The 57,671-nt window shown below is 40.9% G+C and carries 54 protein-coding genes, 10 tRNA genes and 1 pseudogene; 40 read left to right on the forward strand and 25 right to left on the reverse strand.

Going from position 1 to position 57,671, the window contains the following annotated elements; genetic code table 11:
- The first annotated feature begins 121 nt into the window (after positions 1-121).
- Positions 122-709 (forward strand): dCTP deaminase, encoded by a 588-nt coding sequence (gene dcd, locus HYD28_09235; GenBank protein QLE09119.1) that lies wholly within the window; start codon positions 122-124, stop codon positions 707-709.
- 133 nt (positions 710-842) lie between these two features.
- Positions 843-3,338, forward strand: a complete 2,496-nt coding sequence (locus HYD28_09240; protein ID QLE09120.1) for an EAL domain-containing protein — start codon at positions 843-845, stop codon at positions 3,336-3,338.
- Here the strand turns inward: HYD28_09240 and HYD28_09245 are convergent.
- Together HYD28_09245 and HYD28_09250 are read right to left on the reverse strand one after the other, a co-directional pair.
- Entirely contained in the window at positions 3,304-4,080 is a 777-nt protein-coding gene (locus tag HYD28_09245) for a hypothetical protein (protein QLE09121.1), read from the reverse strand. The two genes, HYD28_09240 and HYD28_09245, sit on opposite strands and share 35 nt — an antisense overlap.
- Positions 4,080-4,679, reverse strand: coding sequence for a DTW domain-containing protein (locus HYD28_09250; GenBank protein ID QLE09122.1), 600 nt, complete (start codon positions 4,677-4,679; stop codon positions 4,080-4,082). Before HYD28_09250 ends, HYD28_09245 begins: the two co-directional genes overlap by 1 nt.
- Positions 4,680-4,808: 129 nt before the next feature.
- Between HYD28_09250 and HYD28_09255 the strand changes: the two genes are divergently transcribed.
- Positions 4,809-5,153, forward strand: coding sequence for an Hpt domain-containing protein (locus HYD28_09255; GenBank protein QLE09123.1), 345 nt, complete (start codon positions 4,809-4,811; stop codon positions 5,151-5,153).
- Positions 5,154-5,246: 93 nt separating this feature from the next.
- Positions 5,247-6,464 carry a pyridoxal phosphate-dependent aminotransferase gene (locus tag HYD28_09260; GenBank protein ID QLE09124.1) on the forward strand — a complete coding sequence of 406 codons (1,218 nt, stop codon included), beginning with the start codon at positions 5,247-5,249 and terminating at the stop codon, positions 6,462-6,464.
- A 25-nt stretch (positions 6,465-6,489) separates the two neighbouring features.
- On the opposite strand, the gene HYD28_09265 is transcribed toward HYD28_09260, so the two are convergent.
- From HYD28_09265 to HYD28_09280, 4 genes are read right to left on the reverse strand one after another with little or no spacing between them, the layout of a single operon-like run.
- Entirely contained in the window at positions 6,490-6,957 is a 468-nt protein-coding gene (locus tag HYD28_09265; GenBank protein ID QLE09125.1) for a glycine zipper 2TM domain-containing protein, read from the reverse strand.
- 12 nt (positions 6,958-6,969) lie between these two features.
- Positions 6,970-7,581, reverse strand: coding sequence for a penicillin-binding protein activator LpoB (gene lpoB / locus HYD28_09270; protein QLE09126.1), 612 nt, complete (start codon positions 7,579-7,581; stop codon positions 6,970-6,972).
- Positions 7,582-7,591: 10 nt separating this feature from the next.
- Positions 7,592-8,017 (reverse strand): DUF1425 domain-containing protein, encoded by a 426-nt coding sequence (locus HYD28_09275; GenBank protein ID QLE10526.1) that lies wholly within the window; start codon positions 8,015-8,017, stop codon positions 7,592-7,594.
- An 8-nt stretch (positions 8,018-8,025) separates the two neighbouring features.
- Complete coding sequence (locus HYD28_09280; protein ID QLE09127.1) at positions 8,026-9,390, reverse strand: adenine DNA methylase; 1,365 nt, start codon at positions 9,388-9,390, stop codon at positions 8,026-8,028.
- A gap of 136 nt (positions 9,391-9,526) precedes the next feature.
- Here HYD28_09280 and HYD28_09285 point away from each other — a divergent pair, with 136 nt between their 5' ends.
- Positions 9,527-10,396, forward strand: a complete 870-nt coding sequence (locus HYD28_09285; protein QLE09128.1) for a DMT family transporter — start codon at positions 9,527-9,529, stop codon at positions 10,394-10,396.
- Here HYD28_09285 and HYD28_09290 read toward each other — a convergent pair.
- The 7 genes from HYD28_09290 to HYD28_09320 all read right to left on the reverse strand — a co-directional run bounded on the left by HYD28_09290 (position 10,377) and on the right by HYD28_09320 (position 17,034).
- Complete coding sequence (locus HYD28_09290) at positions 10,377-11,078, reverse strand: M15 family metallopeptidase (protein QLE09129.1); 702 nt, start codon at positions 11,076-11,078, stop codon at positions 10,377-10,379. The genes HYD28_09285 and HYD28_09290 overlap by 20 nt on opposite strands.
- Entirely contained in the window at positions 11,075-12,205 is a 1,131-nt protein-coding gene (gene dapE, locus HYD28_09295; protein ID QLE09130.1) for a succinyl-diaminopimelate desuccinylase, read from the reverse strand. The genes HYD28_09290 and dapE overlap by 4 nt, the downstream gene beginning before the upstream one ends.
- Positions 12,205-12,549, reverse strand: coding sequence for an ArsC family reductase (locus HYD28_09300; protein ID QLE09131.1), 345 nt, complete (start codon positions 12,547-12,549; stop codon positions 12,205-12,207). The genes dapE and HYD28_09300 overlap by 1 nt, the downstream gene beginning before the upstream one ends.
- A gap of 5 nt (positions 12,550-12,554) precedes the next feature.
- Positions 12,555-13,052 (reverse strand): PTS glucose transporter subunit IIA, encoded by a 498-nt coding sequence (locus tag HYD28_09305; GenBank protein QLE09132.1) that lies wholly within the window; start codon positions 13,050-13,052, stop codon positions 12,555-12,557.
- Between the two features lie 3 nt (positions 13,053-13,055).
- On the reverse strand, positions 13,056-13,448 hold the full coding sequence (locus tag HYD28_09310; protein QLE09133.1) for an ACT domain-containing protein: 393 nt from the start codon (positions 13,446-13,448) through the stop codon (positions 13,056-13,058).
- A 210-nt stretch (positions 13,449-13,658) separates the two neighbouring features.
- Positions 13,659-15,815, reverse strand: coding sequence for a phosphate acetyltransferase (gene pta, locus HYD28_09315; protein ID QLE09134.1), 2,157 nt, complete (start codon positions 15,813-15,815; stop codon positions 13,659-13,661).
- A 4-nt stretch (positions 15,816-15,819) separates the two neighbouring features.
- Positions 15,820-17,034 (reverse strand): acetate kinase, encoded by a 1,215-nt coding sequence (locus HYD28_09320; GenBank protein QLE09135.1) that lies wholly within the window; start codon positions 17,032-17,034, stop codon positions 15,820-15,822.
- 290 nt (positions 17,035-17,324) lie between these two features.
- Between HYD28_09320 and HYD28_09325 the strand changes: the two genes are divergently transcribed.
- On the forward strand, positions 17,325-17,771 hold the full coding sequence (locus tag HYD28_09325) for a DUF412 domain-containing protein (protein QLE10527.1): 447 nt from the start codon (positions 17,325-17,327) through the stop codon (positions 17,769-17,771).
- Here HYD28_09325 and HYD28_09330 read toward each other — a convergent pair.
- The 3 genes from HYD28_09330 to xthA are packed head-to-tail and all read right to left on the reverse strand — an operon-like array spanning position 17,768 to position 20,018.
- Positions 17,768-18,565, reverse strand: a complete 798-nt coding sequence (locus HYD28_09330) for a methyltransferase domain-containing protein (protein QLE09136.1) — start codon at positions 18,563-18,565, stop codon at positions 17,768-17,770. The two genes, HYD28_09325 and HYD28_09330, sit on opposite strands and share 4 nt — an antisense overlap.
- Positions 18,562-19,212, reverse strand: coding sequence for an energy-coupling factor ABC transporter permease (locus HYD28_09335; protein ID QLE09137.1), 651 nt, complete (start codon positions 19,210-19,212; stop codon positions 18,562-18,564). Before HYD28_09335 ends, HYD28_09330 begins: the two co-directional genes overlap by 4 nt.
- Positions 19,209-20,018, reverse strand: a complete 810-nt coding sequence (gene xthA, locus HYD28_09340) for an exodeoxyribonuclease III (GenBank protein ID QLE09138.1) — start codon at positions 20,016-20,018, stop codon at positions 19,209-19,211. The genes HYD28_09335 and xthA overlap by 4 nt, the downstream gene beginning before the upstream one ends.
- A gap of 243 nt (positions 20,019-20,261) precedes the next feature.
- Between xthA and HYD28_09345 the strand changes: the two genes are divergently transcribed.
- The 4 genes from HYD28_09345 (at position 20,262) to rluB (ending at position 23,011) form a co-directional block, all read left to right on the forward strand.
- Positions 20,262-20,693: an exonuclease III gene (locus tag HYD28_09345; GenBank protein QLE09139.1), complete on the forward strand. Its 432-nt coding sequence runs from the start codon at positions 20,262-20,264 to the stop codon at positions 20,691-20,693.
- 205 nt (positions 20,694-20,898) lie between these two features.
- Complete coding sequence (locus HYD28_09350; protein QLE09140.1) at positions 20,899-21,420, forward strand: EF-hand domain-containing protein; 522 nt, start codon at positions 20,899-20,901, stop codon at positions 21,418-21,420.
- Between the two features lie 131 nt (positions 21,421-21,551).
- Complete coding sequence (gene scpB, locus HYD28_09355; GenBank protein QLE09141.1) at positions 21,552-22,142, forward strand: SMC-Scp complex subunit ScpB; 591 nt, start codon at positions 21,552-21,554, stop codon at positions 22,140-22,142.
- Positions 22,139-23,011 carry a 23S rRNA pseudouridine(2605) synthase RluB gene (gene rluB / locus HYD28_09360; GenBank protein QLE09142.1) on the forward strand — a complete coding sequence of 291 codons (873 nt, stop codon included), beginning with the start codon at positions 22,139-22,141 and terminating at the stop codon, positions 23,009-23,011. The genes scpB and rluB overlap by 4 nt, the downstream gene beginning before the upstream one ends.
- Before the next feature lie 96 nt (positions 23,012-23,107).
- Here rluB and ald read toward each other — a convergent pair whose 3' ends face one another.
- Positions 23,108-24,229, reverse strand: a complete 1,122-nt coding sequence (gene ald / locus HYD28_09365; protein ID QLE09143.1) for an alanine dehydrogenase — start codon at positions 24,227-24,229, stop codon at positions 23,108-23,110.
- Between the two features lie 142 nt (positions 24,230-24,371).
- Between ald and lrp the strand changes: the two genes are divergently transcribed.
- The 7 genes and pseudogenes from lrp (at position 24,372) to HYD28_09400 (ending at position 32,628) form a co-directional block, all read left to right on the forward strand.
- The gene (lrp, locus tag HYD28_09370) at positions 24,372-24,851 is read left to right on the forward strand and encodes a leucine-responsive transcriptional regulator Lrp (GenBank protein ID QLE09144.1); all 480 of its coding nucleotides are present in this window, start codon (positions 24,372-24,374) and stop codon (positions 24,849-24,851) included.
- A 141-nt stretch (positions 24,852-24,992) separates the two neighbouring features.
- Complete coding sequence (locus HYD28_09375) at positions 24,993-27,485, forward strand: DNA translocase FtsK 4TM domain-containing protein (protein QLE09145.1); 2,493 nt, start codon at positions 24,993-24,995, stop codon at positions 27,483-27,485.
- A complete protein-coding gene (gene lolA / locus HYD28_09380; protein QLE09146.1) occupies positions 27,485-28,111 on the forward strand; it encodes an outer membrane lipoprotein chaperone LolA in 627 nt (208 codons plus the stop codon). Before HYD28_09375 ends, lolA begins: the two co-directional genes overlap by 1 nt.
- 3 nt (positions 28,112-28,114) lie before the next feature.
- Complete coding sequence (locus tag HYD28_09385; protein QLE09147.1) at positions 28,115-29,452, forward strand: replication-associated recombination protein A; 1,338 nt, start codon at positions 28,115-28,117, stop codon at positions 29,450-29,452.
- The gene (gene crcB, locus HYD28_09390) at positions 29,445-29,831 is read left to right on the forward strand and encodes a fluoride efflux transporter CrcB (protein ID QLE09148.1); all 387 of its coding nucleotides are present in this window, start codon (positions 29,445-29,447) and stop codon (positions 29,829-29,831) included. The genes HYD28_09385 and crcB overlap by 8 nt, the downstream gene beginning before the upstream one ends.
- 9 nt (positions 29,832-29,840) lie before the next feature.
- A complete protein-coding gene (gene serS / locus HYD28_09395) occupies positions 29,841-31,145 on the forward strand; it encodes a serine--tRNA ligase (protein ID QLE09149.1) in 1,305 nt (434 codons plus the stop codon).
- A 160-nt stretch (positions 31,146-31,305) separates the two neighbouring features.
- Positions 31,306-32,628, forward strand: a pseudogene (locus HYD28_09400) (AarF/ABC1/UbiB kinase family protein).
- A gap of 80 nt (positions 32,629-32,708) precedes the next feature.
- Here the strand turns inward: HYD28_09400 and HYD28_09405 are convergent.
- The 4 genes from HYD28_09405 to HYD28_09420 all read right to left on the reverse strand — a co-directional run bounded on the left by HYD28_09405 (position 32,709) and on the right by HYD28_09420 (position 37,787).
- Positions 32,709-35,078, reverse strand: coding sequence for an arylsulfatase (locus HYD28_09405; GenBank protein ID QLE09150.1), 2,370 nt, complete (start codon positions 35,076-35,078; stop codon positions 32,709-32,711).
- Positions 35,079-35,093: 15 nt separating this feature from the next.
- Positions 35,094-36,326 (reverse strand): anaerobic sulfatase maturase, encoded by a 1,233-nt coding sequence (locus tag HYD28_09410; GenBank protein QLE09151.1) that lies wholly within the window; start codon positions 36,324-36,326, stop codon positions 35,094-35,096.
- Positions 36,327-36,987: 661 nt separating this feature from the next.
- A tRNA-Pro gene (locus HYD28_09415) sits at positions 36,988-37,064 on the reverse strand.
- A gap of 105 nt (positions 37,065-37,169) precedes the next feature.
- A complete protein-coding gene (locus HYD28_09420; protein ID QLE09152.1) occupies positions 37,170-37,787 on the reverse strand; it encodes an arylesterase in 618 nt (205 codons plus the stop codon).
- On the opposite strand from HYD28_09420, the gene HYD28_09425 reads away from it, so the two are divergent.
- From HYD28_09425 to HYD28_09530, 22 genes are all read left to right on the forward strand, one after another.
- Positions 37,788-38,507 (forward strand): ABC transporter ATP-binding protein, encoded by a 720-nt coding sequence (locus tag HYD28_09425; protein ID QLE09153.1) that lies wholly within the window; start codon positions 37,788-37,790, stop codon positions 38,505-38,507.
- Complete coding sequence (locus HYD28_09430) at positions 38,497-40,998, forward strand: cell division protein FtsX (GenBank protein ID QLE09154.1); 2,502 nt, start codon at positions 38,497-38,499, stop codon at positions 40,996-40,998. The genes HYD28_09425 and HYD28_09430 overlap by 11 nt, the downstream gene beginning before the upstream one ends.
- 137 nt (positions 40,999-41,135) lie before the next feature.
- The gene (gene ruvC / locus HYD28_09435; protein QLE09155.1) at positions 41,136-41,660 is read left to right on the forward strand and encodes a crossover junction endodeoxyribonuclease RuvC; all 525 of its coding nucleotides are present in this window, start codon (positions 41,136-41,138) and stop codon (positions 41,658-41,660) included.
- Position 41,661: 1 nt separating this feature from the next.
- The gene (gene ruvA, locus HYD28_09440; GenBank protein QLE09156.1) at positions 41,662-42,282 is read left to right on the forward strand and encodes a Holliday junction branch migration protein RuvA; all 621 of its coding nucleotides are present in this window, start codon (positions 41,662-41,664) and stop codon (positions 42,280-42,282) included.
- Between the two features lie 7 nt (positions 42,283-42,289).
- Positions 42,290-43,294 (forward strand): Holliday junction branch migration DNA helicase RuvB, encoded by a 1,005-nt coding sequence (gene ruvB / locus HYD28_09445; protein ID QLE09157.1) that lies wholly within the window; start codon positions 42,290-42,292, stop codon positions 43,292-43,294.
- 960 nt (positions 43,295-44,254) lie between these two features.
- The gene (gene tolQ, locus HYD28_09450) at positions 44,255-44,959 is read left to right on the forward strand and encodes a protein TolQ (protein QLE09158.1); all 705 of its coding nucleotides are present in this window, start codon (positions 44,255-44,257) and stop codon (positions 44,957-44,959) included.
- Positions 44,946-45,371: a protein TolR gene (gene tolR / locus HYD28_09455; GenBank protein QLE09159.1), complete on the forward strand. Its 426-nt coding sequence runs from the start codon at positions 44,946-44,948 to the stop codon at positions 45,369-45,371. Before tolQ ends, tolR begins: the two co-directional genes overlap by 14 nt.
- Position 45,372: 1 nt before the next feature.
- On the forward strand, positions 45,373-46,311 hold the full coding sequence (tolA, locus tag HYD28_09460) for a cell envelope integrity protein TolA (protein ID QLE09160.1): 939 nt from the start codon (positions 45,373-45,375) through the stop codon (positions 46,309-46,311).
- A gap of 9 nt (positions 46,312-46,320) precedes the next feature.
- The gene (gene tolB, locus HYD28_09465) at positions 46,321-47,679 is read left to right on the forward strand and encodes a Tol-Pal system protein TolB (GenBank protein QLE09161.1); all 1,359 of its coding nucleotides are present in this window, start codon (positions 46,321-46,323) and stop codon (positions 47,677-47,679) included.
- Positions 47,680-47,713: 34 nt separating this feature from the next.
- Positions 47,714-48,253: a peptidoglycan-associated lipoprotein Pal gene (gene pal / locus HYD28_09470; GenBank protein ID QLE09162.1), complete on the forward strand. Its 540-nt coding sequence runs from the start codon at positions 47,714-47,716 to the stop codon at positions 48,251-48,253.
- A gap of 12 nt (positions 48,254-48,265) precedes the next feature.
- Positions 48,266-49,027 carry a tol-pal system protein YbgF gene (ybgF, locus tag HYD28_09475; GenBank protein QLE09163.1) on the forward strand — a complete coding sequence of 254 codons (762 nt, stop codon included), beginning with the start codon at positions 48,266-48,268 and terminating at the stop codon, positions 49,025-49,027.
- Between the two features lie 168 nt (positions 49,028-49,195).
- Positions 49,196-49,271 (forward strand) — tRNA-Lys (locus HYD28_09480).
- Between the two features lie 62 nt (positions 49,272-49,333).
- Positions 49,334-49,409: transfer RNA gene (locus HYD28_09485), tRNA-Lys, on the forward strand.
- A 55-nt stretch (positions 49,410-49,464) separates the two neighbouring features.
- Positions 49,465-49,540: transfer RNA gene (locus HYD28_09490), tRNA-Lys, on the forward strand.
- Positions 49,541-49,596: 56 nt separating this feature from the next.
- Positions 49,597-49,672: transfer RNA gene (locus HYD28_09495), tRNA-Lys, on the forward strand.
- Positions 49,673-49,729: 57 nt separating this feature from the next.
- Positions 49,730-49,805: transfer RNA gene (locus tag HYD28_09500), tRNA-Lys, on the forward strand.
- A gap of 58 nt (positions 49,806-49,863) precedes the next feature.
- Positions 49,864-49,939 (forward strand) — tRNA-Lys (locus HYD28_09505).
- Between the two features lie 51 nt (positions 49,940-49,990).
- A tRNA-Lys gene (locus HYD28_09510) sits at positions 49,991-50,066 on the forward strand.
- Between the two features lie 53 nt (positions 50,067-50,119).
- A tRNA-Lys gene (locus tag HYD28_09515) sits at positions 50,120-50,195 on the forward strand.
- Between the two features lie 129 nt (positions 50,196-50,324).
- Positions 50,325-51,365, forward strand: a complete 1,041-nt coding sequence (nadA, locus tag HYD28_09520; protein QLE09164.1) for a quinolinate synthase NadA — start codon at positions 50,325-50,327, stop codon at positions 51,363-51,365.
- A 150-nt stretch (positions 51,366-51,515) separates the two neighbouring features.
- Positions 51,516-51,603: transfer RNA gene (locus tag HYD28_09525), tRNA-Ser, on the forward strand.
- 94 nt (positions 51,604-51,697) lie between these two features.
- Positions 51,698-52,906 (forward strand): integrase, encoded by a 1,209-nt coding sequence (locus tag HYD28_09530; protein QLE09165.1) that lies wholly within the window; start codon positions 51,698-51,700, stop codon positions 52,904-52,906.
- A gap of 315 nt (positions 52,907-53,221) precedes the next feature.
- Here the strand turns inward: HYD28_09530 and HYD28_09535 are convergent, their stop codons facing one another.
- Together HYD28_09535 and HYD28_09540 are read right to left on the reverse strand one after the other, a co-directional pair.
- Positions 53,222-54,712 carry an NTPase KAP gene (locus HYD28_09535; protein QLE09166.1) on the reverse strand — a complete coding sequence of 497 codons (1,491 nt, stop codon included), beginning with the start codon at positions 54,710-54,712 and terminating at the stop codon, positions 53,222-53,224.
- Between the two features lie 212 nt (positions 54,713-54,924).
- Positions 54,925-55,449 (reverse strand): hypothetical protein, encoded by a 525-nt coding sequence (locus HYD28_09540; protein ID QLE09167.1) that lies wholly within the window; start codon positions 55,447-55,449, stop codon positions 54,925-54,927.
- Positions 55,450-55,678: 229 nt separating this feature from the next.
- Between HYD28_09540 and HYD28_09545 the strand changes: the two genes are divergently transcribed.
- Positions 55,679-56,563: an AraC family transcriptional regulator gene (locus HYD28_09545; protein QLE09168.1), complete on the forward strand. Its 885-nt coding sequence runs from the start codon at positions 55,679-55,681 to the stop codon at positions 56,561-56,563.
- A 27-nt stretch (positions 56,564-56,590) separates the two neighbouring features.
- Here the strand turns inward: HYD28_09545 and HYD28_09550 are convergent, their stop codons facing one another.
- Together HYD28_09550 and HYD28_09555 are read right to left on the reverse strand one after the other, a co-directional pair.
- Positions 56,591-56,989, reverse strand: coding sequence for a DUF2750 domain-containing protein (locus HYD28_09550; protein QLE09169.1), 399 nt, complete (start codon positions 56,987-56,989; stop codon positions 56,591-56,593).
- 85 nt (positions 56,990-57,074) lie between these two features.
- A complete protein-coding gene (locus HYD28_09555) occupies positions 57,075-57,656 on the reverse strand; it encodes a TetR/AcrR family transcriptional regulator (protein QLE09170.1) in 582 nt (193 codons plus the stop codon).
- Positions 57,657-57,671 lie beyond the last annotated feature (15 nt).

Below are 57,671 nucleotides of genomic sequence, written 5' to 3' on the forward strand. Positions count from 1 at the left end.
CTATATCCACCCCATTTGGCTTTACTAATACACACGCGACTTTTGCTGTGTTTAGTTTAAAGCTTAGCGTGTTTTTTCAGCTTAAAATCAGATGTTTAAGTTGTTTTAGGTAGAATAATTAATGAGATTATCAGACACCCATATTCAGCAGTATATTGACGAAGGCCGCATTGTTATTGAGCCAACACCGAGTAAAGAAATGATTTCAGGTGTGACTGTGGACTTACGTTTGGGCAATAAATTTCGAGTCTTTCAAGATCATACCGCAGCTTATGTTGACTTAAGTGGTCCAAAAGATCAGCTAAACAAGGCGATGGAATCAATCATGAGTGATGAAATTGTGCTTGCAGAAGAAGAAGCTTTCTTCCTTCATCCTGGCGAGTTAGCTTTGGCTATCACTTATGAAAAAGTGACTTTGCCCGCTGATATTGTTGGTTGGTTAGATGGACGTTCATCATTAGCTCGCTTAGGCTTAATGGTACACGTAACCGCTCATCGTATTGATCCAGGTTGGTCTGGAAATATTGTCTTAGAGTTTTATAACTCAGGCAAATTGCCGTTAGCACTTCGTCCGATGATGAAAATTGGTGCTATGAGCTTTGAAACCATGACAAGCCCTGCAGAAAATCCATATAACACCCGTAAAGACGCGAAATATAAAGATCAAAATTCGGCCGTTGCAAGTCGTATCAGTGATGATAATAAATAATCGTATATTATGTGGCTTGAGTGCCACATAATATTTTGTTGCCAAACTTTTTACCTAATTTAGTTAACTATAATTGGCAATTTAAGCTTATCACCCCCATACTTTTAGCTGGTGTTTAAAGCACGGAGCTAAAATGCACTTTATTGGCAAGCAAGTCAGTCGGATAATTACAAAGCTGCTCATATTATGGTGTTGTGTATTGCTACACAGCGGCATTGTTTCTGCTGCTAATGAAGATTTGCCTGTATGGTTGCTTAATTCAGAGCAGCCACTTGCCAAACTGAGCCAATCCCTCGAAGCATCGTTACAAAACGCAAAAAAATTAAATGCGTTAGAAACAAGCTCGATTCGCCTTGCAGCAAAAACATCTCATTGGCTGATCATCGATTTATATCAATTACCCAAGAACAAAAACTATGTTGTTTTTCTCGGCGAGCCAAACTTAACATGGGCTAAATTTTATCTTTTAGATGAAAATTTTCAGGCTACTAATAATCAGCGGCTTGCTTCACTAGAAAGCTTATCGAATGTTCGCCCTCATTGGTTGATTGAGCATGGCCAAGGGCATCGCTGGGCATTGGTTAATTTTGTGCATGATAGGGCGTTGACCATTGAGGTGGGAGTTGTTGCTGCAAAAGTATTTGAAGCCAACTTACACCAAACAATTTTAGGTTACGGTGCTATTTTAGGTGTACTTATTTTATGTATCTTAGTAAGCGCAATGTACTTCTTTGTATCGAAGCAACCAAAATATATGGTGTTAAGTGCTTACTTTGTACTGGTTTGTATCGGTTTCTTGATTGATAACGGCCTGATTAGCTACCTGGTTGACGGCTTAGATTGGGAAGCTAAATGGCCTGTTAATGAGCTTGCATTGTGCTTTGTTAGCTATTTTTTATATCACTTTTTAGCGATTCATACTTACACAGCTAAGTTTAAAAAAGCTTGGCAAGCAATGATGGCTTGTTTGTTGATTGCGGCCTTGCTCTCATCAATATTGCCTCAATTTAATCGTCAGTGGCTATTTATAGTCAGCTGTTTGGGCTTTTTGGGCTTTGTTGCAGCAATCTTTTACAGTTTGATTAAGCGTATTAACAACCGTACTCATCTGCGTGTTTTTATGCTTTTAACCATCGTTATTCAAGTATTTAGTTTATTCATTTGGAATGGCTTTGGCATTGGTTATCATGACGTTCATAATACCATTTTGCTTATTACTTCATTGGCGATTTGTTCTGTGCTGTTGTTAAAAGATCGCCAACAAATTTCAGCATTTAGTTATTCGATGCTGCATGATGTAGATACTAAACTGCCAAATAAACAATTTTTGATCGCGCAAATTGTAAAAAAAGTATCGCAGAAACAACACTTTTCAGTTTTATTATTTAAGGCTCATGTACTTTCAAATGCACGTTCTACTTTTGGCTTTGAACAAGCCAATATTTGTATCAATGAAAGATTAAGTATTTTAAATAGTCAGCTGCAGAGTATGAATGCATTGAAACTCGAAATTCAAGCCAGCAGAAGTGCATGGCTCGCTCATGTTGATGACAGTACGTTTGGCTGTTTAGTAATGGGAGAACTTGAGCTAAGTCACATAGAGCAGTTTGCATGTTTGATCCATGGCGTGTTTGAAGAAGGACTAACTCATGAAGAGATTAATTTAGTCGACAGTGTTGATATTGGTGTTGCGTATTACCCTATGCATGGCAATACTGCGAAGCAAATTTTTCAATGTGCTATACAAGCGATGTCGGAAAAGCGTTTACAAGGTGAGCGTTGGCGTATGTTCGACTCTGAAAGTGCGCGTCTTTCTGAGCAAAGGTTATCTATTGCTGCGGCTCTTAAAATTGCAATTGATGAAAACCAACTTAGCTTGCATTTTCAGCCGCAGATATGTCTGAAAACAGGCAAAGTAGTGGGTTGTGAAGCATTACTGCGTTGGCAGCATCCAGTATTTGGCGCAGTAAGCCCTGATGTGTTTATTCCAATAGCAGAGTCAGCAGGGGTGATCAATCAGTTGACTGAATGGGTTGTTGAAAGAGGTATTGAGTGGCAAGCGAAGTTTTGCAAACTGATACCCGATCACGTTATTTCCATTAACATATCAGCAAAAGATCTATTAAATAAAGACTTACCGGTGCTTTTAATCACCATTTTAAATGAGCAAAAAGTATCGGCTGACTCAGTGATGTTAGAGCTTACAGAATCAGCAACTTTGGAAGAAAGTAAAAAGATTAAAGCAACACTGGATGACTACCGTTTAATCGGATTAAAGCTCGCGATTGATGATTTTGGTACAGGTTATTCTTCACTTGCTTATTTAAGTCAACTTGGCTTTGATGAAGTAAAAATAGATAAGCAGTTTGTATTGAATTTGCCGTTTTCGGTTAATGATCAAAGTATCTGTAGGGCAACCTGTGATATAGCCACTACTTTAGGGGCGCATGTTGTAGCTGAGGGTATCGAAGATGAGCAAAGTCTGGCTATGTTGCAAAGTTATGGCTGCCAGTTTGGGCAGGGGTACTATTTTTCAAAGCCGCTCTGTGCAGATGATTATTTAGATTGGATAAAGGAGGTGCAGAAAGTTGAAATTAGTCTTGATGCAACAGCGAACCTAATTGATTAAAGTAATTAAGTAGCGCTGCAAAACAGCGCATGGTATGTTGCTCATCTGGGTAAATTAAGCCACTTGTTGATAAACCACTTACCAAAAAGCTATTTTTTATATCAGGGTGCCTGTCAATACACTGTTCAAAACAGCGGGCCGCGAGTTCTTCAGGCATACTCATATAAAGTTGCTTAACCTGCTGATCAAAAGCGATAGATTGCTTAACAAACTCATTTGGGTTCGCACCTGAGTTGTCTAAAAATACCTGATGATAAAACTCATTTAAGCGCTGATTAAGTGGATGACTTAAATCTGGTGACTGTTCGAGCCATAGCGCCGAGCAAAATTGCATACTCTTTCTGTCGCTAAACAAATGCTGACAAATATGGTGGTCAAAAGCATGAAACCATTCATGGGCAAGTGCGCCACCACCGGCATTTTTAGCCAGAGCAAGGGTTTGACTATTGGCATTATAATGAGCCTGCACACCTTTTTGGCCGCCATGACCAAAGGCAAAATTAAGCTTCCCCCTAAGACCAATTGCCGTTGGTGGTAAAGTCAGTATTTGCGCAAGATCAGCTAAGGCATCGTAAATTAAATTTGCCGCTAATAAACGTTCTTGTTTGTTGACCCAATTGCCAACCACCATTGTACGAAAGCCAAATGTATCGCGAATATCGTCAAAATCGACCTGATCATCAAAGCGATAATCGGGTCCCTGACGATGAAAACCCGCACTAAGTCGTTTTGATACTCGCATTATAGATAGCGCGCCTTAACATTAGCTGGCATATGCTGAGTTTGCTTATCGACCAGCGCAGCTAATAATCTATATAGTGGCGTTACATCAAGGCCTTCAATTAATTTAAGGCTATGAGCCACAGCTTCTAAAGTTGATAAACTATCTGCTCGTGGCGCTTTGCGAATGACGTATTTGTTTTGTGGTACCTGTTTAAAACTCACAGCCTCAAATGCGTGGAGGCTTGGGGTTAATTGCAGCATTTTGTAGGCTTTTTTCCATGTGCCATCAATCACAATTAAATGGGTCAAAGACTGTTTGAAAGCATCTGTAGTGGCAGTGTGCTCGTCTAAATTTAATGCGTCATCCGCAGGGTAGAGTACCGCTGTTGTTGCCTTTGGTAATGTTGCAAGCTGCAAAAAGTCCCGTTCTGACTCGCCTGCGATGATTTGGCAATTCTCTAAGCCTAAATTCAGTAAATTAGCGGTGTTTTTAGTAATTTTTTCCTCATTAGGGTGGCGTAATATAATGATTTTTAGTTTATTATTGATTATGCTTATTGAATCACATAAACAGGTTTTAACTGAAAAGCCACAATGTGAGCACAATTCTCTAGCCATACGAACTCAGGTGTAAATCAAAACTATGCCTAGTATACATGAGCTTAACTCGCAAAGCAGGTTTGCTTTTTAGCTATGAACGGCTAAAGTTGCGATTTATATAATTACGTTTTTGATTAAGGGATAAAGATGACGACAATCACAATCGATGAGAGTGCACTTGAAGGGATGGAATCACTTTTAGGTGACCAATTTGCCGACACCTTGACCTTTTGTTGTAGTGAATTTCAGCGTTTAGGCTCTGAGGTACTTGCAAATCTTGGTTCAGATAACGAAGCTGCAGCACGACATGCACACAGTTTAAAATCAAATGCAGCTCAATTTGGTGCTGCGAGCCTGTCTAAACTTGCGCAGTCAATCGAACAAGCACTTAATCAAAATGATCTAGCAACTGCAGAGCAAAACTCACAGAGTTTAGATGTTCAAGTATCAGGTTCTGTAGAAAAACTACAAGCTTGGTTTGCTAATCGCTAAAAACTTGAATTTATTTCAGTTATAACCGCAAAAATCCTCTGGCGTGGTGGCCCCGTACTAGGTTAGTCTTAAGGCTAATTAGTAGAGGTAACCATGTCACAAATCAAAAAGAGTCACAAACTAGACGGTGTCTGTTATGACATACGTGGGCCTGTGCTTGCACAAGCTCGAAAAATGGAAGATGAAGGGCAAAAAGTATTAAAGCTAAACATTGGCAACCCGGCTGCCTTTGGCTTTGATATGCCTGAAGATATGCACAAAGATATCATTCGTAACTTATATTCAGCCCAAGGCTACTGTGACTCTAAAGGCCTCTACTCAGCCCGTGTGGCTGTCTATCAACACTATCAGCAACGCGGTTTATTTAATCTTGATGTCGATAATATTTATATCGGCAATGGGGTCAGCGAATTAATTCAAATGACCACCCAAGCATTACTTGATAATGACGACGAAGTGCTTATTCCTGCACCGGATTATCCGCTGTGGACAGCATCGGTTAAATTAGCAGGGGGTAACCCTGTGCATTATCTATGTGATGAAGAACAAGATTGGTTCCCTGATATTGCTGATATAAAATCGAAGATCACTTCAAAGACCAAAGCACTGGTGCTTATTAACCCTAATAACCCCACCGGTGCGGTGTATAGTGATGATCTTTTGATGGAACTTATCAATATTGCTCGTGAACACAAGCTTTTGCTATTGAGCGATGAAATTTACGAGAAAATCTTGTACGACGGTGTCACACACAGCTCTATTGGTGCATTGTGTGATGATGTGCCAATCATCACCTTTAATGGCTTAGCCAAAACGTACCGCGCTGCGGGTTTGCGAATGGGTTGGATGGTGTTAAGCGGTCGTACTAGCATGATGGACGACTTAAGTCGTGGCCTAGATATGCTGGCGTCTATGCGATTATGTGCCAACGTACCTGCACAATACGCTATTCAGCAAGCGTTAGGTGGTGTGCAATCGATTGATAATCTTATTAACCCAGGTGGTCGGCTGTACGTTCAGCGAGATATTGCATGGCGTGGTTTAAATGCCATTGATGGTATTAGCTGTAAAAAGCCTAAAGGGGCGCTATATGCATTTGCGAAAGTGGATACAGCACACTTTAATATCAAAAATGATGAACGCATGATTTTAGATTTACTCAAAGCTGAGAAAATCTTATTAGTGCATGGTCGCGCATTTAATTGGCCTGATCCTGATCATTTCAGATTGGTGTTTTTACCAAACAAAGATGATTTAACAGAAGCCATGAGTAAGATGCAGCGATTCTTCGCTGATTATCGACAAAGCTAAAAAAAGCGAGCCGATGCTCGCTTTTTTAATACGCTTTATCAACACGTACCGTGTTATCGGTGAGGTACACCAGGCGAACTTTATCACCTTGGTTAAACAGCATTTGGTTATCTTTGTCTTGCACAACCATGAACTGCTCGCCGCTTTCTACTTTGATCATCAATTCAACGAGCTGATATTGTATAACGCGACTGTTTTGTTGACGGTTGTGAGCAACAGAGCCACCAATCATCGAACCTAAAATGGTTGCTACAGTGCGGCCACTGCCGCCACCGAACTGGTTACCGATAACGCCGCCAATAAGCGCACCACCAAACGTTTCCCAGCCGTTTGTTTTATCTCTGACTAGCTCTTGTTCGGTAATGGTTCGTACGGATTGTACAGAGCCAAACAACACCTGTTGTACTGGTACTGCTTTGTTACGCTGATAATCAGCATAACTAGGCGAGCTCAGTAATAAACAGCTTGCTAGGATAGTAATTAGGTATTTCATATACCCTCCTGGCTACCAGCCAAAAGTTGATTTCTCACGAGTTTTACGGATTTCAGTTTCATCAGCCCATTCAACTAGACCGCTTTTTAAATCCATTAAACGCATTGTGAATTTGTAATAAACATCAGCCTTGTCAGCATTTGATTTAACAATGCTCGATAAGTTGCCGTATAACATATATTGCGCACCAACTTGCTGGCCAAAAGCAATCGCTGTATTTGGGTCAACAAGTGGATCGACGTTTTGGAAATTAAGTTGCTCACGCACAGCTTCAACACGGGTCATATCAACAAAGCGGAACTTACCACTGCGTAATAACTGTGTTGAGATTGAATCAGTAATTGATTCAGTATCAATATGCTCGCTCGTTTTGTTTTTAATACGCTCAACAAACACGATAGGGCGAGTATTTGCTGTCATGGTGCCAACCACAGGTGAAGCAAGTAATGAGTTTGTCATCTGGCTTGCTACTTTTTGTAGATCCGTTGAGCCAAAATTTATATCAGTAGTTTCAACAGCTTGTGCATCACCATAGCTAACAACGGCTTTATTTGCACAACCAGACAGCAATAAAGCGCTTGTCATTGCAACGGCCGCAGCCGACTTAACAGAAAGTAATTTCATTGTAGTATCCTTAATCTTCAAATTCTTGTGCTTCTGTTGACACTTCACGCACTGCAAGCGAGAAGGTGACAGCATTTGCTGTCGGGGCTAGGCCCGGTAACTGGGTTTTAGCAAATCCAAATAAAGTGATAGGTTGCCAAGGCGAATGGTTGCCGCGAATAACAAAGCCATCAGCGTCATACCAAGTAAATTGATATTGTAAGTATTGAGACTTTTTATACTGGCTTGCCAGTGTCACAACAACATCAGTTAAGCCATTTGTTTGACGTGTTTTTACATCTGTAATGGCTAATTTCTTGCCAAGTTCAGGGTTATTAACAATCAGTTGTTGGTTATACTGTTGTGATGCCTGCTCAACACCAATGCCAGAAGTGGTAGGGCGTGAGGAGCAAGCCGCAACAAGTAAAATGGTTAATAGTGGCACTAAATATTTCATCATTGCTCCTAGAGTTGTACAACATGTGTGTCGTAGTAGTTATTTATAGAGGTTAGAAAAATCAAGGTTAACCTTTGCTTACTAACCGTAAAGTCTATTTCGCCATGCCCTGGCACGCTTAAAGCGTGCTGACCTGCTGGCATCGCGTGCTGAGCAATACTCAGTTGACTTGGTAAAGTCGACCAGCTTCGCGTATCAGCTTGCTCTGATGCAATGTTATAAATATTCGCTAAAATATTACCGACATCGCCGCCGCTTCTTGTCAATTCTGCACGCATCTTTTCTTTCGCAACCAAACGCATAACCTGGCGGGTTATTCTGCCAGCACTTTGATCTTTTAAAGTTTTTGCTGCCAGCGCTTCAAGCCTAACAATGGGTGTCAGCGGTAAGTTTTCGCCATCGAGACTCACTGTTTTATCACTGCCCGCATAAGGCGCATCGCGATAAACAGGCATGGCAATACTGTAAAAGCGTGCATCACCCCGGGAGGTATAAATGGGTAATCGTAAATGAAACTCTTGCCTTGCTGGTATTAACCCTTGCTCTGCAATTACAATTACTTGGCCTGTGTTTGCTTGAGTTTGCTTTAGCTTGCCAAAGCGTTTGCTAAATTCTTCAAAATCCTGATCAAACCCTTGCTTTTTGGCAAGGCGTAACACTGTTTGCTGTAAGTAGCTATTTTCGCTATTTATTTCGAGTGCTTTCTTATAGTCGATATAGGCATCATCAAACTGTTTATCTGCCTCATAAAGTAGACCAGACAAATAAAACGTAAAGGCATTTTGAAAGCCATTTTTGACATTACCAATTAGCTCAGCCATATCAGGGTAGCCTTCGGCTGCCTTTTCTGCTTGTTCATCAAGTACAGCTTGGTTGTCTTTTAATGCATCTTCTTGCACTTTATTAGCACGTCTAACTTCAACTAATGCAGATTCAAGTTGTTTATCAAATACATAGCTCAGTGCTTTGTAGCTATGCAGCATAGTCATTTCATAGGCTGCTGGCTCATAACCAATCACTGAATCATTGGTCAATAATGAGTTTGTTTGTTCAAGGCCTGCACTTAGCTGTACTTTGGCTGCTTGACGCTTTTTTTCCATATTTTGATAAACAGCTTCAAAGGTCTCATTGGCCTCGGAATTTTGTTTAGCCAAAAACTCAAGACGGGCCGTTTCAAGCTGATTCAATAAATAGTTACTATGGCCTCGGCTGTTACTCGGCAAAAGTTGCTGAGCACTTGCTATGTTATTTTGAGAAATAGCTTGGCGCACAGGTTTTAGCTGCGTCGCATAATCTTGGAATAGATCAGTAATACCTATGGTACTGCAACCAGATAACAGTAAAGCAGCTCCAATAAATAAACGTCGATGCACTGAACACTCCTTTTAAACAATGTACTCAGATTAGCATACGCGGCTTAACCTTCTATGATAAATTATGTAAAAAATCGTAAGTTATTAGACAACTTTCTGGTCTTCTGTTTTGTAACGTTAAAGGACACTGCATTTGTTGAGCACCGTACTGTATACCTTGATTGCACTTAGTGCTTTTGCAGCTAATTCTTTGCTGTGCCGAATGGCATTACAAAGTGGTGATATTGATCCTTTGAGCTTTACTGCTATTCGCTTAGCAAGTGGGGCGTTTATGTTGCTTGGCTTACTGTTATGGCAAGCAAAGTTAAGGCAATTAAAATCGCAAAGGGCTAAACCTTTATCCGATAAAGGTAACAATATCAGCGCCCTTAGTTTATTTGTTTACGCGCTGTGCTTTTCAGTTGCTTATGTTGATTTAAATACAGGTACAGGCGCACTTATCTTATTTTCTGCAGTGCAGTTAACCATGATAGGCCATAGTGTTTTAAAGAAAGAGCCGCTCAGTAAAGTGCAGTGGGGGGCTTTATTTGTCGCATTTGCGGGTTTTATTTACCTAATGCTGCCCTCAGCGACGGTGCCTTCTTTCATGCCAGCAATGCTCATGGCGTTAAGTGGTGTAGCGTGGGGTGTTTACAGTATTCGTGGAAAATCATGCAGCTCACCTTTGCAAGCAACCAGCTTTAATTTTCTAAGAAGTTTAATACTTGTGCCAATTTTAGTCTTTCTAGCCGTTGTCGATTGGCAGGGTATCACAGCAACAGGCGTTTATTTGGCGATAGCTTCAGGAGCTTTAGCATCAGGCCTTGGTTATAGCATTTGGTATATTGCACTACCAAGGCTTAAAAGTAGCCAAGCAGGTGTGGTACAGCTAACGGTTCCAGTGCTTGCTACGTTAGCTGGGGTGGTATTTTTAGATGAGCAATTAACAGCGCGTTTAATCACAGCCAGCGCCTTGATTCTTGGCGCTGTACTGGTGTTTTTAATGACTAAAAAGCGCAGCCTTTAGATTTTGGCGTATTAATATTTAACACGTAGCGTTCATACAGGGTGTTTAGTTCGGCTAGTATCGCTTGCTTGCCAATAAGTTCACTTTGTTCAATACATTGCTGTAATGTTTCAACTGACAAATATTGCATCATCTTATGCGATGCATTGATATGACTGATATGCCAAGGCTCAGGGGCAACCCCCCCTTTATATTCTTGGTAAGGGCGATAAAAACCATACTTTTCGAGGTTATCATCAAGCCATGCAGCAAGCTTTGCAAACGGCCCAGTGGCCGAATACTCATCTGGCGTTAATTGCAGCTGATAATCATCGTCAATAGGGCGGTTATCGTAGATGTCGAGGTCGGTGCCAAAGTGATGTCTGCTTGCCCCAGGTAGTGCGGAGTAAAGCATTATAGCGTGGCACTTTTCAATATCACTCAAGCTTTCTAAGTCTACCGTTTTTTGTGCAAGGGTATAAACCGGCCGAAGGCCCTGAAATTTTGCATTCCAAATAGCACTTTGACGTTGAAAGTCACGAAAGCTTGAGGCAATTGTCAGATCAATACCCGCTTCTTTCGCACCTTGCTGAAGAGCTAAAAAATCATCGACAATATCACGATGCAAGCGATGGTGTTGTAGCTCAACTAAATGTGAGCTACATGACCCGGTGGCGCATTGTTTAAGCTCAGCTTGGTTCATGTAAGCAGTTGCTCTAAAATGATTTCGTAGATATCAGCAAGTTGAATTAAATCCTCTGTGCTAACACATTCGTTTACTTTATGAATGGTTTCATTACGCGGGCCAAGTTCAATGACTTTAGCGCCTGTTTGTGCGATAAAACGACCATCAGATGTCCCACCAGTGGTTTCAAGCGCTGTTTCGCGTCCAGTCACCTGCTTAATAGCATGCACAGTTGCATCAACTAACGGGCCGTGGTCGGTTAAAAACGGCAGTCCATTTACAATCCAATTTAACTCATAATTCAGATTGTGTTTTTCAACAATATCAACGACTCGTTGTTGTAGCTGCTGGTGTGTAACTTCTGTGCTAAAGCGGAAGTTAAATTGAATCTCAAGTTCACCTGGGATCACATTTCCGGCACCGGTGCCACCGTTAATATTCGAAACCTGAAAGCTCGTTGCAGGGAAAAATTCGTTACCTTGATCCCACTCGGTTTGACTTAGCTCAGTTAACGCAGGGGCGGCTAAGTGAATCGGATTTTGAGCAAGATGCGGATAAGCAACATGGCCTTGCACACCTTTAATGGTTAAAAAGCCAGTTAATGAGCCACGTCGACCATTTTTTACCACATCGCCAAGTTCATCCCGTGATGATGGCTCGCCGACTAAGCATAAATCAATCTTCTCACCACGCGCTTCAAGGGTATCGATAACACGGGTTGTGCCGTTGATGAACGGGCCTTCTTCATCTGAAGTAATTAAAAACGAAATAGATCCATTATGATCTGGGTGCTTAGCCACAAAACGCTCGGTGGCAACCACCATTGCAGCTAAAGAACCTTTCATATCGGCTGCACCGCGACCATGTAACATGCCGTCTTTTACTAGTGCCGAAAAGGGCGGGTGCTGCCAATTTTTCTCGGGACCAGTTGGTACAACATCGGTGTGACCCGCAAAACAAAAATGCGGTGACGCATCTCCCTTACGAGCCCATGTATTTAAGGTATCAGTGAAAAACAGTGATTCTATATTAAACCCTAGCTTTTCCAAACGTTCGTTTATTAACGCTTGGCAACCGGCATCTTCAGGCGTTACTGATTCACGCTGGATAAGTGCTTGAGCAAGTTCAATAACAGGGTGAGTCATTAGGCAAAAATCTCATCGTATTGAGCTGCTTTAAAACCTAAGTAGTACTGGCCGTTATGCACGAGTACCGGACGCTTGATCATTGCAGGTTGCTCAACCAGTAATTCTAATGCTGATTCTTTATCTAGGTTTTGTTTCTCCTCATCAGATAATTGGCGGTAAGTTGTGCCGCGTTTATTAACTAAATCTTGCCAATCAATATGTGCTGCAAACTCATTAACTAGCTCAGCACTAATGCCGTCTTTACGGTAATCATGGAAAGTAAATTCTTGGTTGTTATCAGTTAAATATTTCTTGGCTTTTTTAATTGTATCGCAGTTGCTGATACCGTACATGATAGTCATAAATTCTACTTTTTAGTTACAGTGAGTAATGTGTCTACCCCAGCAATGACCTGAGATAGTGAATAATACAGAGGGCCAAGGTGTTGGCTATTGAGTACGCAAAGAGTACCGAGCATTGGGCTGCTCAGCTCGCGTAAATCAAAATAGGCTAACCGTTCACCCTGGCTAATTTTACTGCCATTTAATTTTGCAATATTGGTGTGATTAATATGTTCTTCAACCGATGAAAACGATAAGTTTAATAAAACTTTTAAACCGTTTTTTGCCTGTAAAATGTATTCTTTACCGGCATTTTTAACTTGTAATAGGGTGCCATCGAATGGTGCGATGATGTTGTGACTAGTTAATTCAACACTAATACTTGGTCCAAGTGTCGCAAAGCGGAAAAATGGCTCTGGGTGCTCGCTAATGCTTTTTACACGCCCAGTAAATGGGCTTTTAATAGCCATGCAGCGCGCTTTTCTGAGGCTGCGTTCGGGTAAATATTGAACTTCGTTAGTCATGGCTTATTTAACATCACCTAGCACATGGTAACCGTCTTTTTTCAGGGCTGTAATTGCCTTGGCCATACTTTGCTTCTTCACCAGTACATAATCGGTATCGTAAGTTGATAAAGCAAAAATCGAAATCGACGCTTTTGCCAGTACTCCAGAAATATTTGCCATGATACCTGTTAGTGAAAAACCAAGAGGGCCAATCACCTCAAGTGCCAACCAATCCGTTTCTTGATCAAGACTGTCTAGCTCAAAACTACTTGGACACACTATAGACAACTCATCAGCGGTTTTAGCAATAAAGAAAATAGCTTGTTGAAGTAGGGTAGGATCAATCGTCGCATCGACATCTAAACTATGAATGGTAAGTTCTTCACTATGAAGTTGTAACGTTTGTTTTGACATCTGCGATCCTATCTTTGAAGCCTTTGAATTTATAGTATAGGTAAACAAAGTTAAGATAAAGCGCAATAATTTTGATTGCTGAGGAAATACTCAGCTCAGTCTTTAAATGTTGTCCACAGAATCTGTGGATAAATATGGGAATAGGTCAGTATAAAGAAGCTAATAGGCTAATTTATAAAGGTTTTATAAATTAGCCTAAATTTTGAAGGGTTAATTTTCTATGCTTTCGACTTGCTTAGCTTGAATCGCTGTAAGGGCAATGGTGTAAACAATATCGTCTACTAATGCACCACGACTTAAGTCATTTACCGGCTTGCGCATACCTTGAAGCATCGGGCCAATACTAATTAAATCAGCACTACGTTGTACTGCTTTGTAAGTTGTATTACCAGTATTCAAGTCTGGGAATACAAACACAGTTGCTTTACCTGCCACAGGGCTATCGGGTGCTTTCTTAATTGCTACATTTTCAATAATAGCTGCATCGTATTGAAGCGGGCCATCAATCACTAAGTCTGGGCGCTTTTGCTGGGCAAGCTTAGTGGCTTCACGGACTTTCTCTACATCAGCGCCTGAGCCTGACGTACCCGTGCTGTAGCTGATCATTGCAACGCGAGGTTCAATGCCAAATGCGGCAGCTGAATCAGCCGATTGAATAGCAATATCAGCTAATTGCTCAGCGGTAGGATCTGGATTGATAGCGCAGTCACCGTAAACAAGTACTTGATCAGGTAATAGCATAAAGAATACCGATGATACTAACGATGAACCCGGAGCCGTTTTAATCAATTGTAGCGGTGGGCGAATCGTGTTAGCTGTTGTGTTAACAGCACCTGACACCAAGCCGTCTACTTTACCTTGTTCAAGCATCATGGTGCCAAGTACTACGTTATCTAGTAATTGCTCTTGTGCGACCACTTCTGTTAAGCCTTTGTTTTTACGAATCTCTACCATAGGCGCCACGTAATCGTTGATTACATCAGCTGGCTCAATAATGGTTACGTTATCGTTAAGCTCAACACCTTGTTGTTCAGCAATACGTAAAATCTCTTCTTTATCGCCAAGAAGGATTGTTTTAGCAATACCACGTTGACCACAAATAGCAGCAGCTTTAATAGTACGTGGCTCATTACCTTCTGGTAAAACAACCGTTTTATTCGCTTGACGGGCTTTATCCGTTAGTAAGAAGCGAAATGCTGGAGGAGACATTTTACGAGTACGACCAACACTTTGTGCAAGGCTGTCTAACCAGTCTGAGTCAATATGGCTGGCGTTGTGATCTTTTACTTTATCGATGCGTTGATCATCATCACAAGGCACTTCCATATTGAAGTTATGCAGTAACAGTGAGGTACGCCACGTATCTTCTTCTGTTGCGATAATTGGTAAACCTGTATCCATCGCTTGTTCACATAATTTCATAATGCGATCTTCAGGTTTAAAACCACCAGTTAATAAAATTGCCCCAAGCTTGGTGCCATTCATGGCTGATAAACAAGCTGCAACTAATACATCAGAGCGATCGCCAGGAGTTACCAGCAATGCTCCAGGGGTAAAGTGGCTTAAGATATTCGACACTGTACGGGCACAGAAAGTGACGCGACGTAAACGGCGGTGAGCCATGTCACCTTCGTTAATTACTTCAGCTTTTAAGTATTCACATAAATCTCGTACACGCGGTGCTACTAGGTCAAAATCCCAAGGAATTGAGCCTAATAACTTAAATGGGTGCTTTCTGAAAATAGGCAGCGATGCTAAACGGTTTAATTCGTTCTCGAGTTGTTCAGGTTCATGGGCCTCAACAAGATCTGCACGTGCACGACCTTCGTCATCCAATGGCGCATTTACTTTATTGAAAATACAGCCTAACACGCGAGGGTGATTAACACCGCCATAGTTGCCAGAGGCGATTTCTAAACGGTCTTCAATTTGGTCATTGCTATCATTACTAGGCGTTAAAACAAAAACAATATCAGCACCTAGCGTTTGCGCAATTTCACGGTTTACGCGTCCAGCATAAGGCTGACGACGTGTTGGCACCATACCCTCGATAATGGCGATTTCGTCTTCTTTAATGGTGCTTTCAAAGCGCTCTACGATTTCTTCTAGTAAGTCGTCGCCTTTACCATCACCAATCATTTGCTCTGCATAGCTCAAATCGAATGGTGTCGGTGGATTAATTGGCGAGCCATGGGTAACAATTTGCGTCGACTTTTCTGGGCCTGTATCGCCAGAGCGTGGCTGTGCAATGGGTTTGAAAAAGTTAACTTTAAGCGCTTTTTGCTCTAGCGCACGTACCAAACCAACAGAAACAGACGTTAAACCAACCCCAGTTGAAATAGGGATCAACATAATTCTACGTGCCATTTACTTAAGCCTCCTTTGCAATGCGGGCTGCATCGTTAGCAATAACCCATTCTTCATTTGTTGGGATCACAAACGCTTTAACATGCGCTTGGCCTTTTGAAATTAGGCCTTCTTTACCAAAGCGAGCAGCCAAGTTAGCAGCTTCATCACACTCAAGGCCTAAAAAGCCTAAGTGTGAAATCACTTTGTCACGAATGATGTCTGAGTTTTCACCAATGCCACCGGTAAAAATAAGCGCATCAAGGCGTTGCAGAGGCACCAAGAACGCAGCAATTTGTTTTGCTAAGCGGTAACAGAAAATATCGAGAGCAAGGTTTGCTTGTGGGTGGCCTTCAACAGCCGCTTCTTCAATAGTGCGACAGTCATTTGATAATTCACTAATGCCTAACAGACCACTTTGTTTATTCAACAAATCATCAATTTCTTGAACTGAATAATTAAGTTGTTGAGTCAAAAAGGTGAATAAACCAGGATCGATGCTACCACTGCGCGTACCCATGACTAAGCCTTCCAGTGGGGTAAGCCCCATACTGGTATCAACACTCTTACCATCTTTAATAGCGCACACAGAACAACCATTACCTAAATGCGCACTGATCACATTAGTTTGCTGGCGTTCTTTGCCGAGTAATTTCGCCGCTTCACCGGCAACATAATAATGGCTCGTGCCATGGAAACCATAACGTCTTACACCATGTTCTTTATAAAGCGAGTAAGGTAATGCATATAAGTAGGCAATTTTTGGCATAGTTTGATGAAACGCAGTATCAAACACCGCAATTTGTGGTAGTGTCGAGAACGCTTGCTGTGCGGTGCGAATACCTAATAAATTCGCTGGATAATGTAAAGGCGCTAATGCTGCCGTTTTCTCGATTTCTATTAATACGTCATTATCAATTAATACTGACTCGGTAAAATGTTCGCCACCATGTACGACCCTATGGCCCACGGCAACTAACTTATCCTCAAGACCTAAGTTTTTGACCAGGTAAACAAGTTTATTAATTGCTGCATCATGGGCTTGTCCTTTTGCAAGTTCAATAAGTTGTTTTTCACCATTATATTTATATTTTATTGAAGGCGTATCTGATCCAAGGCGTTCAGCTAACCCTGAAATAACTTCGTCAGAAGTGGTGGCATCTAAAATGGCAAATTTTAAACTCGAACTACCACAGTTTAGTACTAAAACGTGATGTGGTGAGCAAAGGTGCTTCGGCATAGCTAGGTCCTAAAAGTACGATATCAGTCAGTGTGTATTAAGGCTTGATAATTAGAATTCTTTGCCAGTATAGTAAATAAGTATTTTGTTGCTACACTTAACAAAGCTAGGCTGTAATTACACTAAAGTCTAGTTGACTTAAGCCGATAACATTTTATCTCATTTAGACTTTAAACGTTAGTCTCATTGCCATTAATTTGGTATTAGAACTAGGACAGGTTTTGCAGGGATTGTATCCGGGAGTGTGTTACACTCGGTTGTGAAACGAGATGAAAACCCTAGGAGTGATGATGCAAAAAGGTGTCATGTCACAAGTGCAAACAGGTCGTCAGTACGCTAAAAAATGGCCGATGCGACAAGAGCTCGCTCCATTGTTTGCCGAATTTAGAGTGATCAAAGCTACTGATCTGGCAATTACTGTGATGCCAATTTTGGCAATGCTGACCGTATTCATGCAAGTTAATTACTTGGGCAGTGATTATTTTCCCCAAGCTATCACTATTGCGCTATTCTTTTTGTCACTTCCGCTGCAAGGTTTGTTGTGGTTAGGAAGACGTGCTCAAACCAGATTAGAACCAGCGATGCTAAGTTGGTATACAGAATTGCACAGTAAAATGAAGGCGCATGGTTATCAGTCACAATTAACGACTGAAAAACCACGCTATATAGATTTAGCTCAACTGTTAAAGGATATGTTCGAAAAAATGGACAAAGCCTTCACTAAAGAGCATTTTTAATCCCGAATAAACTGGCTCACATAAAACGATAACGTAATTTTTTGTGGGCCTTGCTGCTCTATCTGCTGCCAATGCTCTGGGCGAAACTTCCATGCAAACGGCGTCATCATAATTAAATGTTTAATCTCATCGACAGATAACAACACCTGTTGCTCTAGTAAATTCGTCGACTCTTTGCTGAAACCCGCTGATGGTTCTATCTCTGTATGTGGTTTAACATCGGAATAAATAAATGCTTTTAACTCTTTTAGGTGCCAAGGGCCAGGGCTTGCAACAATTAAGCTAGCTTGTGGTTTGGCAAGGCGGGCAAGTTCTTGTGCAAATAGTGGTGCAAACACACTAACAAGCACATCCGCTTTGGCATCTGCAAAAGGGGCTTGGCTAATTGAGGCAACGCTAAAATGCGCATTTTCATATCGCTTAGCAGCGTATTTTACCGCGGGTTTCGAAATATCGACACCATAGACATCGGCACTCGATTGCGTTGCTATTGCTTGAGTGTAAAAGCCTTCACCACAGCCTAAATCAATCACTGAAGTTGGTTCGAGTGATGTCACTAAATCTGCTAAAGCTTGCTGTAAAAACAAATAGTGCCCGGCACTTAAAAATGCGCGGCGAGCCTGCACCATTTCAAGGTTATCTCCTGGTTGTTTAGACTTTTTATTTTGCACGGGAAGTAAATTGACATAACCCTCTTTGGCGATATCAAAACTGTGATTGTTGTCACAACGGTAAGTTTTGTCGGTTAGAGTAAGTTCAAGTTTGCAAAGCGGGCAGTGATAGTGAAGACTCATGAGTCTAAATAGTCCTTATCATAAAAGGTTTTAACCCAGTGAGGGCGATAGGTGATCATCAAGGTAATAGCCATGCCATTGAGCATTGCTTCAGGAAACCAAATTATGGCACAAAGAATCAGATAGTTTTCTGAAATTTCAATAAAACTGTAATCACCAAGCAAGTAATAAAACACACCACTGGTAAGTATTTTGATACAGGCAATAACAGCAGCGGTTAAAAACGCGCATAAAAAGATATAAATAAAAAAGTGCCTTGGCAGATAGCTATAGCAAAGCACAAAACACAAATAGCTTAACGTAACTGGTAAAAAAGCAGTAAACAATAAATGCACTGGCAGTATTGATATTGGCAGCTGAGCGACTAATACCAAGAGTAAACTTGCAAGAAGGCTTGCAAAAATGGCCAGTCGCCAACCTAAAATCAGGGTCACTGCAGTGACCCCTAAAATATGCAATTCGAGGCCTGGCAATATCCCCGCTTTAATACGCCACAGTACTGCAAGTACTAAAGCACAAGCGAGTACACCAACTTGTCTTATTGGTGTTGCCAATAATTGTGATGCGCTTTGTTTATCGAAACTCAGCCAAAGTATTAAAGCCACACAGCTCCACAAAGGAAGCTGCCATTGCATAGTGTCTATCATGCGTTAAAAGTTGACCAAATTGGGGCATGATCAGATGGCTTTTCGATACCACGTAATTCGTAATCGATACCAGACTCAACACAACGTTTAGCAAGCGCTGGAGTTGCTAAGATCACATCAATACGTAAACCGCGGTTGTCATCAAAACCTTTTGAGCGGTAATCAAACCACGAATATTGCTCGGTTTTTTCTGGGTAAAGCTCTCGGAATGTATCTTTAAAGCCCCAGTTTAATAAAGTGCTTAGCCATTCACGCTCTTCTGGTTGGAACGAACACTTACCTGTTTTTAACCAGCGCTTACGGTTTGGTTCACCAATACCAATGTCGAGATCGGTCGGTGAAATATTAATATCGCCCATCACGATAACATCTTGCTCAGGCGTGTGGTTATCTTCTAAATGGGTCATTAAATCTTTGTAGAACTGACGCTTATATGGGAACTTGGTTTCGTGGGCAATATTATCGCCTTGCGGGAAATAGCCATTCATCACCGTTAATTCACGGCCATTTTCTTGTGTCACAGTAACACTGATCATACGGCGCTGTGACTCGTCAGTATCGGTTGCAAAGCCTTTAACGACTGATTTTGGTTCTTGCTTACATAACATAGCCACGCCGTAGTGCGCTTTTTGACCGTGAAAATAAACGTGATAACCCATTTTTTGCACGTCTTCGAGAGGGAAGGCCTCATCATGCACTTTGATTTCTTGTAAGCCAATAATATCTGGTTGATGTTTATCAATTACGGCTTGCAACTGGTGTAAACGGGCGCGCAGGCCGTTAATGTTGAATGAGATTACCTTCATGGTGCACCTATTATTTTTGTTTCAGTGTTTAGCGCAATTCTATCATCAAACTAGGGCTTATTCATGAGCTAATTACGAAAATCAAATTGGGTAAATGTTGATCAATTGCTGCTTAATTTAAAAACATTGTTAACTCACTATTAATTATTAAATTAAATAAATAATTCAGTTGATCTACTTATTTTTGTTTATATAATGCGCGCAAACCATCCGTTCATATTATGTACTATTTAAAGGTAAACCATGAAAAAACAATTAGTGATGCTTTCTCTTGCATGTATCTCATTTGGCTCATTAGCAAGCAACCCGCACTACTTTTCAGCTGATAACCGTATTGAATCAAAGTTATGTAGCTTAAGTGCGAACGAAGGGTTTACCGCTGCACGTAAAGAAGCAGCAAAGCATGGCATTTCAATGTCACGTTTTTCAAAAAGCATTTTATGTAACGGTACTGACATTCGTGACATTGCTAAAAAAGCACAATCACAAGAAGCAGCTAAAGCAGCAGTTGAAGTGTTTGCTAAAAATGAGCAAAAAGAAACTCAACTTTGCATCACTGCACTTAAAAAAGGTTTAACACCTGTGCGTGAAAAAATTGGTAACTTAAATACTTTAAAATGTAATGGCGAAGCAGTAACAGATTTCGTTAAGCGTTACCAAAACGCAGCTATCTAATAGCGATATTATGGCTATATGGAAAAGCGCTCTTATGAGCGCTTTTTTTATGAAAAAATTACAGCAAGCTATGAAAAGCTTGCTAAATCATAGGCTTAACCTTAGCTTAACTGTTTAGTAAGTGCTTGATTTTAGTCAGTAAGACATTTTGGCATTCAACTTGTAATAGTCAAAGTGAATCTAATCGACTACAAGGAAATGTCTTATGAACAAGTTAACTCTAGCATCAACAATTTTGGCAGCATTAAGCCTATCAGCATGTTCTGCAAGTAACTCTTTAGCAAAAATCGACAGTGATTTTGGTAGCCTAGATAATGACAATGACGGTTATATCTCTAAAGTAGAAGCTGATGACGATGCAATTTGGGATCATTTTTCAAATATCGATACCAACATGGATGAGCAAATTAGCCGCACTGAATTTAATACTTATATGCAGTTAAATACAGGTAAAGTGGCAACTGATAGCGAGGTGTCTGAATCAGCATTTAAAGCAGAAATCGCTAGATTTGACCGCATCGAAAATGACTTTAAATCGTTAGATAACGATAAAAATGGTTATGTATCAATTGAAGAAGCAGATGACGACGACATCGCAAATCATTTTGGCTATATGGATAGCAACAAAGATAAGCGTGTAAGTCGTACTGAATTTATCAACTACATTAGCAAATATGGCAGCGATGTTGCCGAAGATGATGCCCTTGAAATGGTTAAAAACAGCTAATTTCATTATTCATTTTTGAAATATCCCCCAAAGCCAGTGTTTTACACTGGCTTTTTTATAATAATTTTTCCAACCTTGGCTGACTTCTGTCATAATAGAGCGTTAGTGATTTAAAATGACCTTTAGTAACGATGGCCACAAAACGTATCAGTGATGAACAGTTAGTCGAAATCATAGAAGCTGCGATTTTTGTTGCTGGAAAACCCGTGTCTAAACGGCATTTAAAAGAAACAGTATTAGCTGATTTAAGCGTATCTATGCCACGCATTAATAATGCAATTGAACAGATTCAAACGCATTATCAAACCAGAGGTATCAAGCTTGTTGCAGTAGGTAGCGGTTATAGATTTCAGGCCTGTGCGAGTTTAGCACCTTGGCTGGCAAACTTATGGCAAGAGCGCGCACCTAAATACTCAAGAGCACTATTAGAAACTTTATCCTTGATTGCCTACAGGCAACCTATTACCCGTGGTGAAATTGAACAAGTACGGGGAGTAACCGTTGGCTCAGGGATTATTAAAACCTTATTAGAAAGAGAGTGGGTAAGGGTTGTGGGCCACAAAGAAGTGCCAGGTCGCCCTGCTTTGTATGCAACAACATCCGCTTTCTTAGACTATTTTTCATTAGCTGGTTTAGATGAATTACCACCATTACCTGAACTTCAGGAGAGTAAAATCAACCAGCTATTGAGCGATCCTTCTGTGAGAGAACTATCTGAATGAGTAATTTAGAAACTGAAAAGTTACAAAAAGTATTAGCCCGTGCAGGCGTGGGTTCACGTCGTGAAATGGAAAAATACATCGATGCCAACCGCGTGAGCGTGAATGGTAAAGTGGCGCGTTTAGGCGACCGTGTAGAAACAACCGATGTGATTCGTGTTGACGGTCACGTGGTAAAAATTGAAGACAAAGCTGACCGTATTTGTCGTGTGCTTATGTATAACAAACCAGAAGGTGAGTTATGTACACGTAAAGATCCCGAAGGCCGCCGTACGGTATTTGATCGCTTACCACGTGTTGATGGCGAGCGCTGGATAGCGGTAGGTCGTTTAGATATTAATACCGCAGGTTTAATGCTGTTCACCAATGACGGTGAACTTGCAAATCGTTTAATGCACCCAAGTTACGAAGTAGAGCGTGAATACTCTGCTCGTGTATTTGGCGAAGTAACTAATGATACGCTGCGCACTTTAACAAAAGGTGTTGAACTTGATGATGGCCCTGCAAAATTCTTGAACATCAAACCTATGGGTGGTGAGGGGATCAATCGTTGGTTCAATGTCACATTAACTGAAGGTCGTAACCGCGAAGTACGTCGTTTATGGCAATCACAAGATGTTGAAGTATCGCGTCTTATCCGTATTCGTTACGGTAAGTTAGAGCTTGATAAGCGCTTACCTCAAGGTGGTTGGGCTGAGCTTGATTTAGATACGGTAAACTATTTACGTAAAACAGTACAACTAGGCCGCGAAACGCAAACTAAGCTGTCGGTTATTCCTGAAAAGCGTAAAGACAAGCGTGCTAAAATTAACCAAATTCGTAAGGCGGTTAAAAAGCACAATCAACGCGCTAAACAAACTAAGCGTCGTTAATCAATAATATAGCGGTTTGCAGATAAAGCGATTTATTTGCAAACTGGCATAAAAAAAAGCAGCGATATCGCTGCTTTTTTTGTTTCACAATGCTAATTAAGCATTTTCAACAGCTGTACGTGGGTCAACATATTCCATGTTGAAAGCTTCAGCTACTTCTTTATAAGTAACTTGGCCTTTGATCACGTTTAAGCCTTTTAAGAAGTTTGCATCGTCAAGAAGCGCTTTCTTGTAGCCTTTGTTAGCAAGGTTGATGATGAACGGTAATGTTGCGTTGTTAAGTGCAAACGTCGAAGTACGTGGTACAGCACCTGGCATGTTAGCAACACAGTAGTGAACAACTTCATCAACGATGAAAGTAGGATCAGCATGAGTTGTCGCTTTAGAAGTTGCGATACAACCACCTTGGTCGATTGCAACGTCAACGATTGCAGAACCAGGTTTCATTGCTTTGATGTGCTCAGCCGTTACTAGTTTAGGCGCTGCAGCACCAGGGATTAATACGCCACCGATCACAAGGTCAGCTTCTAGTACGTGTTTTTCTAACGCGTCAGCTGTAGAGTAGATAGCTTTAACTTTATTACCGAACTGCGCATCTAATGCACGTAATACATCGATGTTACGGTCAAGAACAACAACATCAGCACCTAGGCCAACAGCCATTTGCGCTGCGCTACGACCAACCATGCCGCCGCCGATAACAACTACTTTAGCTGGCTCAACACCTGGTACACCACCAAGTAACATACCACGGCCGTGGTTTGCTTTTTCAAGCGCTTGTGCACCAGCTTGAATAGACATACGACCTGCAACCTCACTCATAGGAGCTAGAAGTGGTAAACCGCCACGTGAATCAGTTACTGTTTCGTAAGCGATACATACTGCGCCACTTTTAACAAGGTCTTCAGTTTGTGGAAGATCCGGTGCTAAGTGAAGGTAAGTAAATAGAATTTGGTCTTCGCGTAACATAGCACGCTCAACAGCTTGTGGCTCTTTTACTTTAACGATCATTTCAGCTTTAGCAAAAACGTCTGCTGCTGTTGGTAAAATTTCAGCACCAGCCGCAATATAATCTTCATTCGTAAAGCCAATGCCCATACCAGCATCAGTCTCAACAAACACTTGGTGGCCATGGTTTACTAGTTCACGAACACTCGCAGGAACCATACCTACACGGTATTCATGGTTTTTGATTTCTTTAGGTACACCAATAATCATAGTTTTTCGCCTTAATAGAACGGGATAAAATTTTTGACTATTATATTCATGACTAGCCAGTGTGTCTCACCTTTTTTTAATGAGCTTCTAGTGATATAATCTAAAAATAACTTAAAAACAGTGCAAAACTCTGGTTTGGCTTATGCATCAATTACTCGACAGAATAGACCGTAAAATATTAATGGAATTACAGCACGATGGTCGGATCTCTAACGTAGAGCTGGCAAGGCGTGTAGGGCTAAGTGCCACCCCGTGTTTAGAGCGTGTAAAAAAGCTTGAAAGGGAGGGGTATATACTCGGATATAAAGCGGTAGTAGATCCTGCTAAGCTTGGGCAGGGTTTATCCGTTTATGTAGAAGTGACCATCACCAAAACATCACCTGATGTGTTCGAAGAGTTTAACGCCGCTGTTAAAAAGCACGACGAAATTATTGAATGTCACTTGGTGTCGGGTAATTTCGACTTTTTATTAAAAACGCGGGTAAATGATATGTCGGAATATCGAAATGTACTAGGCGATATTCTACTAAAACTACCTAATGTCAGTGAAAGCCGAACGTATGTGGTAATGGAAGAAGTAAAAGGTGAAGAAGGGGTCATTATTCGCCCATATATTGCTTAAACTGTTAAAATACACATAGAGTAACAAAAACTTGTTCATTATCAGTCCATCAAGGCTAAGATAAAGTGCATCAAACGGCATTTCCTGCTAAGGTATTTCACTGCTAATCGATCAGTAAAGAATAATAAGGAATAGGGAGCTATGCGCCTAAATGGTGTTCAAAGACTGTTAGAAACGGGGCTAATCATCAGCACCTTTGCTGCAGTATTTATTTTATGTGCATTAATCAGTTTTGATCCTGCCGACCCTTCATGGTCGCAAACCGGTGAATTTGTTAATGTTAAGAATATTACCGGCACTGCGGGGGCCTGGGTTGCAGATATCCTATTACTCACTTTTGGCTGGCTTGCTTATTTAGTCCCTGTTGCTATTCAATTATTTGGTTATTTATTGTTTAAACAGCCACATCGTATTTTTCAGCTTGATTACACCACACTTGCCTTACGTGTCATTGGCTTTGCGCTGTTTATTACTTCAGCGACTGCCATTAGCAGCATTAACTTCGACGATATTTATAACTTCTCATCTGGTGGGGTAGTAGGGGATGTCATTGCAACAGCAATGATGCCGACCTTTAATTTTACCGGCACCTCGATTCTATTACTGTGCTTTTTCTTTGCTGGATTAACCCTATTAACGGGGATTTCTTGGGTGCAATTTGTCGATTTTGTCGGCAAGTGGGTAATGAAATTATTCTACTTTTTACGTGAGCAATTTTCTGCTTGGATGCACCGTGAAAAAGAAGCAGTTAAAGATGTCGCCACCACAGAGCCTGACGCCAACTTTGTAGAACCAGAAAACGAGCCAGCTATTAGCTTCAATGATGCTGATGAAGATGAGCCAAAAGCGACCAAGCAACAGCAAAAGTCTGCTGAAAAAGCAGATGAAGACTTCAAAGGCTTTGATGAGCTTGATGATATTCTTGACCAAGAAATTGGATTCAGTGCTCTTGATGAAGAATCATTCGATACCGTATCGGCACTTAATGCGCTTGATCAGAGCCCTGTAGTAGAGCAAGAAAAGCCTGTAACAACGGTTGTTTCGCCTGCTCGCCCAATGCCTAAACCAAAACCTGCGTATCAGCCACCACCAACAGCGAAAGAAAAATTCGAAGCCTTGCTCGAAGAGCAACCGCCTGTAAATCCGTTACCATCGCTGGATTTATTAGATCGTCCAGATAAAGCGAAAAACCCATTATCACAAGAAGAATTAGATGGTATTTCTCGTTTAGTTGAAACCAAATTACTTGACTTTAACATTCAAGCTGCGGTTGTGGGTGTATACCCAGGTCCGGTTGTAACGCGTTTTGAGCTTGATTTAGCGCCGGGTATTAAAGTAGCTAAAATCACTGGCTTAGCTAAAGATTTAGCGCGTTCACTCTCTGCAGTAAGCGTACGTGTTGTAGAAGTTATTCCGGGTAAAACTTATGTTGGTTTAGAGTTACCTAACAAACATCGTGAAATCGTGCGTTTAAGTGAAGTTATTAACGCACCTAAATTTGAATCAAACCCATCACCACTGACTATGGTGTTAGGTAAAGACATTGCTGGCGAGCCAGTGTGTGCTGACCTTGGCAAAATGCCACATTTACTTGTTGCGGGTACAACTGGTTCAGGTAAGTCAGTGGGCGTTAATGTAATGATATTAAGCTTACTATACAAATCGGGCCCTGATGATGTTCGTATGATCATGATCGACCCGAAAATGCTTGAACTTTCTGTGTACGAAGGCATCCCACATTTATTATGTGAAGTTGTTACTGACATGAAAGAAGCAGCCAATGCATTGCGTTGGTGTGTAGGCGAAATGGAACGTCGTTATAAGCTGATGTCGGCACTTGGGGTGCGTAACTTAAAAGGTTACAACCAAAAAGTGTTGGATGCCAAAGAAGCGGGTCAACCAATTCTAGATCCACTGTTTAAAGATACCGACGGTATGGCCGATGGCCCTGAAGAGCTAGATAAACTACCAAGTATTGTGGTGGTTATTGACGAATTTGCCGACATGATGATGATCGTGGGTAAAAAAGTGGAAGAGCTGATTGCACGTATCGCACAAAAAGCCCGTGCTGCAGGTATTCACTTAGTGTTAGCAACACAACGCCCATCGGTTGACGTTATTACAGGTTTGATTAAAGCGAATATTCCAACACGTATGGCGTTCCAAGTTTCAAGTAAAATTGATTCGCGTACCATTTTAGATCAGCAAGGTGCTGAAAACTTACTTGGTATGGGTGACATGCTTTACTTACCACCAGGTACTAGTGTACCAGTGCGTGTGCATGGCGCGTTTGTTGACGACCACGAAGTTCATGCGGTCGTAGATGATTGGAAAAAACGTGGCAAACCAAATTATATAGATGAAATTTTGAGTGGCGATGCCACAGAAGAAATTCTACTACCAGGAGAAACCAGTGAAGACGGTGATGAAGAGTCAGATCCGCTTTACGATGAAGCAGTATCATTTGTAATTGAAACCGGCAAAGTGTCGGTATCGAGTGTACAGCGTAAGCTTCGTGTAGGTTATAACCGCGCAGCTCGTTTAGTTGAACAAATGGAAACATCAGGCATTGTTAGCGCACCAGGACATAACGGTGCCCGCGAAGTCTTAGTGCCAAATGGTGGAGCAAATTAATGAAAAAAATTAAATACCTAGCCCTAATTATGGGTTGTTTATTAAGCGGTCAAAGTTTTGCAGACGACAGCGAAGCATTGCAACAACAACTGGCTGCGATTAAAAGTTTTAAAGCAGAGTTTTCGCAGCAAGTTACCGATTCGCAAGGCGAAGCTATCATGCAAGGTGAAGGGAATATTGCTCTTCAACAACCTATGATGATCCGCTGGCAACAGCAAAGCCCAGACGATACCTTGTTTGTATCTAATGGCGACAAAACTTATTACTTCGATAGCTTTGCTGAGCAAGTAACGATTATGAATACCCACAGCTTGATTGATTCAACACCGTTTGTATTGTTGACCTCTAAAGATCCTGAGCAATGGGCTAAATACCAAGTTGTGGCAACCGATGCAGGCTTTAGCGTAACACCAAACAAAGGCGTTGAGAGCCAAGTTGAAAAGTTAGACATTAGCTTTAATGCTCAAGAGCAAGGACTAGCATCACTGACAGTATTAGATACCTCTGGTCAGCAGTCTTTATTTACCTTTAAAGATGCTAAAGTAAACGAAGCACTTGCAACTCAAACCTTTGAATTTACCATTCCTGAGGGCGTTGAAGTTGACGACCAAAGCCAAGGTGATTAAGGCTTGAGTAATCTCGGATTTAACTTTGGTCCTGATGTGCGCCCACTTGCGGCGCGCATGCGACCCGAAACACTCAATGACTACATAGGTCAGCAGCACCTTTTAAGCCCCGATAAACCTCTTTACCAAGCCATTCTTGCAGGTCGATGCCACAGCCTCATTTTGTGGGGGCCGCCAGGCGTTGGTAAAACTACGTTAGCGCAAATTATTGCGAACCATGCCGATGCAAGCCTTATTCAAATGTCGGCGGTCACAGCAGGTGTCAAAGACATTCGTGAAGCGGTAAGCGAAGCAAAAGCAAATCTTGCAGGGCGAGGACAACGCACCTTACTGTTTGTCGACGAAGTGCATCGCTTTAATAAATCTCAGCAAGATGCATTCTTACCACATATTGAAGATGGTACTTTTATTTTTGTTGGCGCGACCACCGAAAACCCATCATTTGCACTTAATAACGCAATACTTTCTCGTGCCCGTGTTTATGTATTAAAAGCACTTAAGCAAGCCGATTTATTTACTGTGATTGAGCGCGCTTTACGCGAAGACGTTGAGCTAAGCCAAAAACACATTGAAATTGCCGATAACGCCAAACAAGCACTTTGCCAAGCAAGTGATGGCGATGCTCGTAAAGTGCTTAACTTACTAGAACAAGCTGTTGATTTAACCACTGAGCAGCAGGGCAAATACCTTGTTGATCAACATGTTTTAAGCCAAGTTCTACCAACTCACTTAGCCAAGTACGACAAAGGCGGCGATGAGTTCTACGACTTAATTTCAGCGTTTCATAAATCGGTGCGTGGTAGTTCTCCTGATGGCGCCTTATATTGGTACTGCCGAATTTTAGCAGGTGGCGGCGACCCGCTTTATGTGGCTAGGCGTTTATTAGCGATTGCCACAGAGGATATCGGTAATGCCGACCCACGTGCAATGGAAGTAGCACTAAATGCATGGGATATTTTTCAACGTGTTGGTCCAAGTGAAGGTGAGCGCGCTATAGCTCAGGCCACCATTTACTTAGCCAGCGCACCGAAAAGTAACGCGGTGTATATGGCGTTTAATCAAGCAATGCAAGATGCTAAAAATGAACCGAGTTATCCTGTGCCAGAGCATTTACGTAATGCGCCAACAAGTCTAATGAAAGATTTAGGCTATGGTGCAGAGTATCGTTATGCACACAATGAAGAAGGCGCATTTGCTGCTGGCGAGAAGTATTTCCCAGAAGCAATTCATGATCGTCAGTATTACTTCCCAACAGATCGCGGGCTTGAACAAAAAATAAAACAAAAGCTGGAATATTTAACCCAGCGCAACGAGCAAAGTGATATTAAACGTTATGAATAGTTTGAAACTTTACATGATGATTGCAATGGGTGGTGCTTCTGGGGCGTGTTTGCGCTATTTTCTTAGCGAAACCATGCTAAAACTGCTCGGTAGGGGATTCCCTTTTGGCACGTTGACAGTTAATATTCTTGGTTCATTGTTAATGGGCATATTATACGGCTTGATTGAAAAAGAAATAATCGCTGTTAGCCCCGCTAAAACCTTAATTGGTATTGGCTTTTTAGGTGCATTGACCACCTTTTCAACATTCTCAATGGATTCGTTGTTGCTAATGCAACAAGGTCACTTTTTTAAAATGGCCCTCAATATCACCTTAAACGTGGTGGTGTGTATATTTATGGCTTGGCTGGGCCTTCAGCTGGTAATGCAAAAAGGTTAAAAATCAAACATGTTAGATTCTAAATATTTACGTCAAGATATCGAACAAGCGGCTGCACGTTTAGCAACACGTGGTTTCGAACTTGATATTGCAGCGGTAACTGCACTTGAAGAAAAACGCAAAACATTACAAGTAAAAACGCAAGAACTTCAAAGCGAGCGTAATGCAAGTTCCAAAGCTATTGGCCAAGCAAAAGCGAAAGGCGAGCACGAGAAAGCACAACAGTTGCTTGATTCAGTAAGTACTCTTGGTGACCAACTAGACAGCGTTAAAGCAGAGCAAGACGCTGTATTAGAAGAGCTTAAGCAAATCGCGCTAGCTATTCCAAACTTACCTGATGAGTCTGTGCCAGTTGGTGAAGACGAAGAGCAAAACGTTGAAATTTTAACGTGGGGCACGCCTAAGTCATATGATTTTGAAGTAAAAGATCACGTAGATGTTGGTCAAGACGTAAACGGCCTAGACTTTGAAATGGGTGTTAAAATCAGTGGCGCACGTTTTACTGTTATGCGCGGCCAAGTGGCCCGTATGCACCGTGCTCTTACTCAGTTTATGCTTGATACGCACACAGAGCAAAATGGCTACACAGAAATGTATGTGCCTTACCTAGTAAATAGCGCAAGCTTATACGGTACAAGCCAATTACCTAAGTTTGCCGGTGACTTATTCCATACATTAGGTTTAGTGGATGACGACGGTCAGCAACAACCTGGTTTTAGCTTAATTCCAACTGCTGAAGTACCGCTTACAAACAGTGCCCGTGACGAAATCTACGACGAAAGCGATTTACCAATTCGCTTAACTGCTCACACACCATGTTTCCGTAGTGAAGCTGGTAGCTATGGTCGTGATACACGTGGTCTTATTCGTCAACACCAATTCGACAAAGTTGAATTAGTACAACTTGTAAAACCAGAAGATTCAATGCAAGCACTAGAAGAACTAACAGGTCACGCTGAGCAAATCTTACAAGCATTAGAGCTTCCTTATCGTAAAGTAATTTTATGTACGGGTGATATGGGCTTTGGCGCAGCAAAAACTTACGATTTAGAAGTTTGGTTACCTGCACAAAACACCTATCGTGAAATCTCATCATGTTCAAACATGGTTGATTTCCAAGCGCGTCGTATGCAAGCGCGTTTCCGTCGTCAAGGCGAGAAAAAGCCAGAGTTACTACACACACTAAACGGTTCAGGTTTAGCGGTTGGTCGTACACTTGTAGCAATCTTAGAGAACTACCAACAAGCTGACGGCTCGATTGTTGTTCCAGAAGTATTACGCCCATATATGGGTGGCTTAGAAGTTATTAAATAACTTTAATTATTCTGAGCTTTAAAGCCGCATCGGGAAACCATGCGGCTTTTTTGTTGGCTAAATTAAATAGAACAAAAGAGAGTAAAGCGATTAAGCTAAAGTCGATCTAAACCTCGACAATCAACGTATTCAAAGCATTAAGTTAATAGTGTGAAGCAATATGAGTAATAAACAAAAGTCTGTGCCAACATCACGGTTTTCACGCGCTGCTCGGCTTGGTTCTTTAGCTGGTAAAGTCGCGGGTAATATGTTGTTTGAAGGCACAAAAGCATGGGCTATGGGTAAGCAAACATCACGACAAGAGTTATTGTTACAGCCAAAAAATATTCAACGCTTTGCAGAGCAACTTGCAAACCTGCGTGGCGCAGCAATGAAATTGGGGCAGCTACTGTCTATGGACAGTGGCGAATTACTTACACCTGAGCTATCTGCAATCTTAGCAAGGCTGCGTGCAGAGGCGACAGCTATGCCGTAAAAGCAGCTAGTTAAAGTAATGCGTGAGCATTAGGGCGATGCATGGCTAGAGCACTTATCGCACTTTGAACTCAGACCATTTGCTGCAGCATCGATAGGGCAAGTGCATATTGCTTACCGAGAATCGGGCGAAAAACTAGCAGTTAAAGTTCAGTACCCAGGAATTGCAAAAGGTATCGCCAGTGATGTTGATAACTTAGCTTACCTTCTTAAGCTCAGTGGCTTATTACCCAAAGAGGTAGAAATACAGCCTCTGATCGATGAAGCAAAACAACAGCTTATAAACGAAGCTGACTACGAATTAGAAGCTAGTTGTTTAAAGCGCTACAGCGAGTGTTTAAAGGGTGACGACAATTACCTTATTCCAAATGTGGTAGATTCGCTTAGTTCTTCTCAAGTGTTAGTCATGAGCTTTGTTGAAGGACAAGAGCTAGATGAACTGGCAACCACAGAGCAAGCGCTACGTAATAAAGCGGTTGAACAGTTACTAAGCCTATTTTTACGTGAATTATTTAGCTTTAAACTAGTTCAAACAGATCCAAATTTTGCCAACTATCAATATCAAATCGACAATCAACGCTTAGTGCTTTTAGACTTTGGCGCTACCCGTGAGCTACCTCAGCATATTAGTGATGGCTACTTACAGTTATTATCTGCTGCAATAAATAATGACAGAGCAGGGGTTGCAACAGCTGCACAGCATATTGGCTATTTTCAACAAGGGCTAGCTCAAGAATATATAGATAATGTTGTCGAGATATTTCTACTTGCCTGCGAGCCACTGCGCCATCAAGGTGAGTATGATTTTGCAAATAGCGACTTACCAAAACGTATTAAAGAACTCGGCATAAAAATGAGTACAACCTCTGAGCACTGGCACGCGCCCCCTGTAGATGCCTTATTTGTTCACAGAAAACTCGCAGGCCTGTTTTTAATCGCTGCAAAGCTAGGCGCAAAAGTGAATGTAAACAGTATTTTTGAAGAGTTTAAGCGGCAGAAGAGTAGATAATATATCAAAGTAGGTTAATTAAAAGTCCCGCAAATGAAATGCGGGACTCTTAGAGTTAACCTTTATCTATTGCATCTTATCTATTGAACAATAGAAGTCGTTACCTGTTCTATTTTTTTGTTAAAAGTAAAAGGGGCTTCATAGTCAAGACTTACGGCACCACCCTCATCTTCACCAATACCCACACCATCATCAAGTGAGAATAAGCTGGCAATTGTATTTGGGATCAGCTTTTTAGCTGCAAGTTTGCCGTTAACGTATAAATATACATTACCACCTTTTCCTAAACCTGCGGCGTTCCCTTTACCCCCTTTGCCATCTTCATCATAACGAAACTCAACTTTGATCTCATTTTCACCTTTTTTGAGTTCCGAACCAGAGACTTTAGTATACTCATACGTCAACCAATTATACTCGAATGTTGGTACTCCGTTTTTAACAAATAAAGTCCAACCAGCGAAGTTACCGCCTTGTGCAATAACAACACCATTGGTGTTTTTCACATCATCAGTAATGACTTTTGCAACTAAATCAAAAGATTTATTTTTGATATTTAAAAAAGAGTTTTCAGGAATACCTTTAGCCCCTTCATATAAAGTCAAACTCTGTTTACCAAACATCGCATCGGGTCGGCCAGCTATTTCTGCATTCATACGCTCAAGCGTGCGGTCATCAATTGGGTAAACATGATTCTCTTGTGCTTCTTTATCGAAAAGCTTTTTCATTTCTTTGAGTTTCTTGGGGTACTTATCAGCTAAATTGTTAGAAAGAGACCAATCCTGTGTGGTGTCAAACAACTCCCACTCATCTTTTTGCAAGGTAGTGAAGTTCGCTGATGATTCGGTTAATGCCCAATGTGTAACCCTTGCTAACCAGCCATCTTTGTAAATAGCTCGATTACCAGCAAGCTCAAAGTATTGAACTTTGTGATCTGTTTCTGCATCGGGGTTGTTAAATGATTGCGCAAAACTCACCCCAGCCATAGGGATTTGCTTAATACCTTCGACTTTCTTAGGAAAAGGAAGTTTAGCTGTTTCTAATACTGTCGGAGCGATATCAACGACATGTGACCACTGGCTACGGATGTTTTGACCATTCTTTTTAATGCCATGAGGCCAACTTACTACCATGGCGTTTCGTGTACCGCCATAATCTGATGCCATGCCCTTAGTCCATACAAAAGGCGAATCACCAGCGACAGCCCAACCTGAAGCGTAATGTGGAAAACTTTCTGGCCCACCGAGTTTTTCGATATTTTCCAGAGCATATGAAGACGGTTCGTCAATGCCATTATAGAAAGCTAGCGAGTTGAAGCTACCATTTCTATTCCCCTCTGCACTTGCTCCATTGTCCCCTACGATGTAGAAAATTAGGGTGTTGTCGAACTCGCCATTTTTCTTAAGTGTTTCAACAACTCGACCTATTTCATGATCCGTATGTGCTAAATAGCCAGCATATACTTCCATTTGTCGTTCAAATACACGCTTTTCGTCAGCAGTGAGCGAATCCCATCTAGGAACAAAATCTGGCATGGGCGGCAGTACCGTATTTTTCGGAATAATGTTATTTGCTTTTTGTCGCTCAAATGTTTCTTGTCTCAATTTATCCCAGCCCATTGAGAACTTACCTTTGTACTTATCAATCCATTCTTTGGGAGCATGATGCGGCGCATGTACGGCGCCAGGCGCATAGTAAATAAAGAAGGGTTTATCGGCATTATAACTTTGTTCTAAATTTAGCCATTCAATGGTTTTGTCTGTCATATCCTCAGTAAAATGATAATCTTTCTTACGTGGCGTTTTTATGCGAGTAATACCATCAATTAATACTGGTTGATACTGGTCCGTTTCCCCACCAAAAAAGCCATAAAACTTATCAAACCCGACTTCTTTCGGCCATAAGGTTTGAACCCCAGCTGGACCTGTTTCCCATGCTGGGATCTCATGGTTTTTACCAAACATAGCCGTGCTATAACCGTTGTATTTCAAAATTTTAGGTAATGCTGCGATGTAATTAGGTCTTACACCGGTATTTCCAGGAAAAGCTGTTGCTGTCTCGGCAATAGAGCCCATGTTATTTTGGTGATGATTACGTCCTGTTAATATTGCTGTGCGCGTAGCGGAGCTAACGCCAGTAGTATGGAATTGGTTATACATTAAGCCTTGTTTAGCCAGCGCACTTAGCGTTGGCATGTCAACAGCACCACCAAACAATGATGACTGACTAAAACCAACATCATCGAGTAATATTACAAGTACATTGGGGGCTCCATCTGGTGCTTTCACACGGGATGTTGGATCTGGTCGCTGTACATCTCTAACATCTAATTGAGAGTAAGTTTGAGGTCTTACATCCGGAATTGGAAGCTGAGTTCTATCAGGTGTGTCAGCACTGGCTATATATGGAGTGAGTGCGCTAGTTAAAACCACTGATTTTTTAATAATATCCATTTAGTTTTATCCCTTTTAATTGTTAGAAGATTTCAGAATTAACGGACCATTTAATGCTTGCATGACATAACTAGCAGGGTAACCGTTAGCCAGTAATTGAGTCATAGCATGTAAATACTTTTGGATTGAGTTGAAAAAATGAAAATACCCGTCGCACAGAACATTCTCATACTCGCCAGTATCTGCAAGGTAACGATGTTTAGGGCAACCCCCATTACATAACTGACGAACATTACATTTTTTACATCGTTCAGATAAACGAGATTCTTTATTGAAAATATCTTTATTATTTGAAGCAATATCTTGAAAAGAACTCGTCATCACATTACCTATTTTTGACTCGGGATAAGCAACATGATCACAAAAATAAACGTCGCCATTAGCCTCTACGGCATAAGATGAGCCGCAATTTTTTGCGTGAATACAGTTAGGTGAGGGGTTACCAATATATTGAGTTAACGCCTGCTCAAAGTTTAAAATAAAAACCTTACCTACATCTTCTTTGATCCAAAGGTTAAATATATCGACAAGAAACTTTCCGTATTCCTTTGCATCTACAGCCCAAGAAAGTGGGTTATATTTATTTTGTTGGTAGGATTTAGCAGTAAAAAAAATGAGATTACTGGCAAAGTGCTGACCTCGAGATTGTTCATCTTTTGAGGGGAGTGATTCTACAACTGGGGAAAACTGAATATGTTTAATCTTATGCTTACGAAAAAAGGTATAAATTTCTTCACCATGTTGGCAATACTCTTTAGTAACACAAGCTAATACGTTGTATTGCACATTCATTTTCTGTAAAAGCTTAATCGCACTGAGGATCTCGTTGAATGCGCTCTTACCTTGTTTAGTACGGTATTTTGCTTGTAGCCATTCGGGGCCATCTAAGCTAATTCCTACAAGAAAGTTATTTTCTCTAAAAAAACGACACCAATCGTTATTCAATTTGGAGCCATTAGTTTGGATGGTGTTTTTAATAACTTTTTGGCCTGCATATTTTCTTTGAAATTCGACAGCTTTTTCAAAAAAATTAAGCCCAACTAATGTGGGTTCACCGCCGTGCCAAGCAAATTCAACCTCGGGTGTGTTTTGACTATTGATGTAATTACGTACGTATGCTTCGAGAGTATCCTGTTGCATCGACTTATTAGATTTCAGAAGGGTATCTTTCTCTAAGTAAAAACAATATTCACAATCGTAATTACATTTTGAACCTACAACCTTGACGGTGGTATGAAGTCCACTCATAAATATTCCATTATCATGTATGTACCTTTTAAGGTTAGTACGAATTTATTTTTATTCAACTGATATATATAAAAATTATAATTTTTATTCACAGCATTTATATAAATTGATGTATGGAAAGAAGAAAGTTCAGAAAAACTTTTCTAGCCCTCAGAAAGCCCAAATTGATTAGTTATTTTTGAGGGTTTGAAAAACCTTTTAAAGTAAAAGGCAGTGTGGGTTTCCAGAGTTTTACAAATTTAAATGTGCGCAATACACAGGGAAGTCCAATTAATAGAACTTAATCAAACTTGAAAGTCGCGAAATTTCATGAGCGGAACCTGAGGCGTAACTCATTTTGTCCAAAGGCGTGTTAGAGTGGCTGTCTGCTTCTCGTTCAAACCTATCAGTTAGGAGCAGTTCTATCCTAATTTTTAAAAGCATAAGCTCAGATATAAGGTGCTACAGTTCATTGCCCGTCTATTACAAATTTTTTTTCTGAAAAGCTTTTTATAAATTCTATCGTGAGGAAGGTAACAAAGGTGCCATTAGCTGTCTTCCTATATATCCCCCACAATCAACACCTAATCAAACCTAAAAATGAGAAAATAAATTTAGTTAAGTATGGTGCGATAAAGTAAATAGGTAAGTTAAGTAACTTATTGAATAGAGTGTAGAAAAATGGTCGGCATAGCAGGATTTGAACCTGCGACCCCTGACACCCCATGACAGTGCGCTACCAAGCTGCGCTATATGCCGACGTTGAAAGCCATAGTACGGCTTTTTTTATAAAAATCAATATCAGCGCAGTTCGATTGCCTGTTTATTGTTCAGGCAATCGGTATTAAATCAATGGGCTAGTGGTTAATCTAGCCAATCGTTGATCGTTTTGTACATAAAGTCGCGTATTAATGGTTGAGCATCGGCGTTAGGGTGGAGGTTATCGTTTTGCATAAGCTCAGGACGGCCTGCAATATTAAGCATGAAAAAAGGCATGAGCTCAGAATCTGTTTCATCAGCAATAGTTTTAAAGCTATCGGTGAAAAGTTTGGTATAACGCGGGCCATAGTTTGGTGGAATTTGTACTTCCATTATGGCGGTTTTCGCCCCAATTTGTTGGCTTTTCGCTATTAAATCACGTAGGTTAGTTTGCAGGCGTTTAATAGGGAAACCACGTAAACCATCGTTTCCGCCAAGCTCAATAAGCACATGAGTGGGTTCAAATTCACTTAGTAACGCGTCGAGTCGTCTTAAGGCGCCGCCGGTAGTTTCACCACTAATACTAGCGTTTACTAAATATACAGATTGGTCTTTTTCATCGTACTTATCTTGTAACAATTTAACCCAGCCTTGTTCTTGTTTAAGGCCGTATGCGGCGCTTAAACTGTCACCTAAAATTAAAATTGTGTTGTCAGCTGCTGCCGTAAGTGGTTTGATTACTAACAGTAAAACGAATATAAAACGTAGGATTGGATGCATCATATGTCAGCGCTTTCTCAATTAAACATCATTCAAGTTAAAGGACTTTCTAAAACGGTCACCACGGTTGAGGGCAACCTGACCATCCTCAGTGACATCAGCTTTAATGTCAAGTCGGGTGACTCAGTTGCAGTAGTGGGCACCTCTGGTTCGGGTAAGTCTACTTTATTAAGTTTGTTAGCCGGACTTGACCAATCAACTAGCGGCAGTATTTATTTAGATGGTGCTGCTTTGCACGAATTAGGCGAAGAAGCACGCGCGGCACTTCGCGCCGAAAAAGTGGGGTTTGTGTTTCAGTCTTTCATGCTTGTACAAAGCTTAACAGCACTTGAAAACGTGATGCTACCGGCTGAACTTGCCGGTAGTAAAGACGCGAAACAGCAAGCGCTTGAGCTACTTGAAAAAGTAGGTTTAAGTCACCGTGTTGGCCATTACCCATCGCAATTATCTGGCGGTGAGCAGCAGCGTGTAGCTATTGCGCGTGCATTTATTGGCACACCGAAAATCTTATTTGCCGATGAACCATCAGCGAACCTTGATAGCAAAAACGGTAAATTGATTGAGTCATTATTATTTGAATTAAATAAAGAGCACGGCACGACACTTATTTTAGTAACGCATGATGAGCAGCTTGCACAAAAGTGTCAGCAAATTTTACACATTGAAGCAGGGCAGTTAGTAACTGTAAAAGAAAGCGAAGGAGTGCAAGCGAATGTGGGCTAAATTAGCACTAAAACTGTTTTCACGTGAGTTTAAACGCGGTGAGTTAACAGTGATAAGTGCAGCAATTGCCTTAGCTGTTCTCACTGTTTTAACACTGTCTATGGTTACCGACCGAATTGGTCAAAGTATTGAAGAAAAAAGCAGTGCCTTTATTGCTGCTGATCGCGTTTTAGCAAGTAACCATGCTTTACCTGCCGAGTTTTTAGAAAAAGCCAACCAAGAAAACTTACGTACCGCTAAAATAACCTATTTCGATACCATGTTATTTGCTGGTGACGAAATGCAGCTTGGCTCGGTGAAAGCGGTATCAAACACCTATCCGTTAAAAGGCGAGTTAAAAGTAAAAACTAGCCTGACTGATCAACCACAAGTAACTGCTGATATCCCAAGTCGTGGTGAAGTGTGGTTAAGTGAATCAGTGTTTTATGCGTTAAACATTAAAGTGGGCGATAAAGTAGAGCTTGGCGCTGCTACGTTTACTGCTAGTCATGTTGTAGCCGAAGAGCCTGATGCACCGTTTAATGTGTTTTCAAGCAGCCAGCGAATCTTAATTAATGAAGCAGACATAGCTGTTACAGAGGTAATTCAGCCGGGTAGTCGAGTGTTTTATCGTCAGCTTTATGCTGGCAGCAAAGACAATTTAGATACCTTCTATGCGTGGTTAAAACCACAAATGAAAGAAAACCAGCGTTGGTATGGTGTTAAAGACCGCCAGTCTCCTATTTCTAATAGTTTAAATCGTGCCGAGAGTTATCTATTGCTAGCAGGTTTACTTGGCATTATTTTAGCCGCTGTTGCTATTGCGGTATCGGCAAAACGGTATTGTGAGCGTCAATATGACCCGGTTGCCATGATGAAAACGCTGGGCGGAAGCCGCGCTATGATACGTAAAATCTATTTACTTCACTTGAGCCTTGTTTGTTCAATGTCGGTCATAGTTGGTTTACTGATTGGTTATGGCTTACAAGCAGTTGCAACAGATTATTTAGCACAAACCATGGGCACAGCACTACCAAGTGCATCTGCTAAACCGTGGATTATTGCTATTAGTACCGGCGTGATTTGTGCGGTAATGTTTTCTATTAAACCACTTCTCGATTTATTTGATATTCCTCCGCTGCGCGTGCTTCGCCGTAATTTAGGCGACCGTTTATTGGTTAGTAAAGTGCACTTGGCTATGTCGGCGCTTACTGTGTTTTTACTCATGTGGTTATTTAGTAATAACATCAAAATAAGTGCCATTTTGTTTCTTTCAACTGCATTTTTAATTGCGGTGTTATTTGCTTTATCAAAGGTTATTTTTGGCGGTGGTCGCAAACTCGGTTTAAGCCCAGGTAATAGTTGGTCATTGGCGATAGCATCAATTCAAAAGCGTGCCAACGTTAATGCCGTACAATTAATTAGCTTTGCATTGGCTATAAAATTGTTATTGTTTTTAATTGTATTGAAGAACGACATGATCTCGGATTGGCAGTCACAGCTTCCAGAAAATGCACCTAATTCATTTTTAGTGAACATTACTGAGCAAGAACTAGAACCTATTACTAGTTTCTTAGCGCAAAATGATATGCCAACGTCTGATTTTTACCCGGTTGTTCGTGGCCGTGTAAACGCCGTTAATGGTGAGCTGGTTGCCCGCGAAGTATCGCAAGAAGATAACGAAAAGAAAGACGAAGAAGCTCGCTCTGGCATTGGCCGTGAGCTAAATCTAACTTGGCGCAAGGACTTGCCAAATCAAAACGAGCTTATCGACGGTACATGGTTTAGTGAAAACTCAGTGGCTGAGGCATCGGTTGAAGAGTCTATGCTTAAACGCTTAGATGTAAAAATAGGTGATACGCTTACTTTCTTAATAGGTGCACAGTCTTTCGATGCAAAAATTACCAGTGTTCGAAAAGTTAACTGGACGACACTCAAACCTAACTTCTTTATTATTTTAAGTCCTGATGTGCTAGCCAGTTTTCCTGCTACTTATATTTCATCAGTAAATGTTAAAGCAGAGAAAAAACGTGAGTTTAATGAGCTAATGCGTCAATACCCAACGGTTAACGTGATAGATGTTGAGAGCTTTATTAAACAAATTCGCTCAACCATAGAGCAAGTATCGTTAGCGATTGGTTTTGTACTAGCGATTGTGGTTGCCTGTGGCGCTTTAGTACTTATTTCGCAAGTACAAGCAAGTTTGGGGGAGCGAATGCAAGAGATTGTCATCTTAAGAACTTTAGGTGCTAAAGGGCGTTTAATTAAAAATGCCACCTTATATGAGTTTTTACTATTAGGGGTTACGGCAGGCTTAGTGGCTGCCATTGTCAGTGACATCGCTCTGTTGATAGTACAAAAACAAATGTTCGATTTAGCTGGTAAATTCCATCCTCATATTTGGGTCATTGGCCCAGCAGTAGGAGGCTTATTTGTGGCATGTTTGGGTTATTTGATGATAGCGCGCACAATGCGAAAAAATACCCAAGGCTTATTACGCTCACTGGCATAAGATTCTAACTAAAAACGTGTTTATAAAATGCTCGCAATTGCGGGCATTTTTTATGAATCGCAATTGGTTACTGGTAATTTATACAGTGCTCTGGCATTATTAACACAGATAATAATGATAATAGATGGGTCAGTTAGTTGGCGATTATTTTAGGGATTGATCCTGGTTCACGGTTAACAGGGTACGGCGTGATTGCTCACCAAGGTGCTAAGTTCACTTATTTAGGAAGTGGTTGCATAAAATTGGCAGATCACGATTTTCCTGTTCGTTTAAAAATGATTTACCAAGGGATCAGTCAATTGGTAGAGCAATTCTCCCCAGACAGCTTTGCTATCGAAAAAGTGTTTATGGCACATAACCCTGATTCGGCACTTAAACTTGGTCAAGCTCGTGGCGCTGCCATTGTTGGCGCTTCAATGGCTGAGCTGCCAGTTTATGAATATTCAGCAAGGCAAATCAAGCAAGCTGTTGTGGGTAATGGCGGAGCCGATAAGTCTCAAGTACAGCATATGGTAAAGAATATTTTAAAGCTGCCTGGCACACCTCAAGCCGATGCCGCTGACGCTCTAGCAATTGCTATATGTCATGCACACTCAGAACAAAATTTAATTAAACTTGCGGGCAGTGCGAGCAAAACCGTAAGAGGACGATTAAGGAAGTAATATGATTGGTCGATTAAATGGCTTACTTGTTGAAAAACAGCCGCCAGAAATTCTCATTGAAGTAAGTGGTGTAGGCTACGAAGTGCAAATGCCTATGACCTGCTTTTATGATTTACCCGCAGTAGGTGAGCAAGCGATTATTTATACCCATTTTGTGGTACGTGAAGATGCCCAGCTATTATTTGGTTTTAACAATAAAACAGAGCGCGCTTTATTTAGAGAGCTATTAAAGGCTAATGGCGTAGGGCCAAAGTTAGGTCTTGCGATTTTATCGGGTATGTCAGCACAGCAATTTGTAAGTTGTGTAAACAATGAAGATGCAACCACACTGGTTAAACTTCCGGGGGTTGGTAAAAAAACTGCTGAGCGCTTAGTACTCGAAATGAAAGACAGACTGAAAGATTGGGGTAATGACTTATTTACACCATTTAGCGATAATGCCGTCATTGAGCCTGCAAGTGATGATACCCTAGTGGCAAATAATGCTGCCGATGATGCAGTGTCTGCACTTGTTGCGTTAGGTTATAAGCTACCGCAAGCACAAAAAGCGGTGAAAGCAGTGAACAAACCAGATATGACGACAGAGGTTCTAATTAAAGAAGCTCTAAAATCAATGTTGTGAGTAAACCATGATAGAAGCAGATCGCTTAATAGATGCGAGTGAACAAAGTAACGAAGACAGTGTTGATCGTGCCATACGGCCAAAACTGTTAACAGATTACACTGGCCAGCCGCATGTTAAGCAACAAATGGAAATATTTATCGAGGCGGCTCGCCATCGTGGCGAAGCCCTGGATCACCTATTAATATTTGGTCCACCGGGTCTTGGTAAAACCACACTTGCAAACATTGTTGCCAACGAGCTTAACGTTAATATTAAAACAACGTCAGGGCCAGTACTCGAAAAAGCTGGCGATTTAGCTGCTCTTTTAACTAACCTTGAAGAAGGTGACGTACTGTTTATTGACGAAATTCACCGCTTGAGCCCGCAGGTGGAAGAGATTTTGTATCCAGCAATGGAAGACTATCAGCTGGATATTATGATCGGTGAGGGCCCAGCCGCACGTTCAATTAAACTTGATTTACCGCCATTTACTTTAATAGGTGCGACAACCCGTGCAGGTTCACTCACCTCACCACTGAGAGACCGTTTTGGCATAGTGCAGCGTTTAGAATTTTATTCGGTTGAAGATTTATCAAAAATAGTTGCTCGTTCAGCAAGATTTTTAGATTTAACTATGTGCAATGAAGGAGCCACAGAAATAGCCAAGCGCTCACGTGGCACACCGCGAATAGCGAACCGTTTGTTACGCCGTGTTCGTGATTACACGCAAGTTAAATCTGACGGTAAAGTTAACGCATCGGTTGCAGAGCAAGCCCTCGATATGATTGATGTCGATAAAAGCGGTTTTGACTACATGGATAGAAAATACCTATTAGCTATTATCGAAAAATTTATGGGCGGCCCAGTTGGCCTTGATAACCTTGCAGCTGCAATAGGCGAAGAAAAAGAAACGATAGAAGATGTAATAGAACCGTTTTTAATTCAACAAGGCTTTATACAACGTACCCCGCGCGGACGACTTGTATCAGACATCGCTTACTTGCACTTTGGACTAACCCCAGATAAATAACAAAACTCAGGTTAGTTACAAAAGCTTTAAGTTATAAGTATTAAGCAGCTCGAGAGGGCTGCTTTTTAATAGAGATAAGTTGACTTTTTAAATGGCAATATAGATTTTACCGCATACCGCATACCGCATACCGCATACCGCATACCGCATACCGCATACCGCATACCGCATACCGGCAAGAGTCATCTAACACCTGTAATTCACATGCTGTTAAGTTTTTGATAGGTATTCTCGTTGACGTTTGCGCAGGCAAAAAAAAGCCCGCATAAGGATGCGGGCAAACAACAAGTTGAAGGAAGTAATTCAGGGAACTACGGTCTACTAAAAGAAGGTTTTATCCTGATTTCAGTAAACCTAGAGCAATACGAAACTTCATATTGCTAAAAACGGAGCTTAATGAAAGAAACTTTCATGAGGTTGCTAGCTCGGTATAGGTAAATAATACGCAATGATGGATTTTTCTTCAAACTAGAAAAATTTAATTTTCAGATTAAAAAAACTAATGTGAGCAAAAAATTCTATTGTTTTCTTTTTGTTCGCTTTGTGGTTATTTTCTCTTTAACTGCATGAATAGAGTGGTTTTTATAAAATTCATATTCTGTATTCAGGATTAGTTTAAGTATTCTGTAGTAGATTTGCAAAAGTACTTTTGGGTGTTTATGCGTAATTTATGAATAAACGTCATGTTTTTGATTGTTTTGGTTGCTTTTAAGCGTCACTCTAGTGACTTATTATTAAGGTAAAAATATGCATAAAAGTATTTGTAAAATTCAATCTGGCTAAAAAATAACTAAGCAAATTGCTTTTTACCGTTATTTGCCGCTAATTCACAGCAAGAGCGTTGTCAGTTCATAATTGACTAGATACACTAGTTGTAACTTTTGGCCATGTTTGTGGTCAATAAATACAAGTGTAAAAAATATAACAAATTACATAGAAATCTATTTTTAGGAGTTTAACGTGGGATCAGGGCTTAACTTTTTAGATCTTATTCTAGAAGCCAGTGTACTTGTCCAGCTAGTAATGTTGGCATTAGTCGGCATGTCGGTAATGTCATGGGCAATTATTTTTCAACGTAAAAAAGCGATTTCTGATGCACTTAATGGCGCTAAGCGCTTTGAGCAAAAGTTTTGGTCAGGAATAGACTTAAGTAAATTATATAATGAAGTTTCAGCTCGTCCTGGTGGCGCATCAGGTGTTGAAGCATTATTCGTTGCTGGTTTTAAGGAGTTTGCACGACATAAGAAAAATTCACCGCAAAGTGCAAGCATAGTAATGGAAGGCACACATCGTTCAATGCGTGTTGCGTTGTCACGCGAAGTTGAAAAACTAGAATCAAGTTTATCGTTTTTAGCGACAGTGGGTTCAATTAGTCCTTATATCGGCCTTTTTGGTACGGTGTGGGGTATCATGAACGCATTCATTGCATTAGGTGAAGTTAAGCAAGCAACTTTACAAATGGTTGCGCCGGGTATCGCCGAAGCACTTATCGCAACAGCGATGGGTTTATTCGCAGCAATCCCTGCAGTTATTGCGTACAACCGTTTTGCAAATAAAGTAGAAAAGCTTGAAGGTAATTACATTAACTTCATGGAAGAGTTCGCCAATATTTTACACCGCCAAGCAGCTGCGCAAATAGAGGCTAAAGCGAATGTATCAGCGTAAGAAACGTCGCCCAGTAGGTGAGATAAATGTAGTTCCTTACATTGATGTAATGTTGGTACTACTTATTATATTTATGGCAACTGCACCACTGATTACTCATGGTGTAAAAGTGGACTTGCCGAAAATGGAAGAATCGGATCTTGTAGATACCAAAGATACACCACCTATCATTGCATCAATTGATGCTGAAGGTAAGTACTATGTAAGTATCGGCACTGATCCAGAAGCTCCTATGGAAGCAATTGATGTAGCTGCTGTTATAAAATTACAACTTCAGAAAAACCCCGATACTCCGGTTATGATAAAAGGTTCTGGTCGTGTTTCTTATCAAGAAGTGTTGCTGTTAATGGACTTTTTGAAAAATGCCGGTGTGCCTTCTGTGGGTCTTATGACTGAGTCATTTGAGGGTTAGTATGCGTGAATCAGTAATAAAGTCGCTTCTATTGCACCTTGGTATTATTGTTTTCTTAGTCGTATCAGCGAACTTTCATATGCCAGCTCCTAAGGTAATGGAAGTGACATTGAATCCGGCTATGCCTGAACCAGAAAAAGCGGTTTCTGCAGTAACGGTTGATCAACAAAAGGTTGAGCAGAAAATTGCTGAACTTAAAAAGCAAGAAGAAGCAAAAAAACAAGCCGAAGCAAAGCGAATTCGAGATCTTGAACGTCGTGCAAATGACGCACGTAAGCAACGCGAAGCTGAAGACCGTCGTCTTAAAAAGTTAGAGCAACAACGCCGAGCGAAAGAGAAAGAAAAAGCAGAAGCTGAAGCACAAGCGAAGAAAGCACGTGAAATACAAGAGAAAGAACGTGCCAAAGCTAAGCAAGCTGAAAAGCAAAAGCAAGAAGCTGAAGCCGCAGCAAAAGCCGCAGCTGAAAAACGTAAAGCTGAAGAAGAGGCGTTAAAGAAAGCGGAAGCAGAGCGCAAGCGTAAAGCTGCTGAAGCTGAAGCTGAGCGTAAACGTAAAGAAGCTGAAGCAGAGCGTAAACGTCAGCAGGCATTGCAAGAACAAATGCTGCAAGAGCAGTTAGCTGCTGAGCAGGCTGCACGAAATAAAATACGTCAGCAACAAGTCTTGAGTGAAGTTGATAAATATAAAGCGTTAATTATGGCGCGTATTCAACAAACTTTACTTATTGATGAAAAAATGAAGAATAAGCAATGTCGCGTTAATATTCGCCTTGGTTTTAACGGGTTAGTAACTCAAGTAAAATCACTTGGTGGTGATAAATTAGTGTGTGAAGCTGCTCTTCGTGCTGTCCGTATGGCCGATACACTACCAGTTTCGCCTGATAAAGATGTTTTCGAGCAACTGAAAAATATTAACTTAACAATTAAGCCAGAATTCTAAAGGAATGATATGTTCAACCAGATAAAAACAGCATGTTTTATTGTATTACTGGGCTTTCATGGCATTGCCAGTGCTGCACTAGAAATTGTTATCACTGAAGGTATTGATGGAGCACGCCCAATAGCGGTTGTTCCATTTAAATACCAGGGCGTTGGTCCCATCCCTGAAAAATTGAGCACCGTTATTGCAGCTGATTTGATGCGTAGTGGTAAATTTAAACCTATTGATGTGACAAGTATGCCTCAATTACCCGGCAAAGATGCTGATGTAGATTATGGTGCATGGGTCAATCAAGGTGTTGAAGCGGTACTTGTTGGTCAAGTTGAGCAACAACCGGGTGGACGTTACTTAGTAAAGTATGAGCTTATCGATGTGATCCGTGGTCAAATTACAGGCGGCGAAACGCAAATGATGAGTAATGGTCAATTAGTGAAGAGCCAGGACCATGTATTAGATGCTCGTGAGAGTGTTATATCTGAAACAGGGTTTCGCCGTTATGCGCACCGTATTAGCGATGTAGTTTACGAAGCGCTTACGGGTGAAAAAGGTGCATTTTTAACAAAAATTGCTTACGTTATTGTACGTGATAATGAACCGAAGCCTTATCAACTCGTTGTTGCTGACTATGATGGCTACAATGAGCAAGTATTGCTTCGTTCTAAAGAGCCACTTATGTCCCCAGCTTGGTCACCAGATGGTACTAAGCTTGCGTATGTAACCTTTGAAAATCGTCAAAGCCAAATTTACATTCAAGATTTGTATACGGGCAAACGTGAGTTAATCACAAGCCATCCAGGTATTAATGGTGCACCACAGTTTTCACCTGATGGAAAAAAACTATTATTAGTACTTTCAAAAGACCGTAACGGTGCAACAGAAGTCTATGTTTTAGACCTTGCAACTCGCAAAGAAAAGCGTTTAACAAATCATCGTAGTATCGATACAGAGCCTTCTTGGTACCCAAATGGGCAAGATATCGTGTTTACGTCTGAAAGGGGTGGTAATGCCCAGATTTATAAGTTAAATTTGCAAACTGGTAGAGCAAAACGTATGACGTTTGATGGTGATATGAATTTAGCAGGTTCGATTTCACCAGACGGAAAAGAATTAGTGATGGTGAATCGTACTAACGGTCAATACCATCTTGCTAAAAAAGAGCTAGCTACAGGTGCGTTTCAAGTATTAACAAGAACTCGCCTAGATGAATCGCCGAGTATCGCTCCAAACGGTTCGATGATTATCTACAGCACGCTTCATAATAATAAACAGGTGTTGGCGTTAGTGTCTATGGACGGTCGCTTTAAAGCTCGCTTACCTGTGCTAGATGGACAAGTTAAGGCGCCAGCTTGGTCGCCTTATTTACAGTAATTTTACTGGTTTACTCAATATAGGAATCAATTCAATGCAACTTAATAAAACTTTAAAAGGCCTGCTTATTGCTGTGCCAGTGATGACATTAGCGGCGTGTAGCTCTTCTTCAGGTGTTGATGAGGGTGCTGCAAACCAATCTAACCAAGGTATGGTTGAGCAATCAAACACTGATACTGTTGAAGTTGCAACGCTTACTCCAGAGCAACAAGCTGAAGAAGCACTTCGTGAAAAGTACGAAGCGTTACGTCAAGAGCAAATCATCTACTTTGGTTTTGATAACGCAAAAATCCAAAGCAAATACGCGGAGCTTTTACAAGCACACGCAGAATTCTTAGTACAAAACCCATCAGTTAAAGTACTAATCGAAGGTCACGCTGATGAGCGCGGGACGCCTGAGTACAACATCGCACTTGGTGAGCATCGTGGTCAAGCAGTAGAAAAATACCTACAAAGCTTAGGTGTTTCTGCTAGCCAAATGTCAGTAGTGAGCTATGGTGAAGAGAAGCCAATGGTTAAGTCTCGCACTGAAGAAGCGTTCGCGAAGAATCGTCGCGCAGTATTAGTTTACTAATAAAGAGTCATTATGAAGCCGAAAATTATTTTGGCAGCAATGATCTTAAGCGGGAGCACCCAGTTATGGGCTGCTCCCGCTCCTGTTTCAGAAGCTGCAAGCTCGCAATCGAGCATTGAAAAGCGTTTAATCGCATTAGAAAACATGATGAAGTCACGTAATTTATTGCAAGCTGAGCTTCAGCAACAGCTCAATATCTTACAAGACGAAGTGAGCCAAGTTCGTGGTATTACTGAAGAGCAAAGTTACAAGCTTGAAAAAGTACTTCAGCGTCAGCGTGAGCTTTATCAAGAGATTGAAAACCGAGTCAGCCAAGCTTATAGCCAGCCCGCTGCCGCACAAACTCAACCTACTAACTCTTATACGGATGTAGGTGCATCACAGGCAATTAGTTCAGATTTATCTGAAAATGAAGCCTATGAGCGTGCAGTGGCGTTAATAATGAAAGATAAACGTTATGAGCAAGCAATTCCGGAGTTTCAAACATTCTTAACTACTTACCCTAATTCAGTATATGCATCTAATGCACATTATTGGTTAGGTCAGCTATTAACAATTCAAAACGATCAAGCAGGTGCGACTGAGCATTTCAAAGTAGTTGTGAATGAATACCCTAATTCTAATAAACGCCCAGATGCGATGTTAAAGTTAGGAAACTTATTAGCGGAGCAAGGTTTAGGCGAACAAGCCCTTAAAACCTTTAATGATTTAATTAATCAGTACCCAAGTACCACCGCTGCAAAATTAGCCACAGAACGTCTGTCGCAAATGTAGTTTTGACCTGATTAGACTGCTTTTTGACATAAGCGGTCTAAAATTAGGCAACTAGACATAAAAACTTAAAAAAAGAGATATTTTCTGTTGCACTCAGCATTTAAATAAGTATTATAAGCGCCCGCAGCAGGCGATTGGTAACAACAGCCGAAATGCGGAAAAAAGAGCGGGTCATTAGCTCAGTTGGTAGAGCAGTGGACTTTTAATCCATTGGTCGATGGTTCAAGTCCATCATGACCCACCATTCTTTCAGAATGGTAATCTTTAATCGACGGATTTACGTATAGCTTTTAAAAGCATTAGAGCGGGTCATTAGCTCAGTTGGTAGAGCAGTGGACTTTTAATCCATTGGTCGATGGTTCAAGTCCATCATGACCCACCATTCTTTGAATGGTTTTCTATCGGCGGATTTACGTAGCTTTTATAAGCATCAGAGCGGGTCATTAGCTCAGTTGGTAGAGCAGTGGACTTTTAATCCATTGGTCGATGGTTCAAGTCCATCATGACCCACCATTCTTTGAATGGCTTTATATCGGCGGATTTACGCAGCTTTTTATAAGCGTCAGAGCGGGTCATTAGCTCAGTTGGTAGAGCAGTGGACTTTTAATCCATTGGTCGATGGTTCAAGTCCATCATGACCCACCATTCTTTTTGAATGGTCTCATATCGGCGGATTTACGCAGCTTTTATAAGCATCAGAGCGGGTCATTAGCTCAGTTGGTAGAGCAGTGGACTTTTAATCCATTGGTCGATGGTTCAAGTCCATCATGACCCACCATTCTTTTTGAATGGTCTTATATCGGCGGATTTACGCAGCTTTTTATAAGCAACAGAGCGGGTCATTAGCTCAGTTGGTAGAGCAGTGGACTTTTAATCCATTGGTCGATGGTTCAAGTCCATCATGACCCACCATTCTTCGAATGGTTCTATATCGGCGGATCTACGCACCTTAATATCCAGAGCGGGTCATTAGCTCAGTTGGTAGAGCAGTGGACTTTTAATCCATTGGTCGATGGTTCAAGTCCATCATGACCCACCATTCTTTTTGAATGGTCTCATATCGGCGGATTTACGCATCTTAATATCCAGAGCGGGTCATTAGCTCAGTTGGTAGAGCAGTGGACTTTTAATCCATTGGTCGATGGTTCAAGTCCATCATGACCCACCATTCCTGATTTATCTTTTCTTTCTAAGTTATCCTTTATTTATCTTAACAGCACACAGCAATACTGTTCTTTAGCTTAAGATTCTCGTATAATTCGCGCCATGAATGCACTGTGGACTAAGTGGTCGAGAAATGAGTCTAGCTGAACAAATTATGCCTGAAGATTATATCTTCCCTCCAAAGCCTGCACCGTTATCAAAAGACGAGCAAGCAGAGTATAAGGCACGTATCAAACAATTATTAAAAGACAAGAACGCGGTTCTTGTTGCCCATTATTACACTGATCCTGAAATTCAAGCACTAGCTGAAGAAACAGGCGGTTGTGTTGCTGACTCGCTAGAAATGGCGCGTTTTGGCGCTAAGCACGACGCAGATGTAATTGTGGTAGCCGGTGTTCGCTTTATGGGCGAAACAGCAAAAATCCTAACGCCAAATAAAACAGTTGTTATGCCAACGCTTGCTGCAACTTGTTCATTAGACGTAGGTTGCCCAATTGAAGAATTCTCAGCGTTTTGTGATCAGCACCCTGATCGCAAGGTAGTAGTGTATGCAAATACATCAACAGCTGTGAAAGCCCGTGCAGATTGGATTGTTACTTCTTCATGTGCTCTAGAAATCGTTGAGCACCTTGATGAGCAAGGCGAAAAAATCATTTGGGGTCCAGATAAACACTTAGGTTCTTACATTCAAAAGAACACAGGTGCAGACATGATCATGTGGAATGGCGCCTGTATCGTTCATGACGAGTTTAAAACCAAAGCACTTAAGGATATGAAAGCCTTACACCCAGATGCGGCTGTATTGGTTCACCCAGAGTCTCCTGCGGAGATTGTAGCCTTAGCTGATGCGGTTGGTTCAACAAGCCAACTTATTAAAGCTGCGCAAACTATGGACAATAAAAAGTTCATCGTAGCGACTGACCGAGGCATTTTCTACAAAATGCAGCAGTTATGCCCAGAGAAAGAGTTCTTTGAAGCACCAACAGCCGGTGAAGGCGCAACCTGTAAAAGCTGCGCACATTGCCCGTGGATGGCAATGAACGGCTTAAAAGCGATTGAAGAAGCACTGACAGACCCTGAGGGTAAAGAAGTATTTGTAGATATGGATTTACGCGAAGGCGCATTAAAGTCGCTTAACCGTATGTTAGATTTCTCAGCAACGCTTCAACGTTGAGAGCGAATCGTCTATATATACAAAAGGCAAGGTCTATACCTTGCCTTTTTTGTTTGATTACTAATCACTTAACCACCGTATTTTAAAAAGCCCTTGCGTCTATAGGGTTGTTTTCATACTATAACGCCGCGCTAAACTATAAGCGCCTTAGGTGACGTGTCCGAGTGGCTGAAGGAGCACGCCTGGAAAGTGTGTATACGGCAACGTATCGAGAGTTCGAATCTCTCCGTCACCGCCATCCTACCTCAAAGCCTTTTATCCTGTGATGCCCATGTTTATTGGCCTGCAGGGAAATCACTACATCTTCAAACTGGTACAAAAGGTTAGTACAAATGGGAATTACGGCTTCTCCACAAAGACACCCAAAATCGGGTATTTATTATTTTAGAATGGGAGTTCCTAAAGACCTCCGTTCAACTATAGGTAAACGTGAATTCAAGGCATCTTTAGGTACGACTAACTTAAGCGAAGCAAAACGTTTACACAGTGAGCATTATCAACAAGCATTGCATAAGATTGAATTAGCCAAGTTAAAACTCACTGGTGAGGCTAATGTTGCGCTTAATTACAAAGATTGTGTGATCATTGCAGAACGTTGGTACGAATATTCAAAGGTTAAAGCTGATAATTCAAAGGGACACAATTATCACTTAGTTAAAACTTTTAATAATGGTTTAAAAGATACAATTAATGCTAAAGGAAAGATAACGACAGAAGTAGTTAGATATGAAACAGATTTTGGGCTTTCTGACACTTTATCAATTTCAGGCAAAGATCTCGACTCAGCTTCAGAGCAGCAACTGAATGAGCTAGCTGAAGATTTAAAAGATGAAATTGATACCCAATTGAAACGTGAAGATATTGTTTTACCATTTCCTAGCGCTAGTTACAGGCAGTTAGCTGTTGCATTCTACCCTTACTTGATAAAGCTTGAGCAGTTGTGTAGAGCTCGATATAAAAATGATTATGGATATGAACCAGTTGAGATTAAGGTAGCTAAAGAACCACTGTCTTTTGAAATATCACCAAGGACACCCGTCTATAGTAAAATCACTAATGTAAGTAAAGATAGTCTTTCAACAGTATCAAAAGAGTTTTTCAAGTCAGAAAAGATCAAACACAAAGGCTCTCTGAGCCGCGTGAAGACACTTAATGAAACAACCCTTAAGGTTGATCGCTTTATAGAAATTATTGGTGACAAGAACATTGCAGATATCTCTCGTAGTGATGTAATGGCCTTCCGTGATACCTTATTACAATTACCTAAATCGAAAAATAAAAGTATTCGTAGTAAGCCAATAGAAGACCAAATTAACCTTGTTAAAACAGAGTCTCTAGATACTATTTCCGCTTCAACTGTTAAAAACTCATTGCGTCAGCTATCTACAGTTTTCTCATATGCAGTAGATTTAGAGCTTATATCTAAAAACCCTGTATTTGGTGTAAAAGTAAGTACATCCCTAAGGAAAACTGAAGTAGAAGAGGGCAAGGGGTATACGGATAAAGAAATAGAACGTCTGTTTACTACTGAATGCTTTTAATCCCCCCCTTTGGAAGTTTCCACTAATGGTGCATTATCGAAGGGTAGCCCCCCTAGGGGGGAGGGGTGGAGGTAATAGGTTACCTTAGCGATTGCATCGGGTCACTGCGTTTACACAATATGTGTTTTACTTTTCGTCTATTTTGTTCGTGATCCTAACTTAACCTTCAGGGTGTTCATTTTTGGCATCTTGCCGTTATTGAACACCTTGAGCTTCTTCAGGTTGCCCATTTTCGGCCATTGGCTGATTTTGGACAGACTCTTCAGGGGCTTCTCCAAGGTGTCCAATTTCCGCATCATGCGGTTTGAATCCAGACTAGTCCAGCCTGCCAGCAAGTTTGGAAATTTTTATGTAATCACTCCAAAGCCAAAATCTACTAGTTGATGAACGTTTGGCTTCTTCTCTATGTTTTCTGTAAATATTAGCGATTTCATAAAACGCAACCTCGGACATGGTTCCTGCGCTAGTTGCTCTGTTTGTGAAATGGTTGTGTGCTCCTATAACGGTGGTTCTATGCTCTCGGACATGACTATTATTTAAAGTAATATCATGCATTTTTGAGCAATGAACCATTAATGAAGCGAAATTATTAAATTTGGTTGGGTTATCAGCATAACTGGGGTTACCTATTTGCATATTTTGCATGTTTGTTACTATTTCAGGATAAGTTCCATCGTTGTGACCGAAAACATATTTTTTGGTGTCCATCTCAGCTAAAACCAACAGTAAGGTAAAGATATTTATATATTGTATACCATTTGTTTGTTGGAACTCACTAGAGGCGTACCTAAGACACGCCTTTAGCTTTGCAACGAGTTGATCTAAATCTCTCAGACTCAAGTCGTAAATTTGTGCAATCCAACATATGTAGTCGTTTAAGCCATTATCAGATAAGTGATTAACAACTATAGGATAGAGATGAACCCCTTCACAATCATATGCAGATTTTAGATCTTGCATTCCTAAGTACATTGCTAGATTTGGTTTGTCTAGACTAGCTTCTCTATCGAAAAACCTTTTGAGGTATATTGTTGAATCGAAATCTGAGCCATAAATTGCTTTAATTGAGTGTTGTAATTGTTCACTGTCAGTTGCTACTACAAAAACAAAGTTCTTAGTAGTGAAGAAGTGCTTGATAACTTCAAGCATCTCGATTGCATAGCTAGGTCTGCACCTGTCAAGTTCATCGATTAAAACGATAACAGGTAACTCGTAACTAAAGTTTTGTTTCAGTACTTCCCCTAATTGAGCTAATTGATCACGTATGTCTTTGATTGCATCGATTTGCTCGACATGATTGTCCATTACGGCTTTTAAGTAGTCTTGATCTTCCTTTTCAAATAAAGCTTTTGTTACTTCAGTACCTACACTAGCTTCACCAAGAAGGTGTTTTGTAAGTAGCCCAGCACCAGCAACTACAGTTCCTTTTAAAGCTTTACCCAGAAAATGTTGGACTTTATCGAACTCATTACCAATATCTTCATTTATCTTAGATAATTGGTTTATCAATTCACTTGCTACCACAGACAAAGGTATTTCTGAGAAATCACTCTCCCAAGCGTCAATATAAATAGTGGGATGGCCTTTCGAGCATAACTCTGAATAAAATCGTTTTAGAAATTGGGTCTTACCCGTTCCCCATGCTCCGTTAAGGTTTAGAACAAAGCCGTCATGTTCCCCAGTAATATAACTAGCTAGGAACTCACCGTATTCACCTCTATTGAGCTTACAGTTTTCGAAAGTGTATTTATCAAGCCACTCTTTATATTTGCAGCTAGTTATTAGTGATTGGCTGTTTGAGGTCATCTCGATCAATCCTTTGTTTTATAATTAGTTTGTAACTTTCTGAATCCTAACATGAAAATGTTAAATACCTAAACTGCTTAACTTTGGTTGATACAAAAGGCTGGTACAAAAAGCTGAGGTAGTGTAGCATTATGGTATTGAATTTAAAGGTTTTTATTTAGGTGGATGACAGTCGAGAGTTCGAATCTCTCCGTCACCGCCATTTCTTAAATTTACCCCACCATAGCAAAGTGCTTTTCGAGATTACACTTGGCCCGCATGGCTATATTGCTGCTGACCTTTCTGGCAAGCTCTATCACTAATAATTCAAGTTGCGCACGGCTATAGCCTAGTAATATGCAGCGTTTAAGTTGCTCGCTAACTAAGCTGCTGGCATCCTCTAACGCAAATAATGCGCCTAAAGAGGCAAGCTCACATACCCTGTTGTTTTGCTGGTCTAAACCAAACGGAAGCTGGCCAAATGTGAGCGCTGTTTTTAGTTGTTGCTCTGTGCGTTTGATTACCAATGCATTTGAACCTTGAATATCATCAACTGATTTTAAAACCTCTAGTGCCATTAACGATTTTGGCACCCCAGAATACACACTAATATGCGGTAAAATATCACATAACACTTGCATTGATACGCCATCATTAAGTGCGTGCTGACATGCTCGTTTTAACAAAGGCTTGTCATGAACGGTGACCAAAGCAGCGATCGCGACAAACACAAATAAATCCGTGTTGTTTAAGTTCATAATTTCTCTTTTGATTTTAGGTATTGAATATATTGAGGTTTTGCAGTAGAAGCTGATTGCAAAGAGCATGCAATCGAAAATTTGAAAATACATTATGGTTGATCACGGCGGTTTCTGCTTGCCATAAATGATTTAATTTTTGCCTAAAACAACGAACTGTTACCTTAAATGGTCCTAACCTTAATTTACGGTGATACACTTAATTGAGTATATTTAAGAGGTAATCTAAATGCGTCAGGCATTAATTGAAACAGTGAAAGCGATAGCGATAGAAGATGGTAGTTTTGAAACATCTATTCCAGAGTTATTAGTGTTCAGACGAAGCGAAGTTTCATTACCGATGGCCTGCGTGTATGAATTAGGACTTGGTATTAGTTTGCAAGGTGCAAAACGAGTTGTGCTAGGTGAGCATAGTTATGATTACACTGACGGCCAATCATTGGTAACATCAGTCGATGTGCCTGTTGCGTCGCATATTACTCGTGCCAGTAAAGAGCAGCCGTTTTATGGCCTTTATTTACGCTTAGATGTTCATGAAATCAGCCACATCGTTGCTGAAATGGAATTTACAGGGCAAGACAAGTTCCCTAAACACCAAGCAATGTCTGTGGTTGACACAGATAATGGCTTGCTTGATGCACTTCATCGGCTTCTCAATCTAGACAATGAACCTCAATTAAAAGCTAATCTTGCGCCACTTATTAAAAAAGAAATTGTATTGCGATTGTTAAATAGTCCTCATAGTCCGTATTTAAGGCAGATTGTGATGTCTGGCTCTGCGCATCAGAAAATTGCGAAAACATTGTGCTGGTTAAAAGAAAACTTTACTAGTCAATTTTCAATAGATGATTTGGCTCGTGATGCACACATGAGTCCTTCGACATTTAGGTTGCACTTTCGTGATGTGGTAAAGATGAGCCCGTTGCAATACGTAAAAAACTTGCGGTTGCAAGCGGCAAGGCAATTAATGTTGAATGAACGAATTGATGTTGGTTCTGCAGCACTAAAAGTAGGCTATGAAAGTCCATCTCAATTTAGTCGTGAGTACACGCGCTTTTTTGGTAAACCCCCCATAAAAGATATTTCGGCTATACGACAGCACCAAACAGCATAAAAAAAGAGAGCACATGGCTCTCTTAGTTTAAAAACGTCTTTTTGGCATTCTTAGTTGTGAGTCAAATTCATCGGGGAATAAAATCGTGCCGTCATCTTGCTCTGTCGGAAACACAGCAATCAATAAATCATCTTGTTCGAGTCCCGAAGTCCAGCGACTTAACCAGTCTTTGACTGGAATGGCTTTTGGCGTACAGTCTTGCCACTCACCGGTTGCCCAGCTTTGCGCGAATTCGCGACTAGGCCATACAGGCACGCAGTCATCGTCTTCATTAGAGAGCATCACACAGCCATGCTCATCATTGAGGATCCACACTTGTTTAAACTCTTGAACCGTTTCAAACATATAAGCGAGTCGTTTCTTAGCGCCTAAGGCGAGTACAGCATCAAATTCAGTTTCAACACGTTTGGCAGTTGCATTATTCATGACAGGCTCACTCTTTTAGTTATACACAGCTACACCTTAATCATAAGGTGATAAATTAATATGACAAGTAAAGTTATTAGCTAAATTAATTTACTAATGCAGCAAATAGATCGTCAGCAAGTTGTTGCAGAGATTTTGGGTCTTGATTTGTCAGCGCATAGGTACGAATACCGTATATGCCCATGACTAAAAAGCGTGCCAGTTGCTGAGCTGACTTGCTACTTGCAAATTCGTTATTATCAAGGGCCTTTTGAATTTGCTGTGCGAGGGCATGCTCGTATGCGTTTAAATTACCACGTAGCACATTGCAAATTTGTGGGTCGTTGCCTTCAACCTCAGAAATACTCTTTGTAAGTAAGCACACCTTGGCAACTTCACCTTCAATACATTCATCAACAATCACAGTCAGGTAATGTTTGAGGGTTGATAACACTGACTGTTGATCATTAAAAAGTGCCGTAAATTGTTGGTTTCTATCTTTTTGATACTGCTCGGTGGCAGCCAAAAACAAACCTTTTTTATTGCCATAAGCGGCATATATAGAGCCTGGATGAAGATGAGTCACTTCCTTTAATTTTTGCATACTGGTCTTTGCATAGCCAAATTGCATGAACGCATGCATAGCTTGGCGAAGTACAAATTCAGTATCAAATTCAGCAGTTCTCATTAATGCTCCTATTAT

It is taken from the genome of Pseudoalteromonas shioyasakiensis, from assembly GCA_013391845.1.
GTDB classification, from domain to species: Bacteria; Pseudomonadota; Gammaproteobacteria; order Enterobacterales; family Alteromonadaceae; genus Pseudoalteromonas; species Pseudoalteromonas apostichopi.

Coding starts and splice junctions, on each gene's coding strand:
- dcd (QLE09119.1), top strand. CDS start 122: ATGAGATTATCAGACACCCATATTCAGCAGTATATTGACGAAGGCCGC.
- HYD28_09240 (QLE09120.1), top strand. CDS start 843: ATGCACTTTATTGGCAAGCAAGTCAGTCGGATAATTACAAAGCTGCTC.
- HYD28_09245 (QLE09121.1), bottom strand. CDS start 4,080: ATGCGAGTATCAAAACGACTTAGTGCGGGTTTTCATCGTCAGGGACCC.
- HYD28_09250 (QLE09122.1), bottom strand. CDS start 4,679: ATGGCTAGAGAATTGTGCTCACATTGTGGCTTTTCAGTTAAAACCTGT.
- HYD28_09255 (QLE09123.1), top strand. CDS start 4,809: ATGACGACAATCACAATCGATGAGAGTGCACTTGAAGGGATGGAATCA.
- HYD28_09260 (QLE09124.1), top strand. CDS start 5,247: ATGTCACAAATCAAAAAGAGTCACAAACTAGACGGTGTCTGTTATGAC.
- HYD28_09265 (QLE09125.1), bottom strand. CDS start 6,957: ATGAAATACCTAATTACTATCCTAGCAAGCTGTTTATTACTGAGCTCG.
- lpoB (QLE09126.1), bottom strand. CDS start 7,581: ATGAAATTACTTTCTGTTAAGTCGGCTGCGGCCGTTGCAATGACAAGC.
- HYD28_09275 (QLE10526.1), bottom strand. CDS start 8,017: ATGAAATATTTAGTGCCACTATTAACCATTTTACTTGTTGCGGCTTGC.
- HYD28_09290 (QLE09129.1), bottom strand. CDS start 11,078: ATGAACCAAGCTGAGCTTAAACAATGCGCCACCGGGTCATGTAGCTCA.
- dapE (QLE09130.1), bottom strand. CDS start 12,205: ATGACTCACCCTGTTATTGAACTTGCTCAAGCACTTATCCAGCGTGAA.
- HYD28_09300 (QLE09131.1), bottom strand. CDS start 12,549: ATGACTATCATGTACGGTATCAGCAACTGCGATACAATTAAAAAAGCC.
- HYD28_09305 (QLE09132.1), bottom strand. CDS start 13,052: ATGACTAACGAAGTTCAATATTTACCCGAACGCAGCCTCAGAAAAGCG.
- HYD28_09310 (QLE09133.1), bottom strand. CDS start 13,448: ATGTCAAAACAAACGTTACAACTTCATAGTGAAGAACTTACCATTCAT.
- pta (QLE09134.1), bottom strand. CDS start 15,815: ATGGCACGTAGAATTATGTTGATCCCTATTTCAACTGGGGTTGGTTTA.
- HYD28_09320 (QLE09135.1), bottom strand. CDS start 17,034: ATGCCGAAGCACCTTTGCTCACCACATCACGTTTTAGTACTAAACTGT.
- HYD28_09325 (QLE10527.1), top strand. CDS start 17,325: ATGCAAAAAGGTGTCATGTCACAAGTGCAAACAGGTCGTCAGTACGCT.
- HYD28_09330 (QLE09136.1), bottom strand. CDS start 18,565: ATGAGTCTTCACTATCACTGCCCGCTTTGCAAACTTGAACTTACTCTA.
- HYD28_09335 (QLE09137.1), bottom strand. CDS start 19,212: ATGATAGACACTATGCAATGGCAGCTTCCTTTGTGGAGCTGTGTGGCT.
- xthA (QLE09138.1), bottom strand. CDS start 20,018: ATGAAGGTAATCTCATTCAACATTAACGGCCTGCGCGCCCGTTTACAC.
- HYD28_09345 (QLE09139.1), top strand. CDS start 20,262: ATGAAAAAACAATTAGTGATGCTTTCTCTTGCATGTATCTCATTTGGC.
- HYD28_09350 (QLE09140.1), top strand. CDS start 20,899: ATGAACAAGTTAACTCTAGCATCAACAATTTTGGCAGCATTAAGCCTA.
- scpB (QLE09141.1), top strand. CDS start 21,552: ATGGCCACAAAACGTATCAGTGATGAACAGTTAGTCGAAATCATAGAA.
- rluB (QLE09142.1), top strand. CDS start 22,139: ATGAGTAATTTAGAAACTGAAAAGTTACAAAAAGTATTAGCCCGTGCA.
- ald (QLE09143.1), bottom strand. CDS start 24,229: ATGATTATTGGTGTACCTAAAGAAATCAAAAACCATGAATACCGTGTA.
- lrp (QLE09144.1), top strand. CDS start 24,372: ATGCATCAATTACTCGACAGAATAGACCGTAAAATATTAATGGAATTA.
- HYD28_09375 (QLE09145.1), top strand. CDS start 24,993: ATGCGCCTAAATGGTGTTCAAAGACTGTTAGAAACGGGGCTAATCATC.
- lolA (QLE09146.1), top strand. CDS start 27,485: ATGAAAAAAATTAAATACCTAGCCCTAATTATGGGTTGTTTATTAAGC.
- crcB (QLE09148.1), top strand. CDS start 29,445: ATGAATAGTTTGAAACTTTACATGATGATTGCAATGGGTGGTGCTTCT.
- serS (QLE09149.1), top strand. CDS start 29,841: ATGTTAGATTCTAAATATTTACGTCAAGATATCGAACAAGCGGCTGCA.
- HYD28_09405 (QLE09150.1), bottom strand. CDS start 35,078: ATGGATATTATTAAAAAATCAGTGGTTTTAACTAGCGCACTCACTCCA.
- HYD28_09410 (QLE09151.1), bottom strand. CDS start 36,326: ATGAGTGGACTTCATACCACCGTCAAGGTTGTAGGTTCAAAATGTAAT.
- HYD28_09420 (QLE09152.1), bottom strand. CDS start 37,787: ATGATGCATCCAATCCTACGTTTTATATTCGTTTTACTGTTAGTAATC.
- HYD28_09425 (QLE09153.1), top strand. CDS start 37,788: ATGTCAGCGCTTTCTCAATTAAACATCATTCAAGTTAAAGGACTTTCT.
- HYD28_09430 (QLE09154.1), top strand. CDS start 38,497: ATGTGGGCTAAATTAGCACTAAAACTGTTTTCACGTGAGTTTAAACGC.
- ruvA (QLE09156.1), top strand. CDS start 41,662: ATGATTGGTCGATTAAATGGCTTACTTGTTGAAAAACAGCCGCCAGAA.
- ruvB (QLE09157.1), top strand. CDS start 42,290: ATGATAGAAGCAGATCGCTTAATAGATGCGAGTGAACAAAGTAACGAA.
- tolR (QLE09159.1), top strand. CDS start 44,946: ATGTATCAGCGTAAGAAACGTCGCCCAGTAGGTGAGATAAATGTAGTT.
- tolA (QLE09160.1), top strand. CDS start 45,373: ATGCGTGAATCAGTAATAAAGTCGCTTCTATTGCACCTTGGTATTATT.
- tolB (QLE09161.1), top strand. CDS start 46,321: ATGTTCAACCAGATAAAAACAGCATGTTTTATTGTATTACTGGGCTTT.
- pal (QLE09162.1), top strand. CDS start 47,714: ATGCAACTTAATAAAACTTTAAAAGGCCTGCTTATTGCTGTGCCAGTG.
- ybgF (QLE09163.1), top strand. CDS start 48,266: ATGAAGCCGAAAATTATTTTGGCAGCAATGATCTTAAGCGGGAGCACC.
- nadA (QLE09164.1), top strand. CDS start 50,325: ATGAGTCTAGCTGAACAAATTATGCCTGAAGATTATATCTTCCCTCCA.
- HYD28_09530 (QLE09165.1), top strand. CDS start 51,698: ATGGGAATTACGGCTTCTCCACAAAGACACCCAAAATCGGGTATTTAT.
- HYD28_09535 (QLE09166.1), bottom strand. CDS start 54,712: ATGACCTCAAACAGCCAATCACTAATAACTAGCTGCAAATATAAAGAG.
- HYD28_09540 (QLE09167.1), bottom strand. CDS start 55,449: ATGAACTTAAACAACACGGATTTATTTGTGTTTGTCGCGATCGCTGCT.
- HYD28_09545 (QLE09168.1), top strand. CDS start 55,679: ATGCGTCAGGCATTAATTGAAACAGTGAAAGCGATAGCGATAGAAGAT.
- HYD28_09550 (QLE09169.1), bottom strand. CDS start 56,989: ATGAATAATGCAACTGCCAAACGTGTTGAAACTGAATTTGATGCTGTA.
- HYD28_09555 (QLE09170.1), bottom strand. CDS start 57,656: ATGAGAACTGCTGAATTTGATACTGAATTTGTACTTCGCCAAGCTATG.